Genomic DNA, 57,671 nt, shown 5'->3' on the forward strand with positions numbered 1-57,671 from the left:
GCGGGGGCCGAGTGGCGTCGGTTGGGCGCCTGGCGCGGCGTGAAGGGGGCTTGCGTGTCCGCTCCCGGCTAGCTGACCGGTGTCCGCACGGACCTCAGCGGGGGCGGAGGTCGGTCCACCGGCGCCGGGTGCGTTGGAGACCGGTAATTCGTTCCCGGCGTGCTTACCGGGGTCCGCTCGGGGCCGAGTGGCGTCGGTTGGGCGCCTGGCGCGGCGTGAAGGGGGCTTGCCTGTCGGCTGCCCGCTCGCGGGGCGCTGGCGGGTGCGGTCTCGCTCGCCGGGTGCCGCGCGCGGCACGGCGGGGGCCGACTGTGCACTCCCGGCGCGGCTCACCGTTCCGCTCCCTGCCCGCCGACCGGCGCTCGCCCCCGCGGGGGCCTGCCTGTGCACTCCCGGCGCGGCTCACCGTTCCGCTCCTTGCCTGCCGGCCGGCGTTCGCCCCGCGGGGGCCCAGCGGCGGTGCAGGCGGTCGCCGGCTGCCAGGATCGCTGCCGCCAGTGCGTCGGCCGCGCTCTGGGCGGAGGACCGGCGTCGGCCGTGGACGAGTACGAAGTCGACCTTGCCCAGCTCCGGCAGCCCCGCCCGCTCAGGTATCCGGGTGAGGCCCGGCGGGACGAGTCCCCGGGAGTGGGCCATCACGCCGAGCCCCGCCCGGGCCGCCGCGATCAGTCCGTTGAGGCTGGCGCTGGTGCAGGCGATGCGCCAGGGCCGGCCCACGCGCTCCAGCGACTCCAGGGCCACGGCCCGGGTGATGCCCGGCGGCGGGAAGACGATCAGCGGGACCGGCCGGTCCGGGTCCAGGCGCAGCCGTTCCGCGCCGATCCAGACGAGCTCGTCGTGCCAGACCAGTTCCCCGCGCGGGTCCTCGGGCCGCCGCTTCGCCAGCACCAGGTCCAGCTTCCCGGCCTGCAGCTGTTCGTGCAGGGTGCCCGACAGCTCCACGGTCAGCTCCAGGTCCACGTCGGGATGGTCGTGGCGGAAGCCCTCCAGGATCTCCGGCAGCCGGGTCAGCACGAAGTCCTCCGAGGCGCCGAAGCGGAGCCGGCCGCGCAGCCGCGTGCCCGCGAAGAAGGCCGTCGCCTGTTCGTGCACCTCCAGGATGCGGCGCGCGAAGCCCAGCATCGCCTCACCGTCCTCCGTCAGCTCCACGGAGTGCGTGTCCCGGGAGAACAGCCGGCGGCCGGTGGCTTCCTCGAGGCGGCGCACGTGCTGACTGACCGTGGACTGCCGCAGCCCGAGCCGCCGAGCGGCCTGAGTGAAGCTCAGGGTCTGCGAGACCGCCAGAAAAGTACGCAGGTGGGAGGGCTCGTACATGAGTTCCACGGTAGCCGGTCATCGCGAACGGCGATGACAGTCAGAGCGGTATGACGGATTCCCGATCGCTCGTCGGAGGAGGACCATGGAGCGGGGGACTCCGTGCCTCCCACACCCAGTACCGCCGACAGCGACAAGCAAGTGGAGCACCGTGAAACGCCTGCGATGGCCGAGCTGGATGCCGATCGACCCGTACATCCTGCTGCTGCTCGGGACGGTGGGCCTGGCGGCCCTGTTCCCGGCGCGCGGGACGGGGGCCGACGTGGCCTCGGGCGCCTCCACGGCGGCGATCGCCTTCCTCTTCTTCCTGTACGGCGCCCGGCTGTCCACGCGTGAGGCGCTGGACGGACTCAGGCACTGGCGACTGCACGGCACCGTCCTCGCCTGTACGTTCGTGGTCTTCCCACTGCTGGGCCTGGCCGCCCGGGGCCTCGTCCCGGTCTTCCTGACCCACCCGCTCTACCAGGGCCTGCTCTTCCTCACCCTCGTCCCGTCCACCATCCAGTCGTCGATCGCCTTCACGTCGATCGCCCGCGGCAACGTCCCCGCCGCGATCTGCGCGGGCTCCTTCTCCTCCCTCGTCGGCATCGTCGTCACCCCGCTGCTGGCGGCCGCCCTCCTCGGCAACAGCGGCGGCGGCTTCAGCGCCGACTCGCTCGTCAAGATCGTGCTGCAGCTGCTGGTGCCGTTCCTGGCCGGGCAGGTCCTGCGCCCCTGGATCGGCGGCTTCGTCGCCCGGCACAAGAAGGTCCTCGGCCTGGTCGACCGCGGCTCGATCCTGCTGGTCGTCTACACCGCGTTCAGCCAAGGCATGGTCCAGGGCATCTGGCGCCAGGTGAGCCCGGTCCGGCTGGGAGGCCTGCTGGTCGTCGAGGCGCTGCTGCTCGCCGTGATGCTGGCGCTCACCTGGTACGGCGCCAAGGCACTGCGGTTCGACCGCGAGGACCGCATCGCGATCCAGTTCGCCGGCTCCAAGAAGTCCCTCGCCTCCGGACTGCCCATGGCCAGCGTCCTGTTCGGCGCCCACGCCTCACTGGCGGTGCTGCCGCTGATGCTCTTCCACCAGATGCAGCTGATGGTGTGCGCGGTGATCGCCAAGCGCCGCTCGCGCGACCCCCTCGACGACGACGTCACCGGGTCCGCACCAGCCGCACCGTCACGAAACGCGGTCGGTACAGGGACACGTTCGCGTTGATGCCCGCCGAAGCACCGGCCGTCTGCAGCCAGTTGACGTCGTAGCTGAGCACCAGCCGCCCCCTGTCGGACACGGCGGGATGCGCCTGCGGGTTGTACGCGGCGACCTCGGACGTCGGCAGCGAGGCGCCGAAGTTCCTCGTCGGGCCGTGCCACGGCCCCGTGGGGGAGCAGGCCCAGTAGGAGGTCACGGTGGTCAGCCCCGCGCTGCCCGCGGCCATCGTGAACAGCACGTACGTGCCGTCGTGGCGCACCACGGAGAACGCGCTGCCCACCTTCGCCCCGCGCACCGCGGCGGCCCGCGCCCCCCACCCCACGCCGTCCCAGTACCGCCAGGCCGACGGATCCCCGAGCCGGCCCTCCGGCACGCGCGCCACATAGGCCGAGGACGACGGGCGGGACGCCGCCTGCCCGTCGTCGCCGCCGAACACATAGCTCCAGCCGCCCTTCTCGACCAGCGTCGTCCCGAACAGGACCCGGCGCGAGGGGTCGGCGACCAGGCTCTGGTCGAGCACCTTCACCACCGACTCCACCCGCAGGTCGGGCAGCGACAGCGTGGCCACCTCGGTGGCGGTCGGCACACCGTAGATCCACGGCGGCTGTCCCGCCGTCCGCACCCACAGCAGCACCCGGACGACCTTCTCGGACGAGCCGGGGGAGCGGGGCTCGACGCGGGCCGCGACGGGCCAGCGCCACTGGTTCGCCGCCGGGTCGGCGAAGAGCGGGGCGGGGAGGGTGGCCTGCAACCGGCCGTCGCGCATCACCACGGCCGAGTTGCGCACGAGCGGCGCCGAGGTGTCCCGCCAGGAGGCCGACTCGCCGACCGGGTTGGGCGGGGCGTGCACCTGGCCCAGATAGGTGTCCGAGAACAGCCACAGCACCCGCCTGTCCGGCAGCCGCACCGAGTGGGTGCCGTCGCCGCCGGTCCAGTCGTCGCCGCGGGTCGGGTCGTCGCCGTAGCGGGTGAACTCGTCCGTGAGCCGGTCGTCCCTGGACCACGAGGAGACCGTGTACGGCGCGCACCCGCCGCCCTGCCGTCCGCCGTGGTCCGGGAGGGCGGTGAGCAGCACGGCCGCGAGGACCAGCGTCAGCAGCAGGCCGACGCCGGTCCCCGTCCGCTGTCGTGCTCGTACGTCGTCGGGCACCCACGGGACGTTAGTGGCTGTCGCTCACCCGGTCCATGGGCAGCCACAGGACGGTGTCCTTCAAGGGCGCGTCCCGCCCGGTGATCTCCTCGTCGCTCAGGGCCCGGTCCCACACATGGACGTCGTCGATCGCGCCGGTGAAGAAGGCACGGCTGTCCATACGCCGGCCGATGTGCACGCCGAACGGGGAGTTGCGGCTGACCGAGCCCGGCACGTCGGCGGCGCCGATGGCCGTGCCGTCGACGAACAGCGTCAGCCGCCCGCCGCCGCGGCGCAGCGCCAGCCGGTGCCACTGGCCGTCGTTGTGGGCGCCGGTGGTGCGCACGGACACCGACCGCGGGGCGGCTGCCCCGTCGCGCACCGTGATCAGTCCCTGGATGCGGTCGTTCGCGGGCTCACCGCGCAGCCACACCTGCGGCTGGGTGGGGCCGATGCCGCCCATCCACAACAGCGGCTGCTCGCCGGTAGTGGCGGTGTAGCGGAACCACAGCGAGGCGGTGAAGTCCTTGGTCCTGAGCGGCAGCCGGTCGCTGTAGGGCAGGCGTACGGCGTCGTCGGCGCCGTCGAACTCCAGCGCACCGCCGAGGACGCCCTTCGTCCGCGCGGGCCCGCCGAGCACGGCCGCCGGACGCGCGTGCCGGGCCAGGTCGGAGGTGGTGGGGTCGGGGCCGCGCCGCGGCCGCAGCCAGTCCTCGGTGAAGCGGGCGAAGCCGATCTCGTCGCGCGCGTCCACCGCCCCGCCCTCGTACATCAGCCCCACGGTGTCCCGGTCGATCCGCACCAGGTCGGAGTAGCCGGACCAGTCCGTCGTCACGACCGTGCCGCGGTCCACGCTGTCCCAGGTGCGGCCGCCGTCGTAGGAGGAGCGGATCATCATGGTCCGGCGCCGGTCCGGGTCGCCCGGGCAGGCCAGCAGGATGCGGTCGCCCAGGCGCAGCATCGAGCCCTGGACCTGGGGTGCGTAGAGGTCGGGGAGGTCGCGGAAGGGGCCGGCGAAGCTGTCGCCGCCGTCCCGGCTGACGGCCTGGCTGCGGTGGCCGAGGTCGGTGCCGTCCTGTTCGCGCCCGCTGACCAGGACCGAGCCGTCGGTGCGCTCGGCGAGGGTGAGCTCGGAGGGCTTCTGCCGGAAGGTGCCGTCGTCCGCGATCGGCCAGGAGTCCGTGGCACCGGCCCGCCAGTGGTCGCCGCCGTCGTCGCTGACGATCAGTGCCGCGTGGTTGGCGGTGACCCTACTGCCGTCCCAGGTCTCGGTGTTGACCCCGAAGACGAGTCGGCCCGGGTGCCTGCCGCGGGTGAGCTGGATGCCGTGCACGGGCCCGGTGGCGTACCAGGAGTTCCAGTCGGCGGGCAGGATCTCGTCGCTCAGGTCACGCGGCGCCGACCAGGTCAGGCCGTCGTCGTCGCTGTACTGCAGATGCGGGGTCCGGTCGCACGGCACCGAGCAACTCGCGCCGTCCGTGCGGCCGGTGTTGTACGTCTCGGCCAGCAGCACGCGACCCGTCTGCCGGTCCACGACCGGCGCCGGATTGCCGTGCGTGTCACCGGCGCCCGCGGTGACGACGCGCAGCGGGCCCCAGGTGCGCCCACCGTCCGTGGAGCGCTTGAGCACGATGTCGATGTCCGCGGCGTCCCCGCAGTTCAGCCGTCGTCCCTCGGCGAACGCGAGCAGCGTGCCGGCGTTCGTCCGCACGACGGCCGGTATCCGGAAGCAGGCGTAGCCGGGGTCCTGGGCGGCCTTGAACAGCACCTGTTGCTCGAACTCGGCCGCGACAGAGGCTGCTTGAGCGCGTGCGGCGGGAGCCGGGAGGACAGCGAGGACCGCGGCGGCGACGAGCCCGATGCCGACGGCTCTCAGACGGGTGCGAAGACGTGACGGCATGGTGCGAACCTGCCCTTCAGAGGTCCTTACGACCGGACATCCGGACATCCGACGTCCAATGTCCGTGTCGCAAAGGCTAGTTGTGGTCTGAGAGGAGCCACAAGAAGCGTGCGGCCACTTGCTGTCAGGGCCGCAGGACCACCTTCCCGAGGTTGCTGCGCGACTCGATCACCGCATGGGCCTTCGCAGCGTCCTCCAACGCGAACTCCCCGTGTACGACGGGCTTCACCGCACCCTCCGCGAACAGCCGCCACAGCTCCTGCCGCCACCGCTTGTACAACTCCGGCTTCCCGCGCGCGATCCGCGCCATCTGGAAGCCGATCACCGACTTGGCGCCCACGAGCAGGTCGTACGCCCGGACGGTCCCGCCGCCCGAGCTGTACGCCACCAGCCGCCCACCGGGAGCCAGCGCGGCCACCGCCGGACCGAGCAGCTCCCCGCCCACCGCGTCGAGGACGTAGTCGACGGGCTCGCCCCAGCTCTCGTCGTCGTAGCGGATCACGTCATCGGCGCCGAGGGAGCGCACGAAGTCACCCTTTCCCTTGTCGGACACGGCCCCGACGACCCGGCCCGCGCCCCGCGTCCGCGCCAGTTGCACGGCCAGATGGCCCACCCCGCTCGCGGCGGCCGTGACCAGCGCCGCCTCACCCGGCTCGGGGCGGGCCGCCTCCAGGGCCCCGAGCGCGACCAGGCCGCTGCGGACCAGGGCGACGGCGTCGACGGCGGACGCGACGTCCGGCACCGGCGAGGCCATGACCTCCTGCAACAGCGCGAAGTCCGCGGAGCCGTGCCCGAAGACGAGCCCGGTCACCCGGTCGCCGGCACGGAAGCGGCCTACCCCCTCGCCGACGGCCACCACCTCGCCGGCGATCTCACCGCCCAGCGGGATGGGCTCGGCGGCCTCGGTGACCTTGCGGACGACCGGAAGGGTGACGCCGACCGCCTCGCACCGGACGAGGAGCTCGCCGGGGCCGGGCTCCGGAACCTCGGTCTCCTCCAGGAACAGGGGGCCGCCGGTGGACTCGTGGCGGACGCGGCGCATCGCACCTCCAGGGGTCGTCGGAACGCCTGACAATGACAGTTATCGTTGGGAGCCCCAACGATATCCGATCCCGTTGGGAATCCCAACGGCTTTCGGCCTAGACTTCCCCCATGCCCGAAGCCCCGCTCGCCGCGATCCGCTCCCTGCCCAGCTGGTTGCTCGGCCGCGCCGCCGACCGGGGGCGCGCCCTGGTGGCCGAGGCGCTGGCCGCCGAGGGGCTGAAGATGTGGCACCACGTGGTGCTCTCCGCCGTCCGCGACCTCGCGCCCGTCGCCCAGGCCGACCTCGGCCGCGGCGTGCGGCTCGACCCGAAGGACCTCGTCGGCGTCCTCAACGACCTCCAGGCCGCCGGCCTCGTCGTCCGCGAACCGGACCCCCGGGACCGCCGCAAGAACGCCGTGTCCCTCACCGTGCCGGGCGCGCGGCTGCTGGAACGCTGCGAGCAGGCCGCACGGGCGGCCAACGACGAGCTGCTCGCGCCCCTCACGGCGGCTGAGCGTGACCGCTTCCTGGCCCTGTTGATCCGGATTTCCGGTACGGAGGGCTGACGACGGATAACGTTCCGTCATGACCCCACCCCTCGCCCTCGACCCCGCGCGCAGCGCCCTCGTCCTCGTCGATCTGATGGACCGGATCGTCGCGCTGCCCCTGGAGCCCCGCAAGGGCACCGAAGTCCTGTCCGCAGCAGAGGAGTTGGCGAAAGCCTTCCGCTCGGCGGGCGCTCCCGTCGTCCTCATCCGCGTCGAACGCCCCGGCGTCGCCGAACAGCCGCCCGGCAGCGGTCTGGTCGCGGGCCTCGCCCGGGAGGGCGACCTGGAGGTGGTGAAGCGGACCATCGGCGGCTTCCAGGGCACGGGCCTGGACGACCTCCTGCGCGAACGCGGCGTACGCGCGCTCGTCTTCGGCGGCATCGCCACCAATCTCGGCGTGGAGTCCACCGCCCGCGCCGCCGGCGACCTCGGCTACGACCTGATCTTCGTCGAGGACGCCATGGCAGCCTTCACGTCCGCCGAGCACGAGGCCTCGGTACGACTGGACTTCCCCCGCCTGGGGACGGTGGTGACGACGGCGCAGGTGCGCTTCGTCGCCGGCTGACCCGGGCGCCGGTACTCACGGCCGGGCAGAGGGCAGGAGCCACCAACGCCCACCGCACCCAGGCGCCGGTACTCACTGCTGGACAGACGGCAGGAGCCCACCAACGCGCACGGCACCCACGCGCCGGCCGCGGAGAGAGCCGCAGGGTGCGCGCCGGTGTCGAGAGCGCGAACGCGCGGAGGCGCGCAGCGCCGAGCACGTTCGCGCTCTCGACACCGGCACAAAGCGCCCCCGGAGGCGAACGCAGCAAAAAGAGGAGCCAGCGGGACCCCGGAGGCGCAGGGGGCGCTTTCCGCCGGTCGGGGTCCCGCCGCCGTGCCGCGGGGAGGCGGTCACCCCTGGGCGGCCGCGGTCCGCAGGGCGATGCGGTCCTCGCCCGCGTACACGTTCATGGAGCTGCCCCGCAGGAAGCCCACGAGGGTCAGTCCGGTCTCCGCGGCCAGGTCCACGGCCAGCGAGGACGGTGCCGAGACCGCGGCCAGTACCGGGATCCCGGCCATCACGGCCTTCTGCGCCAGCTCGAAGGAGGCCCGTCCGGAGACCAGCAGGATGGTCCGGGACAGGGGCAGGTCCCCGTTCTGCAGGGCGCGGCCGACGAGCTTGTCGACCGCGTTGTGCCGGCCCACGTCCTCCCGTACGTCCAGCAGTTCCCCGCCTTCGCCGAAGAGGGCGGCCGCGTGCAGGCCCCCGGTCCGGTCGAAGACCCGTTGGGCAGCGCGCAGCCGGTCGGGGAGGCTCGCGAGCAGCTCGGGGTCGACCCGGACCGGGGGAGTGTCGGCTATCGGCCAGCGGGCCGTGGTGCGTACGGCGTCGAGGCTCGCCTTGCCGCACAGGCCGCAGGAAGAGGTGGTGTAGACGTTCCGTTCGAGGGTGATGTCGGGGATGGCGACGCCCGGGGCGGTCCGCACGTCCACCACGTTGTACGTGTTCGAGCCGTCGACGGTGGCGCCCGCGCAGTACACGATGTTCTGCAGGTCGTCCTGCTCGGCGAGCACGCCCTCGCTGACCAGGAATCCCGCGGCCAGCGCGAAGTCGTCGCCCGGGGTGCGCATGGTGATGGCGAGCGGTTTGCCGTTCAGCCGGATCTCCAGCGGTTCCTCGGCGACCAGCGTGTCCGGGCGGGACGAGACCGCCCCGTCGCGGATGCGGAGCACCTTGCGTCGTTCCGTGACTCGTCCCATGTGTGCCTCAGTCCCGGTTCTGTACGTGCTGGTAGCCGAAGCGGCCCTTGATGCAGAGGTTGCCGTGGGTCACCGGGTTGTCGTGCGGGGAGGTGACCTTCACGATCTCATTGTCCTGCACATGGAGCGTGAGGTTGCAGCCCACTCCGCAGTAGGCGCACACGGTGGTCGTCTCGGTCTGTCTGGTCTCGTCCCAGGTACCCGCGGCCCGCATGTCGAACTCCGACTTGAACGACAGTGCCCCGGTGGGGCAGACCTCGATGCAGTTGCCGCAGTACACGCAGGCGGAGTCGGTGAGCGGGGCGTCCTGCTCGACGGAGATCCGGGCGTCGAACCCGCGGCCGGAGACGGAGATCGCGAAGGTGTTCTGCCACTGGTCGCCGCAGGCGTCGACGCACTTGTAGCAGAGGATGCACTTGTCGTAGTCGCGCACGTACAGGTCGTTGTCGATCTTCGGTTCCTCGTTCAGCCGGGCGGTGTCCGGGCCGAACCGGTCCGGTTTCGCCTCGTACTCCTTGATCCATGCGGCGACCTGTGGAGTGGTCGACAAGTCGACCGACGAGGCGAGCAGCTCCAGGACGATCTTGCGGCTGTGCCGGGCGCGCTCGGTGTCGGTGCGCACCTCCATCCCGGGCTCGGCCCGGCGCGAGCAGGCCGGTACGAGGGTCCTGGAGCCCTCCACCTCGACCACACAGACCCGGCAGGCGTTCTTGGGCCGCAGGGTGTCGCCCTGGCAGAGGGTCGGGATGTCCTTCCCGGCGGCCCGGCAGGCGTCGAGGACGGTCGAGCCCTCGGGCATCCGGACCGCCTGTCCGTCGATGGTGAACTCCAGCAGCCGGCGCGGGATCCCCAGCGATGTCACGGTCATTCGTACGCCCCCAGACGGTCGATGGCGGATTCCACGGCGTTCCACGCGGTCTGCCCGAGACCGCAGATCGAGGCGTCCCGCATGGCGCGGCCGACCTCCCTGAGCAGCGCGATGTCATCGGCGGCGGCGGCCCCGGTGCGCCGCACGATCCGGTGCAGGGCCTCCTCCTGCCGTACGGTCCCGACCCGGCAGGGCACGCACTGCCCGCAGGACTCGTCGCGGAAGAACTCGGCGATGCGCAGCAGCAGCCGGGGCAGCGGGACGGTGTCGTCGAAGGCCATGACGACCCCCGAACCGAGGGTGGTGCCCGCCTCCCGGGTGCCTTCGAAGGTGAGCGGGATGTCCAGCTCGTCGGGCCGTACGAAGCCGCCGGCCGCGCCGCCGAGCAGCACCGCCCGCAGATTCTCGCGGACCCCGGCCAGGGCGAGGACCTCGCCCAGCGTCGCCCCGAACGGCAGCTCGTAGATCCCCGGCCGGTCGACGCCGCCCGAGACGCAGAACAGCTTGGGACCGGTGGATCTGTCCGTGCCGATCGCCGCGTAGGCGGGGGCGCCCATGGTCAGGATCGGCAGGACGTTGACGAGGGTCTCGACGTTGTTCTCCACCGTCGGTTTGCCGAACAGGCCCTTCTCCACGGGGAACGGCGGCTTGGAGCGCGGTTCGCCCCGGTAGCCCTCGATGGAGTTGAACAGGGCCGTCTCCTCGCCGCAGATGTAGGCCCCCGCGCCGCGCCGGATCTCGATGTCGAAGGCGTAGCCCTGGCCGAGGACGTCGTCGCCGAGGAAGCCCCGCGCGCGTGCCTGCGCGACGGCGTGCTCCAGCCGCCGCAGCGCGCGGGGGTACTCGCCGCGCAGGTACAGGTATCCGCGGTGCGCGCCGACCGCGTAGCCGGCGACGGTCATCGCCTCGACGAGCGCGTACGGGTCGCCCTCCATCAGGACGCGGTCCTTGAAGGTGCCCGGCTCGGACTCGTCGGCGTTGCAGACCAGGTAGTGGGGGTGGTCGGGCTGGGACGCCGTGGCCTGCCACTTGCGGCCGGTGGGGAAGGCGGCGCCGCCGCGCCCGACCAGGCCGGAGTCGGTGACCTCGCGGATGACTCCGGCGGGTCCGAGCCCGAAGGCCCGGCGCAGGGCGGTGTAGCCGCCGTGGGCGCGGTAGTCGTCCAGGGAGCACGGGTCGACGACGCCCACCCTGCGGAGCAGTGTGAGTGCCGGGTCGCCGGCCTGTGGCACGGCCATCGCGGCAGGCGGTTCCTCGGGGGCGGAGTCCGGGGAGCCCGCGGCGAGAACGGCCGCCTCGACCGTCGCCGGCGCCGACACCGCCGTACGCACGGGGTCGCCCGCACGGACGGCGAGGGCGGCCGGGGCGCGTTCGCACAGGCCCAGACAGGGGCTGCGCTGCACCGAGGCACCGTGGCCGAGCCGGGCCTCGACGCCCGCGCACAGCTCGGACGCCCCGGCCGCCGCGCAGGCCAGGTCGGTGCAGACGTGCAGCACGGTGGCCGGGCGCGGCCTGACGGAGAACATCGCGTAGAACGTGGCGACGCCGTACGCCTCCGCCGGCGGCACGGTCAGCCGACGGCACAGGTAGTCGAGGGCGCCGTCGCTGATCCAGCCGATCCGGTCGTTGATCGCGTGCAGCCCCGGCAGCAGCATCTCGCGTCGGTCCCTGGCCTCGCGGCCGCCCCGCGCCCACCTCAGGTCGGCGTCGGACCGGTCGGCGCCCTCCCAGGAGGACTCGGGCGGGCCCAACAGGGCGTCGACAGCGGCCCGTTCGTCGTCCGTCGGCTTGCTGTCGCCGAAGTGCAGGTCCACTTGCGTCACCTCACGATGGTCGCGACGGGGAGCTTCTCGATCCGGATCGCCGACGCCTTGAACTCCGCCGTCCCGGCGATCGGGCAGTTGGCCTCGATCGTCAGCCGGTTGGTGTCCACGTCGTCGGGGAAGTGCATGGTCATGAAGGCGAGGCCGGGGCGCAGCGCCGGGTCGACCCAGACGGGGGCCACGACGGAACCGCGCCGCGAGGACACCTGCACCTCCTCGCCGACCACGACGCCGTAGTGCTCGGCGTCCTCCGGGGACAGCTCGACGTACTCGCCGCGCCGCAAGGGGGAGGCGAAACCGCCGCTCTGTACACCGGTGTTGTAGGAGTCCAGGCGCCGTCCGGTGGTCAGCCGGATCGGGTACCGCTCGTCGGTGAGGTCGACCGGCGGATCGTGCCGCACGATCCCGAAGGGTGCGGGCAGGCCGCGCCTGGCCGGGTCCTTCTCCCACAACCGGCCGTGCAGGTAGGTGGGTTCGAGTGCTTCGGTGCCGGGGCACGGCCACTGGATGCCCTGGTGTTCCTCCAGGCGTTCGTACGTCATCCCGTAGTGGTCCGGCGAGACCGAGCGCAGTTCGTTCCACACGGTCTCGGCGTCGGCGTACTTCCAGTCGTGGCCGAGGCGTGCGGCGAGTTCGCAGATGATGTCGATGTCCTCGCGGGCCTCGCCGGGCGGGGTGACCGCCCGGCGGACGCGCTGGACCCGCCGCTCGCTGTTGGTGGTCGTGCCCTCGGTCTCAGCCCAGCCGGCGGTCGCGGGCAGGACGACGTCCGCCAGTTCGGCCGTCTTCGTCAGGAAGATGTCCTGTACGACGAGGAAGTCGAGCTGCCGCAGGCGCCGTACGGCCTGCTCGCTGTCGGCCTCCGACTGCGCCGGGTTCTCCCCGATGCAGTAGACGGCCTTGAGGGTGCCCTCCTCCATGGCCTCGAACATCTCTGTCAGGTTCAGTCCGTAGTGCGGCTGGATGACGGTGTCCCAGGCCGACTCGAACTTCAGCCGGGTGCCGGGATCGAGGATGTCCTGGAAGCCGGGCAGGCGGTTGGGGATCGCGCCCATGTCGCCGCCGCCCTGCACGTTGTTCTGGCCCCGCAACGGCTGCAATCCGGCGCCGTACCGCCCCACTTGACCGGTCAGCAGGGAGAGGTTGATGAGCGCGCGGACGTTGGCGGTGCCGTTGTGGTGCTCAGTGATGCCGAGGGTCCAGCACAGCTGGGCGCGCTCGGCGCGGGCGTAGGCGTGCGCCAACTCCCGTATGGCGCGGGCCGGTACGCCCGTCACCTTCTCGGCAAGGGACAGCGTCCACGGCTCGACGAGGGCCCGGTACTCCTCGAAGCCGGTCGTCGCCCGCTCGATGAACCCCTCGTTGGCCAGGCCCGCGTGGATGATCTCGCGGCCGATGGCGTGCGCCATGGGAATGTCGGTGCCGACGTTGAGGCCGAGCCAGCTCTCCGCCCATTCGGCGGTGGAGGTGCGGCGCGGATCGACGGCGTACATCGGGGCGCCGTTCCTGATCCCCTTCAGCACGTGCTGGAAGAAGATCGGATGCGCGAAGCGGGCGTTGGAGCCCCACATCACGATGACGTCGGTGTGCTCGATCTCCTCGTAACTCGACGTCCCGCCGCCCGAGCCGAAGGCGGCGGAGAGACCGGCGACGCTGGGGGCGTGGCAGGTGCGGTTGCAGGAGTCGACGTTGTTCGTGCCCATGACGACCCGTGCGAACTTCTGCGCCACGTAGTTCATCTCGTTGGTGGCCCGGGCGCAGGAGAACATGCCGAACGCGCCGCGGCCCAGTTCAAGGCCGCGGGCCGCCCGGTCCAGGGCCTCCTGCCAGCTCGCCCGCCGGAAGGGCTCGTCGCGGGAGTCGCGGACCAGGGGGTGGGTGAGCCGGGTGTAGGTCTTCTTGGTCCGGTCGCGTTTGCTCATACGGCACTCCTCATACGGCGTTCCTCGTACAGCACTCCTCGTACGGCGCTCCTCATGCGGCGATCCTCAGTGCGAGCAGGTCCGAGATGGCGTGCACGGTGCGCAGGGTGGGCACCTGGACGCCGGTGATCTCCGCCAACTCGACGACGGCCGCCAGGAGTACGTCGAGTTCGAGCGGCTTGCCGCGCTCCAGGTCCTGGAGCGTGGAGGTGCGGTGGTCGCCGACGCGCTCGGCGCCGGCCAGCCGGCGTTCGATGGAGACGCCGACCTCGCAGCCGAGGGCCTCGGCGACCGCGAGCGTCTCGGCCATCATCGTCTCGATGACCTTGCGGGTGCCGCCGTGCAGGCACATCTGGCGCATGGTGGCTCGGGCCAGGGCGCTGATCGGGTTGAACGAGATGTTGCCGAGCAGCTTGAGCCAGATGTCGTTGCGCAGGTCGGGCTCCACCGGGCACTTCAGGCCGCCGGCGACCATTGCCTCGCTGAAGTCCGCGCAGCGCCTGGACACACTCCGGTCGGGCTCGCCGACGGAGAACCGGGTGCCTTCCAAGTGCCGTACGACACCGGGTTCTTCCAGTTCGGTCGCCGCGTAGACGACGCATCCGACTGCTCGTTCGGGCGCGAGCACCGCACTGACCGCGCCGTCCGGGTCCACGCTCTCGACGCGGTGGCCGTCGTGGGGGCCGCCGTGCCGGTGGAAGTACCACCAGGGGATGCCGTTCTGGGCGGCCACCACCGCCGTGGTCTCGTGCAGCAAGGGCTCGATCAGCGGCCCGCACGCCGCGTACGAGTTGGCCTTCAGGCCCAGGAAGACGTAGTCGACCGGGCCGACTTGCGTCGGGTCGTCGGTGGCGTGGGCGTGCGCGGTGAAGTCGCCGCGCGGGGAGAGGACCCGGACTCCGTGCTGCCTCATGGCCGCCAAGTGCGGTCCACGGGCGATGAGATGGACGTCGGCGCCCGCGCGGTGCAGCGCGGCTCCGACGTAGGCGCCGATCGCACCGGCGCCCAGGACTGCGACTTTCATGACGAGGGAGCTCCGTTCGGTCGAGGGATACCGCGGAGATGAGCGCACTGCCGACCTCTGTCGACTGAATATTGTCTACAGTATGGAGATGAGGGCGACAAGACTTCGCGCAGCACCGGAACCCGCCGTGCGTGGATGTCGATTCGGCCCGATCGGCCCGACCGTTCGGCGCGCGTCGCATACCGCTCATCGCATACGGCCGACGCGTTGCCTTTTCAACTACCTTGCCGGTGCCTACGGTTCGGGATCATGAGTCCCCCTGTCGCACCGGCCGGCTGGAGCCGCTGGCTGGTTCCCCCCGCCGCACTCTCCGTCCATCTCTCCATCGGCCAGGCCTACGCCTGGAGCGTGTTCAAGCCGCCCCTGGAGGCCGCGCTGGGTCTGAGCGGCACCGAGAGCGCGCTGCCCTTCCAGCTCGCCATCGTGATGCTCGGTCTGTCCGCCGCCTTCGGCGGCACACTGGTCGAACGCAACGGGCCGCGCTGGGCGATGACGGTGGCCCTGGTCTGCTTCTCCTCCGGCTTCCTGATCTCCGCCCTCGGCGCGGCCACCGAGCAGTACTGGCTGATCGTCCTCGGCTACGGCTTCGTCGGCGGCATCGGTCTGGGCATCGGCTACATCTCCCCCGTCTCCACCCTGATCAAGTGGTTCCCCGACCGGCCGGGCATGGCCACCGGCATCGCCATCATGGGCTTCGGCGGCGGCGCGCTGATCGCCTCGCCCTGGTCGACGCAGATGCTCCAGTCGTTCGGCACCGACAGCTCCGGGATCGCGCTGGCGTTCCTCGTACACGGACTGACGTACGCCGTCTTCATGTCGCTCGGGGTCCTGCTGGTACGGGTCCCGCGCACCGACAGGCCGGTCGAAGGGGCCCCGAGCGCCCTCCAGGGCCCGCAGGTCTCCGCCGGCAGCGCCCTGCGCACCCCGCAGTTCTGGTGCCTGTGGGTCGTGCTCTGCATGAACGTGACCGCCGGCATCGGCATCCTGGAGAAGGCCGCCCCGATGATCACGGACTTCTTCGCGGACACCTCGACCCCGGTGTCGGTGTCGGCCGCGGCGGGCTTCGTCGCCCTGTTGTCGGCCGCCAACATGGCGGGCCGCATCGGCTGGTCGTCCACCTCCGACCTGATCGGCCGCAAGAACATCTACCGCGTCTACCTCGGTGTCGGCGCGGTGATGTACGCGCTCCTCGCCCTGTTCGGCGACTCCTCCAAGCCGCTGTTCGTTCTGTGCGCGATGGTGATCCTGTCCTTCTACGGCGGCGGCTTCGCGACCGTCCCCGCCTATCTGAAGGATCTCTTCGGGACCTACCAGGTCGGCGCCATCCACGGCCGGCTGCTCACCGCCTGGTCCACGGCCGGAGTGCTCGGGCCGCTGATCGTGAACTGGATCGCCGACCACCAGAAGGAGGCCGGCAAGAGCGGCGCGAGCCTGTACAGCCTGTCCTTCATGATCATGATCGGGCTGCTCGTCATCGGCTTCGTCGCCAACGAGTTCGTCCGGCCCGTCCATGCCCGCCACCACGTCCCCGCCCCGCGGGAGGAGGCCCTCGATGTCGAACGACAGCAGCCAGAGTCCGCCTGACCGGCGCCCGCTCATCGCCTTCGCCTGGCTGTGGGTCGGGGCGCCGCTGGCCTACGGGCTGTACGAGCTGGTGCAGAAGGCGACGAAGCTCTTCACCGGGTGACGGGGGGTAACTCCTGGAGAAGTGCTCGGGCGTCCCTTTTCTCCCCTTGGGACGATGACAGAATCCGACAACCCGGGCGCCCGTTTCCTGTCGCCTTACGTGCCGCCGTACCCGTGAGTCACTGATCAGACTGGTGGATCCCGCAACCCACGGCACGAGGGGGACCACCCTATGAACGGCTCGCGCATCGCCGCCGTCGGCCATTACCAGCCCGCCAGGGTGCTCACGAACGAGGACCTGGCGGGCATGGTCGACACCAGCGACGAGTGGATCACGTCCCGGGTCGGCATCCGCACACGGCACATCGCCGGCCCCGACGAGCCCGTCGACGAACTCGCCGCGCACGCCGCCGCCAAGGCGCTCGCCGGCGCCGGTCTCGCACCCGCCGACATCGACCTTGTGCTGGTCGCCACGTCCACCGCCGTCGACCGCTCGCCCAACATGGCCGCCCGGGTCGCCGCCCGCCTCGGCATCCCCTCGCCCGCCGCGATGGACGTCAACGTCGTGTGCGCCGGCTTCACCCACGCCCTCGCCACCGCCGACCACGCCGTGCGCGCGGGCGCGTCCGCGCGGGCCCTGGTGATCGGCGCCGACAAGATGACCGATGTCACCGACTGGACCGACCGCACCACCTGCGTACTCGTCGGCGACGGGGCGGGGGCCGCCGTCGTCGAGGCGTCCGAGGAGACCGGGATCGGGCCCGTGCTGTGGGGCTCGGTGCCCGAGATGGGACACGCCGTGCGCATCGAGGGCACGCCCGCGCGGTTCGCCCAGGAGGGGCAGAGCGTCTACCGGTGGGCCACCACCCAGTTGCCGCCCATCGCCCGCAAGGCCTGCGAGCGCGCCGGGCTCGAGCCCGCCGACCTCGCCGCCGTGGTGCTGCACCAGGCCAACCTCCGTATCATCGAGCCCCTCGCGGAGAAGATCGGCGCCGTCAACGCCGTCGTCGCGCGGGACGTCGTCGACTCCGGCAACACCTCGGCGGCGAGCATCCCACTCGCGTTCTCCAAGCTCGTCGAACAGGGCGCCGTCACCACCGGCGATCCGGTGCTGCTGTTCGGATTCGGCGGAAACCTTTCGTACGCCGGCCAGGTCGTCCACTGCCCGTGACCTGCCGATTCGAGCCGGTGTGACGCAGTCGATCCCTCAACCCACTGACTCTTGTGCGCCGTAGACTGTAGACGAAAGACAATCCATACTGGATGTTGTCCGGCTGCAGTTGCCCCGCGCTGCCCAGGAGGGGGACCGACCGATGTTGTCGACAGGACTGCCGCAGGGTGCGGTTCCCAAGCTCGAACGCCCCGGCCCGCTGCGCGACCGCGTCTACGAGGCACTGCTCGAACTCATCACCACCCGCGCCCTCCAGCCCGGCCAGCACCTGGTGGAGAGCGAACTCGCCGGTCACCTGGGCGTGTCGCGCCAGCCGGTGCGGGAGGCGCTGCAGCGGCTCAACACCGAGGGCTGGGTCGATCTGCGGCCCGCCCAGGGCGCGTTCGTGCACGAGCCGACCGAGGACGAGGCGGACCAGCTCCTCACCGTCCGTACGCTGCTGGAGGCCGAGGCCGCCCGGCTGGCCGCCGCCAACGCGGGCAGCGCCGGCATCAAGGTGCTCGAAGAGCTGTGCGCCGAGGGCGAGAAGGCGGTGGCCGCGGACGACGTGGACGCCGCCGTCGCCATGAACGCCCGCTTCCACGCGAAGATCATGGAGCTGGCGGGCAACGCCGTCCTCGCCGAACTGGCCGCCCAGGTCGACCGCCGGGTGCGCTGGTACTACACGCCGATCGCCCGGCAGCGCGGACAGCAGTCCTGGATCGAGCACCGCGCACTGATCGCGGCCGTCTCGGACCGCGACGAGGACCGGGCCACGCAACTGATGCGGGAGCATACGGAGCACACCCGCCGCTCGTACCATCAGCGCGCCAAGTGACCGCCGCCGGGTAGCCCGTTCGCGTGCGGCGGGGTCACGGTACCGGCGTGACCGCCGGGGCCGCGGTCGTGCGCGGGGCCGTCCGTGCCTCGATCGCCAGCATGACCACCAACACCGCGACCAGGGCGAGCAGTTCGGCGACCGCCGACGCGTGGACGCCGATGAGCGCCGCGGCCAGGACGGTCGGGGCGGCGGCCGCCCGGAAGCGGACCGGGTACAGCCGCAGCACGGCCCGGAACGCCACGTCCCCCGCGAGGAAGAGCGCCACACCGCCCGCGAGCGCCAGCGCGGGACCGGTGTGCAGGTGCTCGGTGAGATGGCCGAGCGTCTTCTTCACGCCCGTGGCCAGGTAGGCGATGCCCAGCAGCATCGGCAGGAAGGCGTAGTAGTAGGCGTTCATGGCAAGACGCCAGCGACTCGGCGCCGGCGTCGCCCGGAACGCGGCCTCGGCGAGCTCCTCGTCCCGCACGAAGTACGTCCACCACAGCGCGACCGCCAGCGCCAGCGAGAGGAACGCCCCGCCGAACAACCCCGGGGTGAGCGGCAGGTCGCCGATTCCGGTGCCGATCGCGATGACGGACTCGCCGAAAGCCACGATCAGCAGCAGCCCGTGCCGCTCCACGAAGTGCGCCGGGTCCAGCCGGCCCAGCTGCGCCCGCATGATGTCGGCCGACCGGCCGTCGGCCCGGCCGGGCCCGTGCTCGGCCAGGAACGGCGTCACGAACTGCAGCAGGAGTGCGAGCACCCACAGACCGTCCGCCGCCAGGCCGTCGACGAGGCCGGCCGCGGTCACGGACAGGGCGGCGAGCCCGTTCGGGACGCCGTACCAGACGGAGTCGCGGCCGTGGCTGCGGGTGTAGAGGGCGGTGTGCACGACCACGACCGCGAGGAAGCCGAGCCCGAAGACCACACCGGTGTCGTCGAAGACCCGCGGGATCGCCAGCGCGCAGACCAGGAACGCCCCCATGCCCAGCATCAGCAGCAACCGGCGTGAGGGGCGGTCCGGCGGCACCTGGTTGGTGAGGTAGGCGTAGGCGCCGTACATCCAGAACAGCACCACGAAGATCAGGGCCACGCGCCCCGCGGTGGCGAAGGTCAGATCACCGGCGAGCAGCACGGTGAGCTGGGTGAGGGTGAAGACGAAGACCAGGTCGAAGAAGAGCTCCAACGTCGTGACCCTGCGGCCCGGTTCCTCCACTGCGCTGCCCATGCCGTCCCCCTGTGTCCGTGGCCCCCTGCGGCGATGCCGACCAGATCGTAGGCGGTCCGGCGGCCGGGGGCCCGCCACTTTGTTTGTCCTGAGAGTGGAGAAAGTAGGGATGAATTCATGCACGGCTTCTTCTCAGTTCCGGCGTCCGCTGCTACGTTCCCCTCGAAAGCCCGAACAACAGGCGGCCGATTGAGGCGGGGAGGGGCTCGTGAGACGCATGACGGCACGACCCGCCAACGCCCATCAGGCCAAGCTGCTCAAGCTGTTGCGCGACGGAGGCCCCAACTCCCGCGCCCAGCTGGGCGACCAGGTCGACCTCTCGCGCTCCAAGCTGGCCGTGGAGGTGGACCGGCTCCTGGAGACGGGCCTGGTCGTGGCCGACGGACTCGCCGCCTCGCGCGGCGGGCGCCGCTCCCACAACGTCCGCCTCCATCCGAACCTGCGGTTCCTCGGCGTGGACATCGGCGCGACCTCGGTCGACGTCGCCGTCACCAATGCCGAGTTGGAGATCCTCGGACACGTCAACCAGCCGATGGACGTGCGCGAGGGCCCGGTCGCGGTCTTCGAGCAGGTCCTGTCCATGGCCGCCAAGCTGCGCGCCTCCGGGCTCGCGGAGGGCTTCGACGGCGCCGGCATCGGCGTCCCGGGGCCGGTCCGCTTCCCCGACGGCGTACCGGTGGCTCCGCCGATCATGCCGGGCTGGGACGGCTTCCCGGTACGGGAGGCGCTCAGCCAGGAACTCGGCTGCCCGGTCATGGTCGACAACGACGTGAACCTCATGGCGATGGGGGAGATGCACGCGGGCGTCGCGCGCTCCGTGGGCGACTTCCTCTGCGTCAAGATCGGCACCGGCATCGGCTGCGGCATCGTCGCCGGCGGTGAGGTCCACCGCGGCGTCACCGGCAGCGCGGGCGACATCGGGCACATCCAGGCCGTGCCCGACGGCCGCCCCTGCGCCTGCGGCAACCGGGGCTGTCTGGAAGCCCACTTCAGCGGGGCGGCCCTCGCCCGGGACGCCGTGGAGGCGGCCGGGCAGGGGCTGTCGGAGGAACTCGCCACCCGGCTCGCGGCGAGCGGCACCCTGACCGCCGTCGACGTCGCCGCCGCGGCCGCCGCGGGCGACGCCACCGCCCTCGATCTGATCCGCGAGGGCGGCAACCGCACCGGCCAGGTCATCGCCGGCCTGGTCTCCTTCTTCAACCCCGGCCTGGTGGTGATCGGCGGCGGGGTGACCGGCCTCGGCCACACCCTGCTCGCCGCGATCCGCACCCAGGTCTACCGCCAGTCCCTGCCCCTCGCGACGGGCAACCTGCCCATCGTGCTGGGCGAGTTGGGGCCGACCGCCGGCGTCATCGGCGCGGCCCGGCTCATCAGCGACCACTTGTTCTCGCCCGCGTAAGCACCGGCTCGTCCGTATGTTCTCGCCTGCGTAAGCACCGCTCATCAGCGACTATCTGTTCTCGCCCGCGTAAGCACCGCTCATCAGCGATCACTCGTTCTCGCCCGCGCAGCACCGGCTCAGCACATCGTTCGGCGTGTACGGCGCGCGGCTTCGCCGTGCCCCGGACTCCGCCTGCCCGCAACGCACCCTGCAACCGGCCCGTACGCCCGCCAAGGGGATCCGCATGGCACCAGAACCACCGCTGCTCAGCATGTCCGGCATCACCAAGTCCTTCCCCGGGGTCCGGGCCCTCGACGGCGTCGACCTCGACGTCCAGGCCGCTGAGGTGCACTGCCTGCTCGGCCAGAACGGAGCCGGCAAGTCCACCCTCATCAAGGTCCTGGCCGGCGCCCACCAGCCCGACACCGGCACCATCCGCTGGCGCGGCGAACCGGTCACCCTCCGCTCGCCGATCGCCGCCATGCGCCTCGGCATCGCCACCATCTACCAGGAACTCGACCTGGTGGAGCACCTGTCGGTGGCCGAGAACGTCCACCTCGGGCACGAGCCGACCGCCGCCGGGTTCGTCGTACGCAAGAAGGCGGCGAAGGCGTCGACCGCACGGCTTCTGAAGCGGCTCGGGCATCCCGAGATCGATCCCGCCCGCCTGGTGGGGGAGTTGTCCGCCGCCCAGCAGCAGATCGTGTCGATGGCCCGCGCCCTCTCCCACGACGTACGGCTCATCGTCATGGACGAGCCGTCCGCCGCCCTCGACCCCGACGAGGTCGACAACCTCTTCCGGATCGTCGGCGACCTGACCGCCGACGGGGTCGCCGTCGTCTACATCTCCCACCGCCTGGAGGAGATCCGCCGCATCGGCGACCGTGTGACAGTGCTCAAGGACGGCCGGGCGGTGGCCGGCGGACTCCCCGCCAAGTCCACGCCGACCCGCGAGGTGGTCGCGCTGATGACGGGCCGCAACGTCGAGTACGTCTTCCCCGAGCGGCCCGCGTTGGCCGCCGGCGGACCGCCCCTGCTGGAGGTCCGGGGGCTCGCCAGGGAAGGGGAGTTCGCACCCCTCGACCTGGACGTACGCCCCGGCGAGATCGTCGGTCTGGCCGGGCTCGTCGGCTCGGGACGCTCCGAGATCCTGGAGACCGTCTACGGCGCCCGCACACCCACCGCCGGTCAAGTCTGCGTCGACGGACGGACGTTGAGGCCGGGCAGCGTCCGGGCGGCCGTCCGCGCCGGCCTCGGGCTCGCCCCAGAGGAACGCAAGGCGCAGGCCCTGCTGATGCTGGAGTCCGTCACCCGCAACGTCTCGGTCTCCTCCATGTCCCGCTTCTCACGCGGCGGTTGGATCGACCGCCGGTCCGAGTCGGGGGCGGCGCGGGCGGCCACCCGCGAGTTGTCGCTGCGCCCCGACAACCCGTCGGTGCCGGTGCGCACCCTCTCCGGCGGCAACCAGCAGAAGGCCGTCCTGGCCCGCTGGCTGCTGCGCGGCTGCCGGGTCCTGCTGCTCGACGAACCGACCCGGGGCGTCGACGTCGGTGCCCGCGCCGAGCTCTACGCGGTCGTCCGCCGCCTCGCCGACGAGGGCCTCGCCGTGCTGCTGGTCTCCAGCGAGGTGCCCGAGGTGCTCGGCCTCGCCGACCGCGTCCTGGTGCTCCGCGAGGGCCGCGTCGTCCACACGGCGCCGGCCCGCGAACTCGACGAACACCGCGTACTCAACCTGGTCATGGAAGGAAGCCCGGCGTCATGACGCAGCATGCCTCCCCGCCCCGGGACAACACCGGCAAGGCACCGGCGACCGGCCGGGCACCCGCCTGGCGCGGTCTGCCGGCCCGGGTCGACGTCCGCACCCTCTCCCTCCTCGGTGTCCTCGCCGCGCTGGTCCTCATCGGCGGTGTCACCAAACCCGACGAGTTCCTCGACACCCGCAACCTCCAACTCGTCCTCACCCAGGCCTCGGTGATCGGTGTCGTCACCGTCGGCATGACCTTCGTCATCACCTCCGGCGGCATCGACCTCTCGGTCGGCGCGATCGTCGCCCTGTCCTCGGTGTGGGCGACGACGGTCGCCACCCAGGAGTACGGCTTCGCGGGCGTCCTGTTCACCGCGGTGCTCGTCGGCGTGGGCTGCGGCCTGGTCAACGGCCTGCTCATCGCGTACGGCGGCATGGTGCCGTTCATCGCCACGCTGGCCATGCTGGCCTCCGCGCGCGGTCTCGCGCTGCAGATCACCGACGGCAAGACGCAGATCGTCACCATCACCGGCATCCTCGACCTCGGCGAACGCGACTCCTACGTGCTCGGCGTCCCGCCACTCGTCCTCGTGTTCGCGGTCGTGACGATCCTCGGCTGGCTGATCCTGAACCGCACCACCTTCGGCCGCCGCACCGTCGCGGTCGGCGGCAACGCGGAGGCCGCCCGGCTCGCCGGCATCGACGTGCGCCGCCAGCGCCTCTACCTGTACCTGCTGTCCGGGCTGTGCTGCGGCATCGCCGCCTTCCTGCTGATCATCCTGTCCGGCTCCGGCCAGAACACCAACGGCAACCTCTACGAACTCGACTCGATCGCGGCCGCGATCATCGGCGGCACGCTGCTCAGCGGGGGCCGCGGCACCATCACCGGCTCCGTGCTCGGCGTCCTGATCTTCACCACGATCACGGACATCTTCGCCCTGAACAACCTGCAGAGCGACGTCCAGCAGATCGCCAAGGGCGCGATCATCGTCGCCGCCGTGCTGGTCCAGCGCCGTACCGCGAGCACGACCTGAGGAAAGGGTTCACCGCCATGCCACAGCACACCAGTCGCAGAGGACTGCTCTTCGGGGCCGCCGCCGTGTCCACCGGTGCCCTCCTCGCGGGTTGCACCAGCAACGAGACCAAGGACGAGAGTCCGGCCGCCGACGCCGGGTCGGCCGCCGGCGACAAGCCCGGCAAGCACGTCACCATCGGCTTCGCCGGGCCGCAGGCCGACCACGGCTGGCTCAACGCCATCAACGACAACGCCAAGAACCGCGCGAAGAAGTACTCCGACGTCACCCTGGAGATCACCGAGGGCTCCAACGACACCGCCGCGCAGATCGGCCAGATCGAGACCCTCATCAACAAGAAGGTCGACGTCCTGGTGGTGCTGCCCGCCGACGGCAAGGCCCTCACCCAGGCCGGGCTCAAGGCGATGCGGGCCGGCATCCCCGTCGTCAACCTCGACCGGATCTTCAACTCCCCCCAGGCGTACCGTTGCTGGATCGGCGGCGACAACTACGGCATGGGCCTCAACGCCGGCACCTACATCGGCGAGAAGCTCAAGGGGAAGTCGAACGCCAGGGTCGTCGAACTGGCCGGCCTGGACAACCTGGAGCTGACCAAGCAGCGCACCCAGGGCTTCGACGACGCACTGAAGAACTACCCCAACATCAAGAAGGTCGCCCGCCAGGCGGCCGAGTTCACGGTCGAGTCCGGCCAGGCCAAGATGGCCCAGCTCCTGCAGGCGCAGTCCAGCTTCGACGCCCTGTGGAACCACGACGACGACCAGGGCGTCGGCGCGCTGCGCGCCATCGACCAGGCCGGCCGCGACGACTTTCTGATGGTCGGCGGCGCGGGCGCGCTCTCCGCCTTCCAGGCCATCAAGCAGGACGACGGCGTCCTCAAGGCGACGGTCCTCTACCCGCCGACGATGGCCGCGTCCGCGATCGACCTGGCCCGCGCCCTCGGCCAGGGCGAGGGCGTCACCGGCATGGCCGAGTTCGAGATCCCGGCGTCGATCACCCTCTACTCGGCCGTCGTCGACAAGGACAACGTCGACCGCTACATGCCCACCGGCTTCCGCTGACCCGGCCCGCCCCGCACCCCCCACGGCGCCACCACGACGAGGACGACGAGGACGAGGAGGACATCCGTATGGGACAGCCCCAGCAGCCGGACGGAGCGGAGGCAGCGAAACCGCCGCTGCGCGTCGGCATGGTCGGCTACGCCTTCATGGGCGCCGCCCATTCCCAGGGCTGGCGCACGGCGGGACACGTCTTCGACCTGCCGCGCCGCCCGGTCCTGTCGGCGATCTGCGGGCGCGACGCCGACGCGGTGCGCCGGGCCGCCGACCGGCACGGCTGGGCCGCGGCCGAGACCGACTGGCGGGCCCTGATCGCCCGGGACGACATCGACCTCGTCGACATCTGCACCCCCGGCGACAGTCACGCCGAGATCGCCCTCGCCGCCCTCGCCGCAGGCAAGCACGTGCTGTGCGAGAAGCCGCTCGCGAACACCGTCGAGGAGGCCTCGGCGATGACCGAGGCGGCCGAAGCGGCCTACGAACGCGGTCAGTTGTCGATGGTGGGCTTCAACTACCGGCGGCTGCCCGCCACCACCCTCGCCCGCGGCATGGTGGCCGAGGGCAGGATCGGCACCCTGCGCCACGTCCGGGTCACCTATCTCCAGGACTGGCTCGTCGACCCGGGGTTCCCCCTCACCTGGCGCCTGCGCAGGGAGGCGGCAGGCTCCGGCTCGCTGGGCGACCTGGGCGCCCACATCGTCGACCTCGCCCAGTACCTGGCGGGGGAGCGGCTGGCCGGGGTGTCGGCCCTGACGGAGACCTTCGTACGACAGCGGCCCCTGCCGACAGCAGCCACCAGCGGCCTGTCCGCCGTGTCCTCCTCCGGCACCGGCACGGTCACCGTCGACGACGCCGCCCTGTTCACCGGCCGCCTCGCCTCCGGCGCCCTCGCCTCCTTCGAGGCGACCCGCTACGCCACCGGCCGCAAGAACGCCCTGCGCATCGAACTCAACGGCGAGAAGGGCTCGTTGGCCTTCGACCTGGAACGCCTCAACGAGCTGGCCTACCACGACGGCACCGAACCCGGGACGCGTGCCGGCTTCCGCCGCATCCTCGTCACCGAACCCGACCACCCCTACCTGGAGGCCTGGTGGCCGCCGGGCCACGGCCTCGGCTACGAGCACACCTTCGTCCACCAGGCCCGCGACCTCGTCCACGCGATCGCCGAGGGCCGGCGTCCCGAACCCTCCTTCGCCGACGGGCTGCAGGTCCAGCGCGTGCTGGCGGCGGTGGAGGAGAGCGCCGAGAAGAACTCCGTCTACACGCCCATAACCGTCTGAGGAGGGCTCGAAGACATGCCGCGACAGTTCACGCTCTTCACCGGCCAGTGGGCCGACCTGCCCCTCGAAGAAGTCTGCCGACTCGCCCGCGACTTCGGCTACGACGGCCTCGAACTCGCCTGCTGGGGCGACCACTTCGAGGTCGACAAGGCACTCGGCGATCCCGCCTACATCGACTCCCGCAGGCAACTGCTCGACAAATACGGCCTGAAGTGCTGGGCCGTCTCCAACCACCTGACCGGGCAGGCCGTCTGCGACGCCATCATCGACGAGCGCCACCGGGCCATCCTGCCCACCGAGGTGTGGGGCGACGGCGATCCGGAAGGCGTCCGGCGGCGTGCCGCGAACCGGATGAAGGACACGGCACGGGCCGCGGCCGCATTCGGCGTCGACACCGTCATCGGCTTCACCGGCTCCGCGATCTGGCACCTGGTCGCCATGTTCCCGCCCGCGCCCGAGTCGATGATCGAACGCGGTTACGACGACTTCGCCGAACGCTGGAACCCGATCCTCGACGTCTTCGACCAGGAGGGCGTGCGGTTCGCGCACGAGGTCCACCCGAGCGAGATCGCCTACGACTACTGGACCACGCACCGCGCCCTGGCGGCGGTAGACGGGCGGGCCGCCTTCGGCCTCAACTTCGACCCGTCCCACTTCGTCTGGCAGGACCTGGACCCCGTCGGGTTCCTGTGGGACTTCCGCGACCGGATCTACCACGTCGACTGCAAGGAGGCCCGCAAGCGCCTCGACGGCCGCAACGGCCGCCTCGGCTCCCACCTGCCGTGGGGCGACCCGCGCCGAGGCTGGGACTTCGTGTCCGCCGGCCACGGTGACGTGCCCTGGGAGGACGTCTTCCGCATGCTGAGGTCCATCGACTACCAGGGCCCCGTCTCGGTCGAGTGGGAGGACGCCGGCATGGACCGGCTCCAGGGCGCCCCCGAGGCGCTGACCCGCCTGAAGGCCTATGACTTCGAGCCGCCGTCGGCCTCCTTCGACGCGGCCTTCGGCAACTAGGCGCTCCGCTCCAAGTGCCGCGATGTGCCGTCGCTCGTCCGCGGCGCCGTCGCGGCCGGTCGCGCAGTCCCCCGCGCCCTTTCGGGGCGCCACCGAACCGTGGCGGACTTCACCAGGTCCGCCGAGAGCCGCACGACCACCTGTTGGCAACTCCGGGATGACGGCGCATCCCGGCGTACGCACCCGCCCGTACAACCGGCCCCTTACTGGAGGCATCCGTGCACGGGAACGACCGCACCACCGGCACCGGCAGAATCGAGACCCACAGACGACGCCTGCGCAGAGCCGTCGCCCTCCTCGGCGGCGCGCTCCTCGCCGGAGCGTCGCTCACCCTGACCACCCCCGAGGCCGGCGCAGCCGTCGCCGGCCCGGACGACGCTCGCGCCGCAGCGGCGGCGGAGGACTTCCAGCAGGTCACCCTCGCCAAGGGCGAGGCGGAGGTCGGCGAGCCCATGTCGCTCGCCGTCCTCCCCGACCGCTCGGTCCTGCACACCTCCCGCGACGGCGAACTCCGCCTCACCGACGCCGCGGGCAACACCCGGCTGATCGGCGAGCTGGACGTCTACTCCCACGACGAGGAAGGCCTCCAAGGCGTCGGCGTGGACCCCGACTTCGCCACCAACCGGGCCATCTACCTCTACTACGCACCCCCGTTGAACACCCCGGTCGGCGACGCCCCGGAGTCCGGCACCGCGGCCGACTTCGCGCCCTTCGACGGCGTCAACCGCCTCTCCCGCTTCGTCCTGAAGGCGGACGGCACCCTCGACACCGCCAGCGAGAAGAAGGTCATCGACATCCCCGCGTCCCGGGGCCTGTGCTGCCACGTCGGCGGTGACATCGACTTCGACGCGGCGGGCAACCTGTACCTGTCCACGGGCGACGACACCAACCCCTTCCAGTCCGACGGCTACACGCCCATCGACGAGCGCGCCGACCGCAACCCGCCTTCGACGCCCAGCGTTCGGCTGGCAACACCAACGACCTGCGCGGCAAGATCCTGCGCATCAAGGTCGCCGCCGACGGCTCGTACACCGTCCCCGACGGCAACCTCTTCGCACTCGGCACGGACAGGACCCGGCCCGAGATCTACGCCATGGGCTTCCGCAACCCCTTCCGCTTCAGCGTCGACAAGAAGACCGGCATCCTCTACGTCGGCGACTACGGCCCCGACGCGGGCGCCGCCGACCCCGCCCGCGGACCGGCCGGCCAGGTCGAGTTCGCGCGGGTGACCGGCCCCGGCAACTTCGGCTGGCCGTACTGCACCGGCGCCAATGACGCCTACGTCGACTACGACTTCGCGACCAAGGCGTCCGGAGCGTCCTTCGACTGCGCCGCGCCGAAGAACAACTCCCCCCACAACACCGGCCTCACGGACCTGCCCCCGGCCCAGCCCGCCTGGATCCCGTACGACGGCCCGTCCGTACCCGAGTTCGGCGACGGCTCGGAGTCGCCGATGGGCGGCCCGGTCTACCACTACGACGCCTCGCTCGACTCACCCGTCAAGTTCCCCGAGGCCTACGACGGGAACTTCTTCGCCGGGGAGTTCGGCCGCCGATGGATCAAGCGGATCGTCAGCGACGCGAACGGCACCGTGCAGTCCATCAACCCCGTCCCCTGGACCGGCACCCAGGTGATGGACATGGCCTTCGGCCCCGACGGCGCGCTGTATGTCCTCGACTACGGCACCGCGTGGTTCGGCGGCGACGACAACTCCGGCCTCTACCGCATCGAGAACGCGACCGACGGCCACTCCCCGGTGGCACAGGCAACGGCGAGCAGGACGTCCGGGCAGGCGCCGCTGAAGGTGCGGTTCTCGTCCGCGGGCACCTCCGACCAGGACGGCGACGCGGTCACATACCGCTGGGACTTCGGCGACGGCGGCACGTCGACGGCGGCCGACCCCTCGCACACCTACCGGAAGAACGGCACCTACACCGCGACCCTGACCGCCGAGGACCCGACCGGCCGCACCGGAAGCGCGAGCGTGCAGATCGTGGTCGGCAACACCGCGCCCAAGGTGACCGTGGAACTCCCCAAGGACGGACAGCTGTTCAGCTTCGGTGACGCCATCCCGTTCAAGGTGAGGGTCACCGACCCGGAAGACGGCAAGAACATCGACTGCGCCAAGGTCAAAGTCACCTTCGTCCTCGGCCACGACACCCACGGCCACCCCATCACCTCGGCGAACGGCTGCACCGGCACCCTGCGGACCACCGCCGACGGCGGCCACGACGAGAACGCCAACATCTTCGGCGTCCTCGACGCCGAGTACACCGACAACGGCGGCGGCGGACAGGCCCCGCTCACCTCCCACGACCGCAACGTCCTGCAGCCCCGGCACCGCCAGGCCGAACACTTCGGCAACGGCTCCGGCGTCACCGTCGTCACCAAGGACACCGCGCACGGCGGCAGGACGGTCGGCGACATCGACAACGGCGACTGGATCTCCTTCACGCCGTACGTCCTGAACAACGCCCAGAAGATCACCGCACGGGTCTCCTCCGGCCGCGCGGGCGGCACGCTCGAGATCCGCGCCGGCTCGCCGACCGGCACCCTGCTGGGCAAGGCGACCGTCCCCGTCACCGGCGGCTGGGACACATTCCAGGACGTCAGCGCCGACCTGTCCCGCGCACCCATTGGCACGACCACGCTCTACCTCGTCTTCAAGGGCGGCTCCGGCGCGCTGTTCGACGTGGACGACTTCACCTTCACCGCCGGCTGAGAGGAGAGACGTGATGCGCTCGACAACCCGACTGACGACCACGGTCGTGGGTGCCGCACTGCTCCTCGGCTGTGTCTCGGGCCCGGCCGCCTCGCACCCCGCCGAGGGCAAACGAGTGCTGGTCTTCTCCAAGACGGCCGGCTTCCGGCACGACTCCATCCCCGACGGCGTGGCGGCGGTACGGCAGCTCGGTTCCGAGGGCGGCTTCACCGTCGACGCGACCGAGGACGCGACCGCCTTCACCCCGAAGAACCTACGGCGCTACGACGCCGTCGTGTTCCTCTCCACCACCGGCGACGTCCTCGACGCGGCCCAACAGCGCGCGTTCGAGGGCTACATCCGGCACGGCGGCGGCTACGTCGGCGTCCACGCCGCCGCCGACACCGAGTACGACTGGGCGTTCTACGGCGGCCTCGCCGGCGCGTACTTCCAGTCGCACCCGGCGATCCAGCCGGCGACCGTGGACGTCGAGGACCGCGCCCATCCGGCGACCTCCGGCCTGGCCCGGACCTGGTCCCGCACCGACGAGTGGTACAACTACCGCTCGAACCCCCGGGACCGGGCCCATGTACTGGCCTACCTCGACGAGTCGTCGTACACCGGCGGCACCATGAACGGCGACCATCCCATCGCCTGGTGCCAGAACTACCGGGGCGGCCGTGCCTTCTACACCGGAGGGGGCCACACCAAGGAGTCGTACACCGAACCGGCATTCCGGCAGCACCTGTTGGGCGGTATCCGCTGGGCGGTCGGCGACGCGCAGGCGGACTGCCGTCCGGAGAACGGCTACCGCCCGCTGTTCAACGGCACGACCCTGGACGGCTGGAAGCAGGCGGGGCCGGGTTCGTTCGAGCCGGACGGCGACGGCACCCTGACGTCGTCGGGCGGCATGGGCCTCCTGTGGTACGCCGCCTCGGGTTTTTCCGCGTACTCACTGAAGCTCGACTGGAAAACGGTGGGCGACGACAACTCCGATGTCTTCGTGGGCTTTCCGCCCTCCGACGACCCGTGGTCGGCCGTGGACAACGGCTACGAGATCCAGATCGACGCCACCGACGTGCCCGAGAAGACGACCGGGTCCGTCTACGGCTTCCAGCCCGCCGATCTGAGCAAGCGCGACCGTGCGCTGAATCCGCCGGGGGAGTGGAACACGTACGAGATCCGCGTGGAGGGCGAGCGCCTCCGCGTCTGGCTCAACGGCGTGCGGATCAACGATTTCACCAACACCGATCCGGCCCGGAGCCTCGCCGACGGACACATCGGCATCCAGAACCACGGAGCCGACGACCAGGTGTCCTTCCGTGACATCCGGATCAAGGAACTGCCCGCCAAGGGCGACTGAGCGACGGCGGGTGGAGGACGCCGGACCTCCGCCCGCCGTCTCACCCCTCCCGTCACGGGCCTCGCTCACGACGAGTTCGACCAGGAGGCTGCCCATGTCCGCGCCCGACTCCCCTTCCGTCCCCCCGCAGCGCGTCGGCGTCTGGCTGATCGGCGCCCACGGCTCCGTCGCCACGACCGTCGTCGCGGGCTGCGCCGCGATCACGGCGGGCCTGCACCCGCCGACCGGGCTGGTCACCGAGACCACGGCGTTCGCGGAGGCCGCCCTGCCCCCGCTCGCCTCGCTGGTCTTCGGCGGCCACGACACACTCGACTGCCCCCTGCCCAAGCGCGCGGAAACCCTCGAAGCCGGCGGAGTCCTGCCCCCGGGCCTCCCCGCCGCCGTCACCGCCGAACTGGCCGCCGCCGAACGGGAGATCAGACCGGGCGGCCCGACACCCGGGGAGACCCGCACCGAACAGGAACTGATCGCCGCCTTCGCCGCCGACATCACCGACTTCATACGGCACCACGCCCTGGAGCGGGCCGTGGTGGTCAACGTGGCCTCCACCGAGCCCCCGGCGGCGGGCGACGCCCTCCCACCCAGCTCCCTGTACGCCGCGGCCGCGCTGCGCGCCGGCTGCCCCTACGTCAACTTCACCCCGTCGACCGGCCTGCACCACCCCGCGCTGCGGGCCGCCACCGAGTCGAGCGGACTGCCGTACGCCGGCCGCGACGGCAAGACGGGCCAGACGCTGCTGCGTTCCGTCCTGGGCCCCATGTTCACCCAGCGGGCCCTGCGGGTCCGCGCCTGGTCCGGGACCAACCTCCTCGGCGGCGGCGACGGCGCCGCCCTCGCCGACCCCGCTGCCGCGGCCGCGAAGAACGCCGGCAAGGAACGCGTCCTGGCCGACACCCTCGGCACGGCGCCCGAGGGCGAGGTGCACATCGACGACGTGCCCGCGCTCGGCGACTGGAAGACCGCCTGGGACCACATCGCCTTCGACGGGTTCCTCGGCACCCGGATGGTCCTGCAGACGATCTGGCAGGGCTGCGACTCGGCGCTGGCGGCGCCCTTGGTCCTGGACCTCGTACGCCTGACCGGCCGGGCCGACGAAGCAGGCCTGTCCGGCCCGCTCGCCGAACTCGCCTTCTACTTCAAGGACCCGGTGGGAGACGGGCCTTCGGCGCTGGCGGAGCAGTACACGGCGCTGACGGCTTTCGCGCGTCGATTGAGTGAGCAGCGCCTGCCGAAGCGCCGGCTCACGCGGGGTGGGGACTGCTGGCCGTGCGGTCCGTCGGGGGAGACGCGGTGAACGGCGGGTCCGTCACGGCGGTCGGTGCGGGCGCCCGGCCGACCGGCGTCGCCCGGGCCTGGGCCGAACTACTGCGTCTGCCCGCTCTGTTCACGGTCCCCGGCGACGCCCTCGCCGGGGTGGCCGCGGTCGCCGCCGCCCCCAACTCCCGCACCCTGCTCGCCGTCGGCTGCTCCCTCTGCCTCTACGAGGCCGGCATGGCGCTCAACGACTGGGCCGACCGCGAGGAGGACGCCGCCGAACGCCCGCACCGCCCCCTCCCGTCCGGCCGCGTCCACCCGGCCGCCGCCTTCTCGGCGGCCTGCGCGCTCACCGCGGCGGGTCTCGCCCTCGCAGCCCGAGCCGGCCGCCCCGCCCTCACGATCGCCGTCCCCCTCGCGGCCACGGCCTGGGCCTACGACCTCGCCCTCAAGCGCATGCCGGCGGGCCCGACGGCCATGGCGACGGCCCGCGGCCTCGACCTGCTGCTGGGCGCCGCGGCGACCACGGGCCATCCCCGCGAGGCGCTCCCCTCGGCCGCCCTCCTCGCGACACACACGCTCGCGGTGACGACGGTGTCCCGTCGTGAGACAACGGGCGGCTCGACGCTGGCCCCCTGGCCGCCCTCGCCACGACGGCCCTGCTGACCCGATACCTCACTCGGCCGGTCACGTCGGCCACCGTTCCCGCCCCCACCCGGAGCAGCCGCCGCGCCGCCGCCGGGCCGCCCCCGGCCCCCCGCACCCCGGCAGAGCCGCGAGTCCTGCTCGCCCGTATCGCTCGCCGAGCTCCCGCCCCACGGCGCACTCAGGCGCGTCCCCGTGCCGGGCAGGCGGACGCCGGTGTGCCGTGTCTCGCCCTCGGCGCCGCCTACGCCGCCACCGCGGCCCGCCCCTACCTGCACGCCGCCCTCAACCCCTCACCCCCGCTCACCCAGCGGGCCGTGGGAGGCGGCATCCGCGCCATGATCCCGCTCCAGGCGGCCCTGGCCGCCCGGGCCGGGGCGGGCACCACCGCGCTGCTCGTCGCGGCCCTGGCCCCGCTCGGCAGGCGGTTCGCGAGGACGGTGAGCATCACATGAGCCCCGCGACACCCCGTCCCGACAGCACAGCTGCCCCCTCCCTCCGCTTCGGCTACGGCACCAACGGCCTCGCCGACCTCCGTCTCGACGACGCCCTCGCCCTCCTCGCCGACCTCGGCTACGACGGCGTCGGTCTGACCCTCGACCACATGCACCTCGACCCCCTGGCACCGGATCTGGCCGCCCGCACCCGGCGCCTCGCCGCTCGACTCGACGCGCTCGGCCTCGGCGTCACCGTGGAGACGGGCGCCCGCCATGTGCTCGACCCGCGCCGCAAACACGGCCCCTCGTTGCTGGGCCCGGAGCCCGACGACCGGGCCCGCCGCGTCGCCCTGCTGATCCGTGCGGTCGAGGTGGCCGCCGACCTGGGCGCCCACGCCGTCCACTGCTTCAGCGGAACCACCCCCGCGGGAACCGGCCGGGACAAGGCGTGGGAGCGCCTGGCCGAGGCGCTCACCCCCGTCCTGGAGGCCGCAGCCCACGCCGCCGTCCCCCTCGCGGTCGAACCCGAACCGGGCCATCTGCTCGCCACCCTCGCCGACTTCCACCACCTGCGCAGCACCCTCGGCGGACCCGAACTCCTGGGCCTGACCCTCGACATCGGCCGCTGCCAGTGCCTCGAACCCCTGGCCCCGGCCGACTGCGTCCGCGCCGCCGCTCCCTGGCTGCGGCACGTACAGATCGAGGACATGCGGCGCGGCATCCATGAACACCTCCCCTTCGGCGAAGGAGAGATCGACTTCCCGCCCGTCCTCGCGGCCCTCGCCGCGACCGGCTACCAGGGCCTGACCGTCGTGGAACTGCCCCGCCACTCCCACGCCGGCCCGTACCACGCCGAACGCTCCCTGCCGTTCCTGCGCCACGCCGCCGCCCTCGAAGGGAGCAGCACCTCATGAGAGACACGCACGTCACCTCCGGGGCCGGCCCCGCGTCCACCACCCTCGCCCGCACTTCCCTCGACGACCTGCGCGCCCGCCTGACCGTCCACCTCGACGCGGCCACCCGCGCCTGGCTCGACCAGGCCCTTCGCGAGGCCGCCGCCCAGCCCGGCATCCACGGGCCCATCACCGTGTGGGAGCTGCGCCTCGCCGAGGCCGGACGCCGCTGCGGGCCCGCGCACGCCGACGCCGCCCGCCTGCTGATCCTGCACGCCGCCCGCGCCGACGCGGACGCCCTCGGCCGGGTCTACTCCCAGGGCACCGCCGCCGAACGCCGGGCCGTCCTGCACGCCCTGCCCCACCTGGTCCAGGGCCCCGACGCGCTCCCGCTCGTCGAGGACGCCCTGCGCACCAACGACACCCGCCTCGTGGCCGCCGCCGTCGGCCCCTACGCCGCCCGGCACCTCGCCCCGCACCACTGGCGGCACGCGGTCCTGAAGTGCCTCTTCACCGGCGTCCCCGTCGACCACGTCGCCGACCTGGACCGGCGCGCCCGCGCCGACGGCGAACTCGCCCGGATGCTCCGCGACCACGCCGCCGAACGCACCGCCGCGGGCCGTCCCGTACCCCGAGACCTGCACCGCGTCCTCACCCTGACCGACCCCACCGACGGCGAGGAGTCCCGATGCGCATCTTCGACCCCCACATCCACATGACGTCCCGCACCACCGACGACTACGAGTCCATGCACGCCGCGGGCGTCCGCGCCGTCGTCGAACCCGCCTTCTGGCTCGGCCAGCCCCGCACCTCGCCCGCCTCCTTCTTCGACTACTTCGACTCCCTCCTCGGCTGGGAGCCGTTCCGCGCCGCCCAGTACGGCATCGCCCACCACTGCACGCTCGCCCTCAACCCCAAGGAGGCCAACGACCCGCGCTGCGTGCCCGTCCTCGACGAACTGCCCCGCTATCTCGTCAAGGACCAGGTCGTCGCCGTCGGCGAGATCGGCTACGACTCCATGACCCCCGCCGAGGACACCGCCCTCGCCGCCCAGCTCCAGCTCGCCGCCGACCACGGGCTGCCCGCGCTCGTCCACACTCCGCACCGCGACAAGCCGGCCGGCCTGCGCCGCACCCTCGACGTGGTCCGCGAGTCCCGGCTGCCCCCGGACCGCGTCCTGGTCGACCACCTCAACGAGACGACCGTCGACGAGGCGAAGGACAGCGGCTGCTGGCTCGGCTTCTCCGTCTATCCCGACACCAAGATGGACGAGCAGCGGATGGTGGCGCTCCTGCGCACCCACGGCCCGGAGCGCGTGCTGGTGAACTCCGCCGCCGACTGGGGCCGCAGCGACCCCCTCAAGACCCGCAGGGTCGCCGACCTGATGCTGGCCGAGGGTTTCTCGGAGGACGACGTCGACCGGGTCCTGTGGCGCAACCCCGTGGCCTTCTACGGGCTCAGCGGCCGCCTGAACCTCGACGTCACCCCGACCGACCCCACGCACCACGGCAACTCGGTCCTGCGCGGCGGGGAGTGAGCGATGCGCTTCCGCCACCCCGACGGCACCACCGTCCACCTCGCCTACTGCACCAACGTCCACCCGGCCGAAACCCTCGACGGCGTCCTCGCCCAGCTCCGCGACCACTGTGAACCGGTCCGCCGGCGCCTCGGCCGCGACCGCCTGGGCATCGGCCTGTGGCTCGCCAGGGACGCGGCCCACGCCCTGGTCACCGACCCGTCGGCGCTGCGCGGCCTGCGCACCGAACTCGACCGGCGCGGCCTGGAGGTCGTCACCCTCAACGGCTTCCCCTACCAGGGTTTCGGCGCCGAGCAGGTCAAGTACCGCGTGTACCGGCCCGACTGGGCCGACCCCGAACGCCTGGAGCACACCACCGCCCTGGCCCGCGTCCTCGCCGGCCTGCTGCCCGACGACGTCACCGAGGGCACCATCTCGACGCTGCCGCTGGCCTGGCGCACCGCCTACGGCGAGGACCGCGCCGACAAGGCCCGCGCGGCGCTGCTCACCCTCGCCGAACGACTCGACGCCCTGGCCGAGCTGACGGGCCGCTCCGTCCGCATCGGACTGGAGCCCGAACCCGGCTGCGTCATCGAGACCACCGCGGACGCGATCGCCCCACTCACCGCACTCGCCCACGCGCGCGTCGGCGTCTGCGTCGACACCTGCCATCTCGCCACCTCCTTCGAGAACCCGCACACCGCCCTGGACGCCCTCGCCGCGGCCCGCGTCCCCGTCGTCAAGGCCCAGCTCTCGGCCGCCCTGCACGCCGAAAGCCCGCACCTCCCCGAAGTCCACCGAGCCCTCGCCGCCTTCGACGAACCGCGCTTCCTGCACCAGACCCGCACCGCCACCGCGGCCGGCCTGCGCGGCACCGACGACCTCGGCGAGGCCCTCGAGACCGACGCCCTGGCCGAAGCGGCACCCTGGCGCGCCCACTTCCACGTCCCCCTGCACGCGGCTCCCGCCGCACCCCTCACCTCCACGCTCCCCGTGCTCAAGGCCGCACTGACCCGGCTCGTCGGCGGCCCGCACCCGCTCACTCGGCACCTGGAGGTCGAGACCTACACCTGGCAGGCCCTGCCGCCCGGCCTGCGGCCCCGCGGACGCGCCCAGCTCGCCGACGGCATCGCCGCCGAACTCGTCCTCGCCCGCGACCTGCTGACCGATCTCGGCCTGAAGGAACTGCCATGAGCACCCGGCGGGCCACCCCGGAGCCCACCCCGCTCCTCGTCCTCGACGTCGTCGGCCTCACCCCCCGCCTCCTCGACCACATGCCCCACCTCAAGACACTCGCCCGCTCCGGCTCGAGCGCCGCCCTCGGCACCGTCCTTCCCGCCGTCACCTGCGCCGCCCAGTCCACCTTCCTCACCGGCACCCACCCCTGCGAGCACGGCATCGTCGGCAACGGCTGGTACTTCCGCGAGCTCGGCGACGTCCTGCTGTGGCGCCAGCACAACGGCCTCGTCGCCGGGGACAAGCTGTGGGACGCCGCCCGCCGAGCCCACCCCGGCTACACGGTCGCCAACATCTGCTGGTGGTACGCCATGGGCGCCGACACCGACATCACCGTCACCCCCCGTCCGGTCTACTACTCCGACGGCCGCAAGGAACCGGACTGCTACACCCGGCCCCCGGCCCTGCACGACGAACTCACCGACAGGTTCGGCACCTTCCCCCTCTTCCACTTCTGGGGACCTGGCGCGGACCTGGCCTCCAGTAGATGGATCATCGACGCGACCCGCCACATCAACCGCACCGGGCACCCCGACCTGACCCTCTGCTACCTCCCTCACCTCGACTACGACCTGCAGCGCTTCGGCCCCGACGACCCGCGCTCACTGAAGGCGGCCACCGGTCTGGACGCCGCCCTGGCCCCGCTCCTGGACGACGCCCGCGCCGAGGGCCGTACCGTCGTCGCGCTGTCCGAGTACGGCATCACGCGCGCCGAGCGGCCCGTCGACATCAACCGGGCGCTGCGCCGCGCCGGCCTGCTGGAGGTGCACACCCAGGACGGCATGGAGTACCTCGACCCGATGGCGTCCCGTGCCTTCGCGGTCGCCGACCACCAGATCGCCCACGTCTACGTGCGCCGCCCCGAGGACCTCGACGTCACCCGGGCTGCCCTGGCCGGCCTGCCCGGCATCGATCAGCTCCTCGACGACGAGGGCAAGAAGACCCACCACCTCGACCACCCGCGCTCGGGCGAACTGGTCGCCGTCGCGGAGCCGGACGCCTGGTTCACGTACTACTACTGGCTCGACGACGACCGAGCGCCCGACTTCGCGCGGCTCGTCGAGATCCATCGCAAGCCCGGCTACGACCCGGTCGAGCTGTTCATGGATCCGCTCGATCCCTATGTCAGGGTCAGGGCGGCGACGGCGCTCGCCCGCAAGAAGCTGGGCCTGCGCTACCGGATGGCGGTCGTGCCCCTCGACCCGTCGCCTATTCGCGGCAGCCACGGCCGCCTTCCCGCGAGCGACGACGACGGTCCGCTCCTCATCTGCTCCACCCCCCGCGCCGTCGGCGACCGCCTCCCGGCCACCGACGTCAAGTCACTCCTGCTCCGACTGGCCGGTCTCTCCCGACCTGTCACCAGTGAAGCACCCACCACTGACAACGCCCTCCGACCCGAGGAGTCGCAGACATGAACCGCACCTCCCAGCCCGACCCCGAACTCATCCACCGCCTCACCAGACGAGGCATGCTCGGCGTCGCCGCGGGCGCCACGGCCACCGCCCTGCTCGGCGCCGCGACGACCCCGGCCTCCGCGGCCGCCGACGCCACCGCCGCAACGGACTCGGCCCCCGCCGGTCGCGGCCGTCCCGTCCTGCCGCCCGGCCGTCTCGGCATCCAGCTGTACAGCCTGCGCGACAAGGTCTCCACGCTCGGCTTCGCCCCCGTCTTCGCCGAACTGGAGAAGTACGGGTACGACGAGGTCGAGTTCGCCGGGTACACGCAAGGCTCGGCCGGCCCCATCACGCTCGCCCGCCTCAGGCGGCTGGCGCGGGACCACGGCCTGACGCCGATCGGCAGCCACGTCGGCTACTACTCCGACGACCCGAACGCGTACACCTTCGCCCAGAACCTCACCAAGGTCCTCGACGACGCCCAGGCCCTCGGCCTCAAGCACATCGGCACCGCCTCCGGGCCGTTCCGCTACGGCTCGACGGTGGACGCGTGGAAGCGTGCCGCCGAGGAGTTCAACACCTACGGTGCGGCGGCGAGGGCACGCGGCATGAAGTTCTACCAGCACAACCACTCCGACGAGTTCTCCTTCGCCACCGACGACCCCAAGGTCCGCCTCTACGACGTGCTGCTCGCGGAGACCGACCCCGACCTGGTGTTCCTGGAGATGGACATCTTCTGGGCCTACGCCGGCCAGTTCCGCTTCTCGAAGCGGCCCGACGGCGGTTCCGCCCCCTTCGAGCCCCTCGACTACGTCCTCCGGCAGCCCCACCGCTACCCGCTGTTCCACGTGAAGGACGGCGTGAGTGATCCGTCGAACCAGTTCGGCTACCGGATGGTCGACGTCGGCGACGGCGACATCGACTACCAGCGCTTCATCTCCGCCGTGACCCGGCTGCGCGGCGAGCGCATGGCCCACCACTGGCAGACTGAACACGACCAGCCCGCCGAGTCGTTCACCTTCGCCCGCCGCTCCAGCGCCTACCTGCACTCGCTGCGCGAGAAGTGCTGAGCCGCGCCCGCGCGTGAGGAGGCCCTCCCCGCATCCCGGGGAGCGCCTCCTCACGCGCGCGTGCCGTCACCCCGTCGGCCTGGGCTGCGCGATCAGCGCGTCCGCGCCGCTGCGTCCCGGCTGCCGGAGCAGCAGGGCGATCCCCGCCGCGACCATGGAGACGCCGCCGGCCAGGGCGTACGCCCCGTTGTAGCCCCAGGCCGCGACCACCATGGAGCCGAGGCCGCCCCCGAACAGGCCGCTGATCAGCTTGCCGCTGTAGACCAGGCCGTAGTTGGTGGCGTTGTAGTTCTCCCCGAAGTAGTCCGGGGTCAGTGCCGCGAACATCGGGTAGAAGGCGCCGCCGCCGAAGCCGGAGAGGAAGGCGAAGAACAGGAACAGCCACTCGCTCTTCATCTCGCCGGCCAGGATCACCCCGAACTGGGCGAGACCCAGCACGACGATGACGAACACCAGGGTCGGCTTGCGGCCCCATTTGTCGGACAGCCAGCCGACGACACCGCGGCCGATGCCGTTGATGACGGCCATGACGCCCATCGAGGAGGCCGCCACGAGCGGACCGAAGCCGACTTCCTTGGCGTAGTCGACCTGGAAGGAGATTCCGAAGATCGACACACCGGCGGTCATCACGATGGAGATCCACATCAGCGGCAGCATGCCGGTCCCAATGGCCTCCTTGGGCGTGTACTGCCGCGTCGCCGGGGGGTTCTTGGCGAGGCTCGTCGCGTTCTTCTGGTTGCCGGAGAACGTCAGCGGGTCGATGTCCGCGGGCCACCAGTTCTTCGGCGGGTCCTTGAAGAAGAACGCGCACCCGAAGACCACGATCATGACGTAGCAGCCGATCAGGTCCAGCACGCGGTGGTAGTTACCGGTGTCGAGGGCGTAGTTGAAGATGAAGATGAACGGCAGCGACCCGTAGGCGAAGCCGCCGTTGACGAAGCCCGTGCGGGCGCCGCGCCGTTCGGGGAACCACTTGCCGACCATGTTGATGCAGGTCGCGTACACCAGGCCGGCGCCCAGGCCGCCGATCACGCCGAAGCCGACGATCGCCAGCAGCACGTTGCTCAGGTGCGACAGGGCGAGGAAGCCGACCAGGCACATCCCGGAGCCGATGTACATGGCGCGGCGCGCGGTCAGGATGCCCTTCTCGCGCAGCCAGCCCGCCGGGAAGGCGATGCCGGCCTGGAAGAACACCCAGACGCTGAGGATCCAGAAGGTGTTGGACTGCGTCCAGCCGTGCGCGTGGGACAGTGTGTCCTCCGCGGAGCCGTACGCGTACTCGAAGACGCTGATGGCCATCATGGCGATCCAGGGGAGGTACACCATGAGTTTGCGGGAGTGGCCGAGGATGTCGTGGTCGGTCTCGCCGATGCGGTAGACGCGACCGCGGGCGTCGGTGACCTCACGGTAGGGACGGTGTGCGGCTGCCGGATCGGCCGAGAGCGGATCTGCTGTCATGCTTATGCCATCTCCTCGCCGAGCGGGTGCGGGTTGGGAACGATGCGCCGGGCGTTCGGCCTGCCCGGGGACTTCAGGAAGAGCGCCAGTACCGCCGAGGCCAGCCCGATGGAACCCGCCAGGACGAACGCGCCGTGGTAGTCCCAGGCGCCGACCACGACCGCGCCCAGGCCGGAGCCCACGAGCCCGGAGATCAGCTTCGAGCTGTAGACCATTCCGTAGTTGGTGGCGTTGTTGTTCTCGCCGAAGTAGTCGGCGGTCATGGCCGCGAACAGCGGGAAGATCGCCCCGCCGCCGAATCCGGAGACCATGGAGCAGAACAGGAAGAACGGCATGCTGCCCATCTGGCCGGAGACCAGCACGCCGAACTGGGCGGTGCCCAGCACGACGCAGACGATGATCAGGGTGGTGCGGCGCCCGGAGCGGTCGGAGATCCAGCCGATCACGCCCCTACCGGTGCCGTTGACGACGGCCTTCAGGGACATCGCCGTGGCCACGACCCCGCCCGCGAACCCCATGTCCTTGCCGAACGGCACCTGGAAGGCGATGCCGAAGATGTTGATGCCGGCCGTGCACAGCAGACAGAACCACATCATCCACAGGACGGGCGTACGGGCGGCCTCCCTCGGGGTGTACTGCCTGACCGCCGGCGGGTTCTTCTCCAGCGCCCGGCGGATCTTCGGTCGTCGGTCAGCCTGAGCGGGTCGACGTGCGCCGGCCACCAGTTCTTCGGCGGGTCCTTGAAGAACCAGCCCGCCGAGGCCACCAGCAGACACAGGCCCACGCCCACCGTGGCGAGTACGGTCCGGTAGTTGCCCAGGTCCATGTACGAGGCGAACAGGAAGACGAAGGGCACGGACCCGTAGGCGAAACCGCCGTTGACGAAGCCCGTCTTGCCGCCCTTGCGCTCCGGATACCACTTGCCGACCATGTTCACGCAGGTCGCGTAGACGAGACCGGCGCCGATGCCGCTGAACATCCCGAAGCCGAGGTAGGCGACGGCGACGTGCGGCGCGTACGCCAGCGACAGATAGCCGAGCATCGTGCCGACGGCGCCCAGCAGCATGGCCGTACGGGCCGGCAGTCTGCCGCTCTCGCGCAAGTGCCCGGCGGGGAAGGCCACGGCCGCCTGGAAGAACACCCAGACGCCCATCAGCCAGAAGATGTGTCCACTGCTCCACAGATGCGCCTCGTGGAGCGTGTCCTCCGCCGAGGTGAACGCGTACTCGGCGGAGCTGATGCCCATCATGCCCACCCAGGGCAGGATGACCATCCACTTGCGTGCCCGGCCCATGATGTCGACGTCTGACTCGCCGATCCGGTACACACGGCCGTTGCGGTCCCTCACCTCCCGGTACGGGACGGAGGCCGAACAGTCGGTCGTTGTCATCGTTCAGTGCCCCTTGCGTCGAAAGCTCTGGCCAGCGCCCCCTGTCCAATGCCTTTCGTGTGCGCACGGGTCCCGGGGCCGGCCGACCGCACTGCCGGCCGGCCCCGCGCATGGGTCACGTCATGAACCGCCCCCCAACAACCCCGCAGCGCGCGCCCAGCGATATTTCGCGCCGAGCACGGCGACCGGCTTCTCGGTCGTGTACGGGTATGCCACGACCCCGCGCTCGTAGAGGTACTGGCAGGCCTCCTCGACCTCGACGTCTCCCGCGAGGGAGGCCACCACGGGCTTCTCGATGCCGCGTTCGCGGAGCTCGGCCACCACGCGCGCGGTGAGCTCCGCGAAGACCATCGGGGGAGTGACGATGGTGTGCCAGTAGCCGAGGACGAGCGCGTGGACGCGCGGGTCCTGAAGGCCCAGCCGGATCGTCGCCTCGTACGTCGACGGCGGCTCGCCGCCGGTGATGTCGACCGGGTTGCCCGCGGCTCCGAACGGCGGGATGAACTTCCGGAAGGCCTCGTCCAGGTCCGGCGGGATCTCCATCAGGGACAGGCCGTTGTCGGTCACCGCGTCCGACAGCAGTACGCCACTGCCGCCCGCCCCGGTGATGATCACGACGTTGTCGCCCTGCGGGGTGGGCAGCACCGGCAACGCGCGCGCGTACTCCAGCATTTCGTTCAGACCGGGCGCCCTGATCACACCGGCCTGCCTGAGGATGTCGTCGTACACGGCGTCGTCGCCCGCGAGCGCCCCGGTGTGCGACCCGGCCGCCTTGGCGCCCGCCGCCGTACGTCCCGCCTTCAGCACCACGACCGGCTTCTTCGGTACGGTCGCCCGCGCGGCCTCCACGAAGGCGCGGCCGTCCTTGAGGTCCTCCAGGTGCATCGCGATGCACTCGGTGTGCGGGTCCTCGCCGAACCAGGTCAGCAGGTCGTCCTCGTCGAGGTCCGACTTGTTGCCGAGGCCGACGATCGCCGACACGCCCGTCTTCGTGGTGCGGGCGAAGCCCAGGATGGCCATCCCGATGCCGCCGGACTGCGAGGTCAGCGCCACCCCGCCCTTGACGTCGTACGGCGTGCAGAACGTGGCGCACAGGTCCTGCCACGTCGAGTAGTAACCGTAGATGTTCGGTCCCAGAAGGCGGACGCCGTACCGCTCGGCGATCGCCACGATCTCCGCCTGGAGTTCGTGCTCGCCGGTCTCCGCGAACCCGGAGGGGATCAGTACGGCGTTGGGGATGTTCTTGCGTCCCACCTCCTCCAGCGCCGAGGCCACGAACTTGGCGGGGATCGCGAAGACCGCCACATCCACCTCACCGGGAACGTCCGTGACACTCTTGTACGCCTTGCGGCCCAGAATGTCATCGGCCTTGGGGTTCACCGGATGGATCTCCCCGGAGAAACCACCGTCGATGAGGTTGCGCATGACCGAATTACCGATCTTGCCCTGCTCGTTGGACGCGCCGATCACGGCGACCGACGCGGGCTGCATCAACCGCCGCATGGAGGTGAGGATCTCCTCACGCGTGTACTTCCTGCGTGGCGGCGGCTGCTTCTCGGCGAGGATGACGCGGATGTCGGCGGCGACCGCACCCTCCGGTGTGGCGATCACCGGGTTGAGGTCGATCTCGGCGATCTCCGGGAAGTCCGCGGCGAGTTGGGACACCCGCCGGATCTGCTCGGCGATCGCCCACCGGTCCACGGCCGGCGCACCGCGCACCCCGTGCAGGATCTCCGCCGACCGGATCGAGTCCAGCATCGACAGCGACTCGTCCGCGCTCACCGGCGCCAGCCGGAACGTCACGTCCTTGAGCACCTCGACGAGCACCCCGCCGAGCCCGAACGCGACGACCTTGCCGAACGTCGGGTCCGTCACCGCGCCGACGATGACCTCCTGCCCCTGCGGCAGCAACTCCTGGACCTGCACGCCCTCGATGCGCGCGTCCGCGTCGTACGCGCGCGCGTTCTCGACGATCCTGCAGAACGCGGCCCGCACGTCCGTGGCGCCCTCGACACCGACGATCACACCGCCGGCGTCGGTCTTGTGCAGGATGTCCGGCGACACGATCTTCATCACGACCGGCCCGCCGAAGCGCGCCGCGCAGGCGACGGCCTCGTCGACGTCCCGCGCCAACTCCTCGCCGGGTACGGCGATCCCGTACGCGTCGGCGATCACCTTGCCCTCGGGCGCGGTCAGCGCGGTCCGCCCCTCGGCCCGCACAGCGTCGAGGAGCGAGCGCACCCGCAGCTCCCGGTCTTCCGCCATCACGTCAGATCACTCCGTTCGACTTGAGCAGGCGCAGCTCCTCGTCGCCGAGGCCGAGCTCGCCGACGTAGACCTCTTCGTTGTGCTCGCCGAGCAGCGGTGAACTGCTCACCTCGACGGGGGAGTCGGAGAGCTTCAGCGGGCTGCCGACGGTCGTGAACTCGCCGCGCTCGGGGTGCGGGACGGTGACGACCATCTCGTTGGCGACCAGCGACTCGTCCTCGATGATCTCCTTCGTCGACAGGATCGGCCCGCACGGGATGTTGTGCGCGTTGAGCCGCTCCAGCACCTCCCACTTGGGCAGCGTCGAGGACCACTCCTCGATCAGCTGGAACATCTTGTTGAGCTTGGGAAGCCGGGCCTCCGGCGTGGCCCACTCGGGGTCCTCCGCCAGCTCGGGCCGGCCGATCAGCTCACTGACCGGCTTCCAGCCGACGGGCTGCACGATGACGTACACGTAGTCGTTCGGGCCGCCCGGCGCGCACTTGACCGCCCAGCCCGGCTGCCCGCCGCCGGACGCGTTTCCCGAGCGGGGAACCTCGGTGCCGAAGTCGTCGTTGGGATATTCGGCGAGCGGGCCGTGGGCCAGGCGCTGCTGATCGCGCAGCTTCACCCGGCAGAGGTTGAGCACCGCGTGCTGCATGGCCACGTTCACCCGCTGACCGCGCCCGGTGTGCTCGCGCTGGAACAGCGCGGCGAGTATCCCCGCCACGGCGTGGACGCCCGTGCCCGAGTCCCCGATCTGGGCCCCCGTCGCCAGCGGCGGCCCGTCCTCGAAACCGGTGGTCGACATCGACCCGCCCATGGCCTGCGCGACGACCTCGTACGCCTTGAACTTGGTGTACGGGCCGTCCCCGAACCCCTTGATGGAGGCGTACACGATCCGCGGATTGATCTCCTGGATGCGGTCCCAGGTGAAGCCCATCCGGTCGACCGCGCCCGGACCGAAGTTCTCGACCATGACGTCCGAGCGCCGGATCAGCTCGGTGAGGATCTCCTTGCCGCGCTCGGTCTTGGTGTTGAGGGTGATGCTGCGCTTGTTGCAGTTGAGCATCGTGAAGTAGAGGGAGTCGACGTCCGGCAGGTCGCGCAGCTGCTTGCGCGTGATGTCGCCGGTCGGAGCCTCCAGCTTGACGACGTCCGCGCCGAGCCAGGCCAGCAGCTGGGTCGCGGAGGGCCCGGACTGGACGTGCGTCATGTCGAGGACACGGATGCCCTCAAGTGCTGTGCGGGTCACGGGCGTTCACCTCACTTGTACATCGTCTGGTTCATGGTTCCGGGGGCGTACGCGTCCGGGTCGACCCAGACGTTGATCAGTGACGGCTTGCCCGACTCGCGGGCGCGGCGCAGGGCGGGGCCGATGTCGGCGGGGTCACGGACCTCCTCGCCGTAACCGCCCAGCATCTGCGCGAACTTGTCGTAGTGGACGTCGCCGAGGGTGTTGCCGACCCGCTCGCGCTCCTCGCCGTACTTGGCCTTCTGGCCGTAACGGATCTGGTTCATCGAGGAGTTGTTGCCGACGATCCCGACGAAGGGCAGGTCGTAACGGACGAGGGTTTCGAAGTCCCAGCCGGTGAGGGAGAAGGCGCCGTCGCCGAAGAGGGCGACGACCTCCTTGTCGGGCCGCGCCTGCTTGGCCGCGAGCACGAAGGGCACGCCGACGCCGAGGGTGCCGAGCGGGCCCGGGTCCATCCAGTGGCCGGGGGACTTGGGCTGGACCACCTGCCCGGAGAAGGTGACGATGTCGCCGCCGTCGCCGATGTAGACGGAGTCCTCGGTGAGGAAGTCGTTGATCTCGCTGACCAGGCGGTACGGGTGGATCGGCGAGGCGTCCGACTTCAGGCTCGGCAGCCGCTTCTCGAGCGCGGTCTGCTCGGCGGCGCGCAGCTCGTCCAGCCACTCCTTGCGCTTGGCCGCGCCCCCGTTGAGGCGTCCCGAGGCCGCTTCGGTCACCGACTTCAGCACCAGCCCGGCGTCGCCGACGATCCCGAGGTCGATGTCGCGGTTCTTGCCGACGGTGCGGTAGTCGAGGTCGATCTGGACGACCGTCGCGTCCGGGGACAGCCGCTTGCCGTAGCCCATGCGGAAGTCGAAGGGCGTGCCGACGATCACGATGACGTCGGCGCCCGAGAAGGCGTACCGGCGCGAGAGCTGGAAGTGGTGAGGGTCGCCGGGCGGCAGGGTGCCGCGGCCCGCGCCGTTCATGTACGCCGGGATGTTGAGGGTCCGTACCAGCTCGATGGCGGCCTCAGTGCCGCGGGTCGTCCACACCTGGCTGCCCAGCAGGATGGCCGGCTTCTCGGCGTGCACGAGCAGGTCGGCGAGCTTCTCGATCGCCTCGGGGTCGCCGGCCGAGCGGGTCGAGGCACGGTAGGCACCGGCCCTCGGCACCCGCGCCCTGCTCACCGGCACCTTGGCGTCCAGCACGTCGCGCGGGATCTCCAGGAAGGAGGGGCCGGGCGCGCCGTGGTAGCACTCGCGGAACGCCATGGACACCATGTCGGCGGCGCGCGCCGTGTCCGGCACGGCCGCCGCGAACTTGGTGATCGGCGTCATCATGTCGACGTGCGGCAGGTCCTGCAGGGACCCCATCTTGTGCTGGGTGAGGGCTCCTTGTCCGCCGATCAGCAGCATCGGGGACTCCGCGCGGAAGGCGTTGGCGACACCGGTGACGGCGTCGGTCGTGCCCGGTCCTGCGGTGACGACCGCGCAGCCCGGCCTGCCGGTGATGCGGGCGTAGCCGTCGGCGGCGTGGGCGGCGACCTGTTCGTGTCGTACGTCGACGACCTCGATGCCCTCGTCGACGCAGCCGTCGTAGATGTCGATGATGTGGCCGCCGCACAACGTGTAGATGCGGTCGACCCCTTCGGCCTTCAGAGCCTTGGCGACGAGGTGACCGCCGGAAATCACGTCCTGGGTGTCGTCGGGCATGGCGAAGTCCTGTCCCTTCGTAGGGGGTGGGAACGCTCTCGCAGTACATTGCATACAGTCGACGAATACTGTATGAACCTTGTTATCCCGCATCCGGTGGGTGGTGTCCAGGGGGCGTGCGGCACTTTCCAGTCATCGGAGTTCGGCCTCGCGATGACTTCGCAGACAGGAGCCGAGATGGACCTGTACGAACACCAGGCAAGGGAACTCTTCGAAGAACACGGCATCTTGGTACCGAGGGCCCAGGTGACGGACTCGCCCAAGAAGGCCCGTGAGATCGCCCGCGCACTCGGCGGGCGCGTAGTGGTGAAGGCTCAGGTCAAGACGGGCGGGCGGGGCAAGGCCGGCGGCGTGAAGCTCGCCGCGGACCCGGCCGCCGCCGAACTCACGGCACGTCAGATCCTCGGCATGGACATCAAGGGCCACACGGTCGGCACGGTCATGCTGGCCCAACGCGTCGACATCGAGGAGGAGTTCTACGTCTCCTACGTCCTCGACCGGGCCGCGGGCACCTTCCTCGCGATCGCGTCCGCCGAGGGCGGCATGGAGATCGAGGAGGTCGCCGCGAGCAGGCCCGAGGCCGTCGCCCGCATACCCGTCGACCCGGCCGAGGGCGTGACTTCGGCGAAGGCGGCCGAGATCGCCGAAGCCGCGGGACTGCCGGCGCAGACGGTCGACGTCCTCGTACGCCTGTGGGAGGTCCTCGTCCGCGAGGACGCGCTGCTCGTCGAGGTGAACCCGCTCGTGCGCACGAAGGGAGGCCGGATCCTCGCACTCGACGGCAAGGTCACCCTCGACGACAACGCCCGCTTCCGGCAGTCGCGTTGGGGCGCCGACGACGTCGAGCACGGCGACGCGCTGGAGGCGGCGGCCGCCGCGAAGGGCCTCAACTACGTGAAGCTGGACGGCGAGGTCGGCATCATCGGCAACGGCGCGGGACTGGTCATGTCGACCCTGGACGTCGTCGCCGGCTGCGGCGCCCGGCCCGCCAACTTCCTCGACATCGGCGGCGGGGCCTCCGCCCGGATCATGGCCGAAGGGTTGTCCGTCATCCTCTCCGACCCCGACGTGAAGTCGGTGTTCGTCAACGTCTTCGGCGGAATCACCGCCTGTGACGCGGTCGCCGACGGCATCGTGCAGGCGCTCGACACCGTGCGATTGACCAAGCCGCTGGTGGTCCGTCTCGACGGCAACAACGCGGCCCGCGGCCGCGCCATCCTCGACGAGCGCGCCCACCCGCTGGTCCAGCAGGCCACCACCATGGACGGCGCCGCCCGCCGTGCCGCCCGACTCGCCACCACAGCCTGAGGAGACGGACATGGCCATCTATCTCACCAAGGAGAGCAAGGTCCTCGTCCAGGGCATGACCGGCGGCGAGGGCATGAAGCACACCCGGCGCATGCTCGCCGCCGGTACGAACGTCGTCGGCGGCGTCAACCCCCGAAAGGCGGGCGCCACCGTCGACTTCGACGAGCGAACCGTCCCCGTCTTCGGCACGGTCGCCGAGGGCATCCACGCGACCGGCGCCGACGTCACCGTCGCCTTCGTCCCACCGGCCTTCGCGAAAGCGGCCGTTGTCGAGGCGGCCGACGCCGGCATCGGCCTCGCGGTCGTCATCACCGAGGGCATCCCGGTCCACGACTCCGTCGCCTTCACCACGTACGCCAAGGAGAAGGGCACCCGGATCATCGGCCCCAACTGCCCGGGCCTGATCACCCCCGGCCAGTCCAACGCGGGCATCATCCCCGCCGACATCACCAAGCCCGGCCGTATCGGCCTGGTGTCCAAGTCGGGGACCCTCACCTACCAACTCATGTACGAACTCCGCGACATCGGCTTCTCCACCTGTGTCGGCATCGGCGGCGACCCGGTGATGGGCACGACCCATATCGACTGCCTGGCAGCCTTCCAGGACGACCCCGACACCGAACTGATCGTTCTGATCGGCGAGATCGGCGGCGACGCGGAGGAACGCGCGGCCGCCTACGTCCGCGAACACGTCACCAAACCCGTCGTCGGCTACATCGCCGGATTCACCGCACCCGAGGGCAGGACCATGGGCCATGCGGGCGCCATCGTCTCGGGTTCCTCCGGCACCGCGCAGGCGAAGAAGGAGGCCCTGGAGGCGGCCGGGGTGCGTGTGGGCGGCACCCCGACCGAAACGGCGAAACTCGTGCTCGCGCGTCTGGAAGAGCAGCGGTCGGTCACTCATGGTTGACGTGAGCCATACATCTCCCCGCCCCCGACTGTGCACCGAGAGCGGAGCAACCGATGGCATCCACCCTCACCCCCAACACCTCCACCTCCACCCTCACCCTCAAATCAGGCACGTCCTGGGCAGACGCCTGGCAGCGCTGCCTGACCGTCGCCCCGGAGGCCTTCCGGGACGACCGCGTCCTCAACCTGTGGGCCGACACCTGGCAGGCCGACGGCCGGACCCTGCCCGCCACCAGCCCCGTCGACGGCAGTCCCATCGCCGGCCCGCCACGACTCGACGGCCGCACCGCGCACCAGGCGGTCCGCGCCTCCCTCGACCGGCATCGCGCCTGGCGGCACGTACCCCTGGACGAGCGCAGGGCCCGCGTCGCCGCCACCCTCGACGCCCTCACCGAACACCGCGAACTGCTCGCCCTGCTGCTCGTCTGGGAGATCGGCAAGCCCTGGCGGCTCGCGCAGGCGGACGTCGACCGGGCCATCGACGGCGTCCGCTGGTACGTCGACGGCATCGAGCCGATGCTCGCCGGCCGGGCCCCGCTGGACGGCCCGGTGTCCAACATCGCCAGCTGGAACTACCCGATGAGCGTCCTCGTCCACGCCCTGCTCGTGCAGGCGCTGGCGGGCAACACGGTGATCGCCAAGACCCCCAGCGACGGCGGCCTCGCCTGTCTCACCCTGGCCTGCGCGCTCGCCGCCCGCGAGGGAATCCCCGTCACCCTCGTCAGCGGCAGCGGTGGAGAGCTGTCCCAGGCGCTGGTGCGGGCGCCCGAGATCGGCTGCGTCTCCTTCGTCGGCGGCCGCGACACCGGCGCCGCCGTGGCCACCGCCGTCGCCGACCTCGGCAAACGGCACATCCTCGAACAGGAGGGACTCAACACCTGGGGCATCTGGAACCACTCCGACTGGGACGCGCTCGCGGCAGTCGTGCCCAAGCTCTTCGACTACGGCAAGCAGCGCTGCACGGCCTACCCGCGCTTCGTCGTCCAGCGGCAGCTGTTCGACGACTTCCTGGCGGCGTACCTGCCGGCGGTCCGCACACTGCGGGTGGGGCACCCGCTCGCCGTCGAACGCCCGGAGGCCCCCTTCCCCGCGCTCGACTTCGGGCCCGTGATCAACGCGGCCAAGGCCAAGGAGCTGCGCGACCAGGTCGCCGAGGCCATCGACCGCGGCGCCGTGCCGCTGCACCGCGGCCGCGAGAACGACGCCCGCTTCCTGCCCGGCCAGGACACATCGGCGTACGTCCAGCCCGTCACGCTCCTGAACCCGCCGCGGTCCTCGCCGCTGCACCACGCGGAACCGTTCGGCCCGGTCGACACCATCGTCCTGGTCGACACCGAGGCGGAACTGCTGGCCGCGATGAACGCCTCCAACGGCGCGCTCGTCGCCACGCTGTGCACGGACGACCGGGCCACCTTCGACCGGCTGGCCCCGCAGATCCGCGCGTTCAAGGTCGGCCACGGAACGGCCCGCTCCCGCGGCGACCGCGACGAGCTCTTCGGCGGCTTCGGGGCGTCCTGGCGCGGCGCGTTCGTCGGCGGCGAACTCCTCGTACGCGCCGTGACCCGGGGCCCGGCGCACGAACGGCTGCCCGGCAACTTCCCGGACTACCACCTCATGCCCTGACGCACACGGATACGCAGGTGAAACGCACTCCGAAAGCTTGGTATTGTTGTGTCTGTCGCCGCGGGGAACACCTCCTGTCCGGCGACAGACACCTCGTCCGGGTGGCGGAATGGCAGACGCGCTAGCTTGAGGTGCTAGTGCCCTTTATCGGGCGTGGGGGTTCAAGTCCCCCCTCGGACACCAGCTGAGGCCCCTGTTCATCAGGGGTCTTTCGCATTTCCGGAGACCACCGCGGCCGAGCGACGTCCCCTACGCCGCCCGCGGCTGCAGGAAACGCGCCAGCAGGTCGTCCAGGGTCACCATGCCGGTCAGCCGGCCCGTGTCGTCGCGGACCACGGCGAGCGAGGCTCGGTGCGCCCGCATGACGTCGATCGCGTCGGCGACCGTGGTGTCCGCACCCAGCTCCGGCACCGGCCGGGCCATGTCGCGCGCGCTCGCGCTGTGACCCCGGGCGCGGGCCACCAGCGCGTCCCGGGCGTGCACCGAGCCGAGGACGCGATCGCCCTCGCGGACCAGCAGCCGGGTACGGTCGCTGCCGGCCGCCGTGCGCAGCACCTCCTCGGCATCGGCCGCGCCGTCCACCGAGGTGATCCGCGAGGCCGGGACCTGGAGCTCTCCCACCGGGGTCTCGGGCTCGGTCAGCGAGCGGGTGATCAGCCCCGAGTCGGCCTCGCTGATCAGGCCGAGGCGCCGCGACTCCTCGACCAGATGGGTGAGCTGCTCCCGGCCGTGCACCGGGGCCGGCTCGCCGCGCGGGGTGACCCGGCACAGCCGTACCAGCGCGTTGCTGACCTTGTCGAGCAGCGAGATCAGCGGCCTTACGGCCGTCACCAGGGCCCTGAACGACGGCGCGAGCAGCATCGCCGAGCGTTCCGGATGCGCGATCGCCCAGGACTTGGGGGCCATCTCGCCCACGACCATGTGCAGGAACACCACGACGACCATGGCGACGGCGAACGCGATGCCGTAGCTGACCGCGCTCGGCAGGCCCAGCGCGTGCAGCAGTGGGTCCAGCGAGTGCGAGATCGCCGGCTTGGAGACCGACCCCAGGCCCAGGGTGCAGACCGTGATGCCGAGCTGGGCGCCGGCCAGCATCAGCGACAGCTCACGCATGCCGTCCAGGGCAGCCCGCGCGCCGCGCCGCTCCTCGGCGACCGCCTTCTCCACGCGATGCCGCTTGGCGGCGACCAGCGCGAACTCGGCGGCCACGAAGAAGCCACTGCCGATCAGCAGCACGACGGTGACGAAGAGCGCCATCGGGAAACTCAACGCTGCTCCTCCGTCCGCTCCGCCAGCCGCGCGATCCGCACGCGCTCGGGCACGTGCCGGTCCACGGCGCGTACGACGATCACCGCGCGCCCGCCGTCGGGCAGCGCGACCGTGATCCGGTCGCCGACTGCCGGGAAGCGGCCGAGACGGTCCACGACCAGGCCGGCCACCGTGTCGAAGTCGTCCTCTTCGGGCAGCCCGATGCCGGTGGCCTCGGCGACCTCGTCCAGGCGGCGCCCTGCGTCCACCAGCCAGCCGTCGGTTTCGGCGACGGCGAGGTGGATGACCGTGTCCGACTCGTCGGCGATGTCGCCGACCAGTTCCTCGGCGATGTCCTCGTAGGTGACCACGCCCGCCACGCCGCCGTGCTCGTCGAGTACGACCGCGAACTCGTCGTCACGCTCCCGCATCCGCTCGACCGCCTCGGGCAGCGGAAGGGTGTCGGGCAGCAGCAGCGGGCGCCGGGCGAGCTCGCCGGCCGTCGTGGCGGCCAACCGGTCCGCGGGCAGCCGCATCAGCTCGCGCACGCCCAGCACTCCGCCGACGTCGTCGGGGTGCTCGCCGAGCACCGGATGGTGGGAGTGGCCGTACTTGCCGATGAGGTCGACGGCCTCGGACGCGCTCGCGTCCGCGCGGACGAACACGGTGTCGGCGCGCGGCACCATCACCTCGTCCAGCGTGCGCTCGGAGAACCCCAGCGCGTGGTCCAGCAGCTCGGCGGTGCCCTTGGACAGCCGCCCCTGCTCGTGCGACTCGCCGATGAGATGGCCGAGCTCCTCCAGGGTGGCACCGTGGTGCAGCTCCTCGACCGGCTCGATGCCGGTCTCGCGCAGCAGCCGGTTCGCCGCGCCGTCGAAGATCCGTACCACCGGCCCGACGACCTTGAGATACGCCAGCGTCGAGGCGGCCAGCGACTTGGCCAGCCGCTCGGGCACCGCGATGGCGAGATTCTTCGGGGCCAGCTCGCCCAGCACCATCTGCACCACCGTGGCGCCGACGAAGGAGAGCACCACGGACAGGCCGGTGACGGCCGCGCCCGGGACGCCGACGCCGGACAGGGCGGGCCCGAGCAGCGCGGACACGGACGGCTCGGCGATGAAACCGACGACCAGACCGGTCACCGTGATGCCCAGCTGGGCGCCGGACAGCATGAACGACAGCCTCTCGAGCACCTTCAGCGCCCGCGCGGCCCGACGGTCACCGGCCCGCGCCTCACGGGCCAGGGCGAGGCGGTCGGCGGAGACGTAGGCGAACTCCTGGGCCACGAAATAGCCCGTACCGGCGGTCAGCACGAACACGGCCAGCAGGCCCAGGACGGCGTGGGCGGCACTCACCGGCGTGACGGCCGGCAAGGGGCGCCCGGCCGTGTGCCGCGGTCGGGGTCACCGCGGCGGGACGGGCGGGGACTGTGCCCCGGGGGGTCCGTCGGTCTCGCGGACAAAGGGGTGGCTCCTCAGGTTTTCTCGGCGCTTGTCAGGACAACGCCCGGGACCCGGTGCGGGTTCCCGGCACACGGGCCTGCGCCGGAACGGGCAGCCGCTCCCGCGGCTCCCTCCGGAACGCCCACTTCATGTCCGGCTCCACGACGAACCGGAAGACCCGCCGCACAGGCGGTGTGCACAGCAGCGTCACGACGGCTCCGGCTGCCAGCGCGACGGTGACCGCACCGAGCGGGCGGTGGATCCAGCCGGGGGAGTACCAGCCCCAGTACTTGGAGCCCTGGGCGACGAAGCCGTGCAGCAGGTAGCCGTACAGCGTGCCCGCGCCCAGCGCCGTGAACCACAGCCGCCGTCCCGGCACCCAGGACAGGAAGCAGGCGACCAGCACCATCGAGAAACCGAAGGCGGCCAGTGTCATCACCGGCCCGAACCAGGCGGACGCCCCCAGCTCCTGGGCGCTGTCGCGGTGGTAGAACCAGGCCCCGGTCATCCGTGGCTCCGCCCAGTACGACACCGCGAGCGCGCACCCCAGGACCGGCAGGGCCAGCAGCCTCACCGGCCACCGCCGCACCAGCCGGAAGTGCTCCGGCCGCAGACACAGCCCCAGCACGAAGTACGGCAGGAACTGCAGGACCCGCTGCAGGTCGAGGTCGTTGCCGATGGACGGGGAGAGGGTGGCGAGGGCCGCGACGGTCAGCGCGATCGGCAGCGGCCACCGCACGCGCTGCCACAGCGGGGTGGTCAGCCGCCAGACGAACAGCGCGGCCAGGAACCACGTCAGATACAGGGGGTCAAGCAGGCTGATCGGCCGGTCCGGCACCCCGTCGGTCCAGCGGGTGAAAAGGGTGTACGCCGTCTCGAAGACGACGTACGGCACGGCCACTCCCGTCACCAGGCGTCTGACCCGCCCGGGACTCGCGTCGAAACTCCGGGAGAAGTACCCGGAGATGACGATGAACGCCGGCATGTGGAAGGCGTAGACGAAGTTGTAGAGCGCGCTGACGACCCGGCTGTCGTCGCGCAGCGGCTCCCACGCGTGGCCGATCGCCACCAGCACGATCGCCAGGTACTTGGCGTTGTCGAAGTAGGCGTCACGCTGCTTCGCCCGAGCCTCCCGCGCGCCGAGGGGAGAACCCGCCGCCTCGGGCACGGCTTCGCGGGGTGCGGCTTTCGCCGGTGCTACGGCTGTGGTCTGGGGCTGGGACATTACAGCCGCCTCACCGGTTCTGGCGTCCGTAAACCACCCGCAAAGGGTGTCGGCGGGGCTCGCGGGTTGACGGCGAGGCGCGCGGCCCGCGGTGGCAGCCGTCTCCCGACGGGCGCGAACCATCGCACGGCGAGGGGTCGGGCATTGAGTGGGGCAGCGGGGAACGGGGAATGGGGCGGGCGCTGAGCGGGACACCGGGGAATGGGGCGGCCCTTGAGCGGGGCAGCGGGGAAAAGGTGATGCCCGGCGGCTCGCCGGTTCCCTACACTCGCCACGCACCGTGCGTCGACGTGACGCGCGGACCGAGTGACGAGGGGAGACCGGCCGTGCCGTACCGCACCGCTGTCGTCGTCCCCCGCTCGCGGTACGAGGTGATCCTGGTGTCCCCGTCCGTCCGGTGCCCGCTGCGCGGCCGGTACCGGATGCCCGCGACGAGCGTCTGAACCCGCAGGCCCGCCCTGCGGTCCGCCACGTCCGGGAATCGCGCCGCCCCGCTCCACACCACCAGAAAGGCCAACGGGCCGTGCGCACCAACCTCGATGCCCTCACCACCGTCCGCAACCTCGGCATCCTCGCCCACGTCGACGCGGGCAAGACCACCGTCACCGAGCGGATCCTGTACGCCACCGGGACCACGCACCGGCGCGGCGAGGTCCACGACGGCACCACCGTCACCGACTTCGACCCGCAGGAGCGCGACCGCGGCATCACCATCTTCGCCGCGGCCGTCAGCTGCTCCTGGGACGGCCACCGGATCAACCTGATCGACACTCCGGGGCACGTCGACTTCGCCGCCGAGGTGGAACGCTCGCTCCGGGTCCTCGACGGCGCGGTCGCCGTGTTCGACGCGGTGGCCGGCGTGGAGCCGCAGAGCGAGTCGGTGTGGCGGCAGGCCGACCGGCACGGTGTGCCGAGGATCGCGTTCGTCAACAAGCGGCGTCGAGGTCAACGTCGGCCGTCCCGCGGTGAGTCACCGGGAGACCGTGGGCCGCGGGGTGTCCGGTCTGGTCTTCCGGCACGTCAAACAGGACGGCGGGGCGGGCCAGTTCGCCCATGTGGTGCTCGATGTCGAGCCGCTGGCCGAGGGGTTCGAATTCCGTTCGGCCGTTGTGGGCGGGCGAGTGCCGCAGGAGTACGTGCGCGCGGTGGAGGCCGGCTGCCGGGAGGCGCTCGGCGAGGGGCCGCTCGGCGGGCACCCGGTGACCGGGCTTCGCGTCACCCTCACCGACGGGTCGACCCACGTGAAGGACTCCTCGGACACCGCCTTCCGCACCGCGGGCAGGCTGGGCCTGCGCGAGGCCCTGCGCGCCTGCGCGATGGTCCTGCTCGAGCCCGTCGTGGAGGTCACGGTGAGCGTCCCCGAGGACGCCGTCGGCGGTGTCCTCGGCGACCTCGCCGCGCGCCGCGGCCGGGTCTCGGGCTCGCTCACCCGGGCGGGCTCGGCGGTGGTGACGGCGACGGTGCCGCTGGCCGAACTCTTCGGCTACGCCACCCGGTTGCGCAGCCGCACCCAGGGCCGCGGCACCTTCACCGCCCGCCCCACCGGCTACGCGCCGGCACCGGCACGGTGACGCCACGGCGGCCCCGCCCCATGCGGGCGGGGCCGCCCCGGCTCACGGGTACGACACCACCGTGGACGGCACGGTCGACGTGCCCGACGTCGCAGCCCCCGTCTCGTTGATCACGTGCTCGTACTGGCCCTGGCCGCCCAGCGAGACCACGAGCAGGTCGTGGAACCGCACGCCCGGGGTGTTCGGGGCGGCGAAACCGTGGTGCTGCACGATGCTCGGGTCGACGTTGTAGAAGCAGTAACTGCCCAGCCCCCAGCCCTCGTGCGCGGTGACGTGGTCGCCGACCTTGTAGGCGGCGTAGCCCTTGACCGTGCCGTTCTGGATCGCCGCCTGGTTCGGGGCGTCGTACGCCTTCTCGTTCTGGAAGAAGATCGTGCGCCCTCGCTGCCCGTACCACTGGACGTCGTACTTGTTGAAGTGTTCGACGAACAGGCCCGTGCACAGCACGTCGTCGCCGTTGACGACGATGCCGTAGTCCGCCCGGTTGGTCTCCCAGCCGACGCCTTCGCCGTGGTCCGCGCGCCAGACCCAGGTGTGGTCGACGATGGTGTGCCGGCTGTTGATCACCATGCTGGTGGTGGCCTTGCCCGGACCCGCGCCGCCGATGCGGACGAACACGTCCTGCACGGTGGTGGGGTTGGCCGAGTGGTCCTTGTGGGCTCCCCGCGGGCCGACCTCCAGCAGCGTCCGGGAGTTGACCGGTCCGGCGTCGATGAGGAAGCCGGCGAGGCGGACGCCGTCGACGTCGGCGACCCGCAGGGCCGTGACGCCGTTGTCCGGGATCAGAGTCGCGTAACCCAGGCCCAGGACGACGGTGTTGGGGCGGTTCACCTGCACGGGCCGGTCCAGGTGGTAGATCCCCGGCGTCAGCAGCAGGTGCAGTCCCTGCGCGAGCGCCTGGTTGAGGGTGGCCGCGGACACGCCCGGCTTGGCGACGTAGAAGCGCGACAGGGGCAGCGAGGTGCCCCTCGGG

Annotated in this window: 42 protein-coding genes, 1 tRNA gene and 4 pseudogenes (1 of these 47 running past the window's edge); 28 read left to right on the forward strand and 19 right to left on the reverse strand. The window is 71.5% G+C overall.

Annotation, left to right across the window (positions count from 1 at the left end):
• Positions 1–402: 402 nt before the first annotated feature.
• A complete protein-coding gene (locus tag FBY22_RS09400; RefSeq protein WP_142144060.1) occupies positions 403–1,314 on the reverse strand; it encodes a LysR substrate-binding domain-containing protein in 912 nt (303 codons plus the stop codon).
• A 178-nt stretch (positions 1,315–1,492) separates the two neighbouring features.
• On the opposite strand from FBY22_RS09400, the gene FBY22_RS09405 reads away from it, so the two are divergent.
• Positions 1,493–2,509 (forward strand): bile acid:sodium symporter family protein, encoded by a 1,017-nt coding sequence (locus tag FBY22_RS09405; protein ID WP_174267192.1) that lies wholly within the window; start codon positions 1,493–1,495, stop codon positions 2,507–2,509.
• Here FBY22_RS09405 and FBY22_RS09410 read toward each other — a convergent pair.
• The 3 genes from FBY22_RS09410 to FBY22_RS09420 all read right to left on the reverse strand — a co-directional run bounded on the left by FBY22_RS09410 (position 2,445) and on the right by FBY22_RS09420 (position 6,574).
• A complete protein-coding gene (locus tag FBY22_RS09410; protein WP_142144064.1) occupies positions 2,445–3,653 on the reverse strand; it encodes a DUF4185 domain-containing protein in 1,209 nt (402 codons plus the stop codon). The genes FBY22_RS09405 and FBY22_RS09410 overlap by 65 nt on opposite strands.
• A gap of 10 nt (positions 3,654–3,663) precedes the next feature.
• A complete protein-coding gene (locus FBY22_RS09415) occupies positions 3,664–5,532 on the reverse strand; it encodes a sialidase family protein (protein WP_142144066.1) in 1,869 nt (622 codons plus the stop codon).
• A gap of 124 nt (positions 5,533–5,656) precedes the next feature.
• Entirely contained in the window at positions 5,657–6,574 is a 918-nt protein-coding gene (locus FBY22_RS09420) for a zinc-binding dehydrogenase (RefSeq protein ID WP_142144068.1), read from the reverse strand.
• A 110-nt stretch (positions 6,575–6,684) separates the two neighbouring features.
• Between FBY22_RS09420 and FBY22_RS09425 the strand changes: the two genes are divergently transcribed.
• On the forward strand, positions 6,685–7,122 hold the full coding sequence (locus FBY22_RS09425; protein ID WP_142144070.1) for a MarR family winged helix-turn-helix transcriptional regulator: 438 nt from the start codon (positions 6,685–6,687) through the stop codon (positions 7,120–7,122).
• Positions 7,123–7,141: 19 nt separating this feature from the next.
• Complete coding sequence (locus FBY22_RS09430) at positions 7,142–7,669, forward strand: isochorismatase family protein (RefSeq protein ID WP_142144072.1); 528 nt, start codon at positions 7,142–7,144, stop codon at positions 7,667–7,669.
• Between the two features lie 332 nt (positions 7,670–8,001).
• On the opposite strand, the gene fdhD is transcribed toward FBY22_RS09430, so the two are convergent.
• Genes fdhD through FBY22_RS09455 form a run of 5 tightly spaced genes read right to left on the reverse strand, consistent with a single transcriptional unit; the run spans position 8,002 to position 14,487 of the window.
• Positions 8,002–8,850: a formate dehydrogenase accessory sulfurtransferase FdhD gene (gene fdhD, locus FBY22_RS09435; RefSeq protein WP_142144074.1), complete on the reverse strand. Its 849-nt coding sequence runs from the start codon at positions 8,848–8,850 to the stop codon at positions 8,002–8,004.
• Positions 8,851–8,857: 7 nt separating this feature from the next.
• A complete protein-coding gene (locus FBY22_RS09440) occupies positions 8,858–9,718 on the reverse strand; it encodes a 2Fe-2S iron-sulfur cluster-binding protein (protein WP_142144075.1) in 861 nt (286 codons plus the stop codon).
• Positions 9,715–11,532, reverse strand: a complete 1,818-nt coding sequence (locus FBY22_RS09445) for an NADH-ubiquinone oxidoreductase-F iron-sulfur binding region domain-containing protein (protein ID WP_142147481.1) — start codon at positions 11,530–11,532, stop codon at positions 9,715–9,717. The genes FBY22_RS09440 and FBY22_RS09445 overlap by 4 nt, the downstream gene beginning before the upstream one ends.
• 5 nt (positions 11,533–11,537) lie before the next feature.
• Complete coding sequence (locus FBY22_RS09450; protein WP_142144077.1) at positions 11,538–13,463, reverse strand: molybdopterin oxidoreductase family protein; 1,926 nt, start codon at positions 13,461–13,463, stop codon at positions 11,538–11,540.
• A 52-nt stretch (positions 13,464–13,515) separates the two neighbouring features.
• Positions 13,516–14,487 (reverse strand): 2-dehydropantoate 2-reductase, encoded by a 972-nt coding sequence (locus tag FBY22_RS09455; protein ID WP_142144079.1) that lies wholly within the window; start codon positions 14,485–14,487, stop codon positions 13,516–13,518.
• 249 nt (positions 14,488–14,736) lie between these two features.
• On the opposite strand from FBY22_RS09455, the gene FBY22_RS09460 reads away from it, so the two are divergent.
• The 4 genes from FBY22_RS09460 to FBY22_RS09470 all read left to right on the forward strand — a co-directional run bounded on the left by FBY22_RS09460 (position 14,737) and on the right by FBY22_RS09470 (position 18,101).
• A complete protein-coding gene (locus FBY22_RS09460) occupies positions 14,737–16,071 on the forward strand; it encodes an OFA family MFS transporter (protein ID WP_142144081.1) in 1,335 nt (444 codons plus the stop codon).
• A complete protein-coding gene (locus FBY22_RS44755) occupies positions 16,040–16,174 on the forward strand; it encodes a hypothetical protein (RefSeq protein ID WP_260844764.1) in 135 nt (44 codons plus the stop codon). Before FBY22_RS09460 ends, FBY22_RS44755 begins: the two co-directional genes overlap by 32 nt.
• Positions 16,175–16,345: 171 nt before the next feature.
• The gene (locus FBY22_RS09465) at positions 16,346–17,284 is read left to right on the forward strand and encodes a beta-ketoacyl-ACP synthase III (RefSeq protein WP_142144083.1); all 939 of its coding nucleotides are present in this window, start codon (positions 16,346–16,348) and stop codon (positions 17,282–17,284) included.
• Positions 17,285–17,426: 142 nt separating this feature from the next.
• Positions 17,427–18,101: a GntR family transcriptional regulator gene (locus tag FBY22_RS09470; RefSeq protein ID WP_142144085.1), complete on the forward strand. Its 675-nt coding sequence runs from the start codon at positions 17,427–17,429 to the stop codon at positions 18,099–18,101.
• 34 nt (positions 18,102–18,135) lie between these two features.
• Here FBY22_RS09470 and FBY22_RS09475 read toward each other — a convergent pair whose 3' ends face one another.
• Positions 18,136–19,311: a low temperature requirement protein A gene (locus tag FBY22_RS09475; protein WP_142144087.1), complete on the reverse strand. Its 1,176-nt coding sequence runs from the start codon at positions 19,309–19,311 to the stop codon at positions 18,136–18,138.
• A 217-nt stretch (positions 19,312–19,528) separates the two neighbouring features.
• Between FBY22_RS09475 and FBY22_RS09480 the strand changes: the two genes are divergently transcribed.
• From FBY22_RS09480 to FBY22_RS09555, 16 genes and pseudogenes are all read left to right on the forward strand, one after another.
• Positions 19,529–20,710 (forward strand): ROK family transcriptional regulator, encoded by a 1,182-nt coding sequence (locus tag FBY22_RS09480; RefSeq protein WP_142144089.1) that lies wholly within the window; start codon positions 19,529–19,531, stop codon positions 20,708–20,710.
• Positions 20,711–20,936: 226 nt separating this feature from the next.
• Complete coding sequence (locus tag FBY22_RS09485) at positions 20,937–22,454, forward strand: sugar ABC transporter ATP-binding protein (RefSeq protein WP_142144091.1); 1,518 nt, start codon at positions 20,937–20,939, stop codon at positions 22,452–22,454.
• Complete coding sequence (locus FBY22_RS09490) at positions 22,451–23,470, forward strand: ABC transporter permease (protein WP_142144093.1); 1,020 nt, start codon at positions 22,451–22,453, stop codon at positions 23,468–23,470. Before FBY22_RS09485 ends, FBY22_RS09490 begins: the two co-directional genes overlap by 4 nt.
• A gap of 17 nt (positions 23,471–23,487) precedes the next feature.
• Entirely contained in the window at positions 23,488–24,528 is a 1,041-nt protein-coding gene (locus tag FBY22_RS09495; RefSeq protein WP_142144095.1) for a substrate-binding domain-containing protein, read from the forward strand.
• A gap of 68 nt (positions 24,529–24,596) precedes the next feature.
• Entirely contained in the window at positions 24,597–25,805 is a 1,209-nt protein-coding gene (locus FBY22_RS09500) for a Gfo/Idh/MocA family protein (RefSeq protein WP_142144097.1), read from the forward strand.
• Positions 25,806–25,820: 15 nt separating this feature from the next.
• Positions 25,821–26,819, forward strand: a complete 999-nt coding sequence (locus FBY22_RS09505) for a sugar phosphate isomerase/epimerase (protein ID WP_142144099.1) — start codon at positions 25,821–25,823, stop codon at positions 26,817–26,819.
• Between the two features lie 218 nt (positions 26,820–27,037).
• A pseudogene (locus FBY22_RS09510) lies at positions 27,038–29,541 on the forward strand (carbohydrate-binding protein).
• Between the two features lie 13 nt (positions 29,542–29,554).
• Entirely contained in the window at positions 29,555–30,883 is a 1,329-nt protein-coding gene (locus FBY22_RS09515; protein WP_142144101.1) for a ThuA domain-containing protein, read from the forward strand.
• Between the two features lie 94 nt (positions 30,884–30,977).
• Entirely contained in the window at positions 30,978–32,177 is a 1,200-nt protein-coding gene (locus FBY22_RS09520) for an inositol-3-phosphate synthase (RefSeq protein WP_142144103.1), read from the forward strand.
• Positions 32,174–33,237, forward strand: a pseudogene (locus FBY22_RS09525) (SCO3242 family prenyltransferase). The gene FBY22_RS09520 and the pseudogene FBY22_RS09525 overlap by 4 nt, the downstream one beginning before the upstream one ends.
• Entirely contained in the window at positions 33,234–34,133 is a 900-nt protein-coding gene (locus tag FBY22_RS09530; protein ID WP_142144105.1) for a sugar phosphate isomerase/epimerase, read from the forward strand. The pseudogene FBY22_RS09525 and the gene FBY22_RS09530 overlap by 4 nt, the downstream one beginning before the upstream one ends.
• On the forward strand, positions 34,130–34,831 hold the full coding sequence (locus tag FBY22_RS09535; RefSeq protein WP_142144106.1) for an EboA domain-containing protein: 702 nt from the start codon (positions 34,130–34,132) through the stop codon (positions 34,829–34,831). The genes FBY22_RS09530 and FBY22_RS09535 overlap by 4 nt, the downstream gene beginning before the upstream one ends.
• Entirely contained in the window at positions 34,801–35,649 is an 849-nt protein-coding gene (locus FBY22_RS09540; RefSeq protein WP_142144108.1) for a TatD family hydrolase, read from the forward strand. The genes FBY22_RS09535 and FBY22_RS09540 overlap by 31 nt, the downstream gene beginning before the upstream one ends.
• A 3-nt stretch (positions 35,650–35,652) precedes the next feature.
• Positions 35,653–36,822: a metabolite traffic protein EboE gene (gene eboE / locus FBY22_RS09545; protein ID WP_142144110.1), complete on the forward strand. Its 1,170-nt coding sequence runs from the start codon at positions 35,653–35,655 to the stop codon at positions 36,820–36,822.
• Positions 36,819–38,279, forward strand: coding sequence for a nucleotide pyrophosphatase/phosphodiesterase family protein (locus tag FBY22_RS09550; protein ID WP_260844765.1), 1,461 nt, complete (start codon positions 36,819–36,821; stop codon positions 38,277–38,279). Before eboE ends, FBY22_RS09550 begins: the two co-directional genes overlap by 4 nt.
• Positions 38,276–39,328, forward strand: coding sequence for a sugar phosphate isomerase/epimerase (locus tag FBY22_RS09555; RefSeq protein ID WP_142144112.1), 1,053 nt, complete (start codon positions 38,276–38,278; stop codon positions 39,326–39,328). The genes FBY22_RS09550 and FBY22_RS09555 overlap by 4 nt, the downstream gene beginning before the upstream one ends.
• A 66-nt stretch (positions 39,329–39,394) precedes the next feature.
• Here the strand turns inward: FBY22_RS09555 and FBY22_RS09560 are convergent, their stop codons facing one another.
• From FBY22_RS09560 to FBY22_RS09580, 5 genes and pseudogenes are all read right to left on the reverse strand, one after another.
• A complete protein-coding gene (locus tag FBY22_RS09560; protein ID WP_142144114.1) occupies positions 39,395–40,786 on the reverse strand; it encodes an OFA family MFS transporter in 1,392 nt (463 codons plus the stop codon).
• A gap of 2 nt (positions 40,787–40,788) precedes the next feature.
• Positions 40,789–42,176, reverse strand: a pseudogene (locus tag FBY22_RS09565) (OFA family MFS transporter).
• 120 nt (positions 42,177–42,296) lie between these two features.
• A complete protein-coding gene (locus tag FBY22_RS09570) occupies positions 42,297–44,441 on the reverse strand; it encodes an acetate--CoA ligase family protein (RefSeq protein WP_142147483.1) in 2,145 nt (714 codons plus the stop codon).
• 4 nt (positions 44,442–44,445) lie between these two features.
• Positions 44,446–45,678: a formyl-CoA transferase gene (gene frc, locus FBY22_RS09575; RefSeq protein ID WP_142144116.1), complete on the reverse strand. Its 1,233-nt coding sequence runs from the start codon at positions 45,676–45,678 to the stop codon at positions 44,446–44,448.
• Positions 45,679–45,689: 11 nt separating this feature from the next.
• Positions 45,690–47,372: a thiamine pyrophosphate-binding protein gene (locus FBY22_RS09580; RefSeq protein ID WP_142144117.1), complete on the reverse strand. Its 1,683-nt coding sequence runs from the start codon at positions 47,370–47,372 to the stop codon at positions 45,690–45,692.
• A 177-nt stretch (positions 47,373–47,549) separates the two neighbouring features.
• Here FBY22_RS09580 and sucC point away from each other — a divergent pair, with 177 nt between their 5' ends.
• The 4 genes from sucC to FBY22_RS09600 all read left to right on the forward strand — a co-directional run bounded on the left by sucC (position 47,550) and on the right by FBY22_RS09600 (position 51,395).
• Positions 47,550–48,680: an ADP-forming succinate--CoA ligase subunit beta gene (gene sucC / locus FBY22_RS09585; RefSeq protein ID WP_142144119.1), complete on the forward strand. Its 1,131-nt coding sequence runs from the start codon at positions 47,550–47,552 to the stop codon at positions 48,678–48,680.
• A 10-nt stretch (positions 48,681–48,690) separates the two neighbouring features.
• Positions 48,691–49,590 (forward strand): succinate--CoA ligase subunit alpha, encoded by a 900-nt coding sequence (gene sucD / locus FBY22_RS09590; RefSeq protein ID WP_142144120.1) that lies wholly within the window; start codon positions 48,691–48,693, stop codon positions 49,588–49,590.
• A 53-nt stretch (positions 49,591–49,643) separates the two neighbouring features.
• The gene (locus FBY22_RS09595) at positions 49,644–51,212 is read left to right on the forward strand and encodes an aldehyde dehydrogenase family protein (protein ID WP_142144122.1); all 1,569 of its coding nucleotides are present in this window, start codon (positions 49,644–49,646) and stop codon (positions 51,210–51,212) included.
• A gap of 95 nt (positions 51,213–51,307) precedes the next feature.
• Positions 51,308–51,395, forward strand: a tRNA-Leu gene (locus FBY22_RS09600).
• A 66-nt stretch (positions 51,396–51,461) separates the two neighbouring features.
• Here the strand turns inward: FBY22_RS09600 and FBY22_RS09605 are convergent.
• The 3 genes from FBY22_RS09605 to FBY22_RS09615 form a co-directional block, all read right to left on the reverse strand.
• Positions 51,462–52,481, reverse strand: coding sequence for a hemolysin family protein (locus tag FBY22_RS09605; protein WP_142144124.1), 1,020 nt, complete (start codon positions 52,479–52,481; stop codon positions 51,462–51,464).
• Positions 52,478–53,815, reverse strand: coding sequence for a hemolysin family protein (locus FBY22_RS09610; RefSeq protein ID WP_142144126.1), 1,338 nt, complete (start codon positions 53,813–53,815; stop codon positions 52,478–52,480). Before FBY22_RS09610 ends, FBY22_RS09605 begins: the two co-directional genes overlap by 4 nt.
• 139 nt (positions 53,816–53,954) lie before the next feature.
• Positions 53,955–55,127 (reverse strand): acyltransferase family protein, encoded by a 1,173-nt coding sequence (locus tag FBY22_RS09615; RefSeq protein ID WP_142144128.1) that lies wholly within the window; start codon positions 55,125–55,127, stop codon positions 53,955–53,957.
• Positions 55,128–55,650: 523 nt separating this feature from the next.
• Between FBY22_RS09615 and FBY22_RS09620 the strand changes: the two are divergent.
• Positions 55,651–56,698, forward strand: a pseudogene (locus FBY22_RS09620) (GTP-binding protein).
• 42 nt (positions 56,699–56,740) lie between these two features.
• On the opposite strand, the gene FBY22_RS09625 reads toward FBY22_RS09620, so the two are convergent.
• A protein-coding gene (locus tag FBY22_RS09625) for a coagulation factor 5/8 type domain-containing protein (protein WP_142144130.1) crosses the window boundary here: on the reverse strand, positions 56,741–57,671 show its 3' portion. 842 nt of this gene lie beyond the right edge of the window; the window shows 931 of its 1,773 coding nt (coding positions 843–1,773); its start codon lies beyond the right edge, outside the window; its stop codon occupies positions 56,741–56,743.

This window comes from Streptomyces sp. SLBN-31, assembly GCF_006715395.1.
GTDB lineage: Bacteria > Actinomycetota > Actinomycetes > Streptomycetales > Streptomycetaceae > Streptomyces.

What these genes read in the sequence shown, in the direction of transcription:
- FBY22_RS09430 (WP_142144072.1), top strand. Translation starts at nt 7,142, where the DNA reads ATGACCCCACCCCTCGCCCTCGACCCCGCGCGCAGCGCCCTCGTCCTC.
- FBY22_RS09615 (WP_142144128.1), bottom strand. Translation starts at nt 55,127, where the DNA reads ATGTCCCAGCCCCAGACCACAGCCGTAGCACCGGCGAAAGCCGCACCC.
- FBY22_RS09530 (WP_142144105.1), top strand. Translation starts at nt 33,234, where the DNA reads ATGAGCCCCGCGACACCCCGTCCCGACAGCACAGCTGCCCCCTCCCTC.
- FBY22_RS09460 (WP_142144081.1), top strand. Translation starts at nt 14,737, where the DNA reads ATGAGTCCCCCTGTCGCACCGGCCGGCTGGAGCCGCTGGCTGGTTCCC.
- FBY22_RS09425 (WP_142144070.1), top strand. Translation starts at nt 6,685, where the DNA reads ATGCCCGAAGCCCCGCTCGCCGCGATCCGCTCCCTGCCCAGCTGGTTG.
- fdhD (WP_142144074.1), bottom strand. Translation starts at nt 8,850, where the DNA reads ATGGGACGAGTCACGGAACGACGCAAGGTGCTCCGCATCCGCGACGGG.
- eboE (WP_142144110.1), top strand. Translation starts at nt 35,653, where the DNA reads ATGCGCTTCCGCCACCCCGACGGCACCACCGTCCACCTCGCCTACTGC.
- FBY22_RS09550 (WP_260844765.1), top strand. Translation starts at nt 36,819, where the DNA reads ATGAGCACCCGGCGGGCCACCCCGGAGCCCACCCCGCTCCTCGTCCTC.
- FBY22_RS09480 (WP_142144089.1), top strand. Translation starts at nt 19,529, where the DNA reads ATGACGGCACGACCCGCCAACGCCCATCAGGCCAAGCTGCTCAAGCTG.
- FBY22_RS09560 (WP_142144114.1), bottom strand. Translation starts at nt 40,786, where the DNA reads ATGACAGCAGATCCGCTCTCGGCCGATCCGGCAGCCGCACACCGTCCC.
- FBY22_RS09555 (WP_142144112.1), top strand. Translation starts at nt 38,276, where the DNA reads ATGAACCGCACCTCCCAGCCCGACCCCGAACTCATCCACCGCCTCACC.
- FBY22_RS09405 (WP_174267192.1), top strand. Translation starts at nt 1,493, where the DNA reads ATGCCGATCGACCCGTACATCCTGCTGCTGCTCGGGACGGTGGGCCTG.
- FBY22_RS09400 (WP_142144060.1), bottom strand. Translation starts at nt 1,314, where the DNA reads ATGTACGAGCCCTCCCACCTGCGTACTTTTCTGGCGGTCTCGCAGACC.
- FBY22_RS09490 (WP_142144093.1), top strand. Translation starts at nt 22,451, where the DNA reads ATGACGCAGCATGCCTCCCCGCCCCGGGACAACACCGGCAAGGCACCG.
- FBY22_RS09495 (WP_142144095.1), top strand. Translation starts at nt 23,488, where the DNA reads ATGCCACAGCACACCAGTCGCAGAGGACTGCTCTTCGGGGCCGCCGCC.
- FBY22_RS09520 (WP_142144103.1), top strand. Translation starts at nt 30,978, where the DNA reads ATGTCCGCGCCCGACTCCCCTTCCGTCCCCCCGCAGCGCGTCGGCGTC.
- FBY22_RS09450 (WP_142144077.1), bottom strand. Translation starts at nt 13,463, where the DNA reads ATGAGCAAACGCGACCGGACCAAGAAGACCTACACCCGGCTCACCCAC.
- FBY22_RS09475 (WP_142144087.1), bottom strand. Translation starts at nt 19,311, where the DNA reads ATGGGCAGCGCAGTGGAGGAACCGGGCCGCAGGGTCACGACGTTGGAG.
- FBY22_RS09470 (WP_142144085.1), top strand. Translation starts at nt 17,427, where the DNA reads ATGTTGTCGACAGGACTGCCGCAGGGTGCGGTTCCCAAGCTCGAACGC.
- FBY22_RS09515 (WP_142144101.1), top strand. Translation starts at nt 29,555, where the DNA reads ATGCGCTCGACAACCCGACTGACGACCACGGTCGTGGGTGCCGCACTG.
- FBY22_RS09440 (WP_142144075.1), bottom strand. Translation starts at nt 9,718, where the DNA reads ATGACCGTGACATCGCTGGGGATCCCGCGCCGGCTGCTGGAGTTCACC.
- sucD (WP_142144120.1), top strand. Translation starts at nt 48,691, where the DNA reads ATGGCCATCTATCTCACCAAGGAGAGCAAGGTCCTCGTCCAGGGCATG.
- FBY22_RS44755 (WP_260844764.1), top strand. Translation starts at nt 16,040, where the DNA reads ATGTCGAACGACAGCAGCCAGAGTCCGCCTGACCGGCGCCCGCTCATC.
- FBY22_RS09580 (WP_142144117.1), bottom strand. Translation starts at nt 47,372, where the DNA reads ATGCCCGACGACACCCAGGACGTGATTTCCGGCGGTCACCTCGTCGCC.
- FBY22_RS09485 (WP_142144091.1), top strand. Translation starts at nt 20,937, where the DNA reads ATGGCACCAGAACCACCGCTGCTCAGCATGTCCGGCATCACCAAGTCC.
- FBY22_RS09570 (WP_142147483.1), bottom strand. Translation starts at nt 44,441, where the DNA reads ATGGCGGAAGACCGGGAGCTGCGGGTGCGCTCGCTCCTCGACGCTGTG.
- sucC (WP_142144119.1), top strand. Translation starts at nt 47,550, where the DNA reads ATGGACCTGTACGAACACCAGGCAAGGGAACTCTTCGAAGAACACGGC.
- FBY22_RS09465 (WP_142144083.1), top strand. Translation starts at nt 16,346, where the DNA reads ATGAACGGCTCGCGCATCGCCGCCGTCGGCCATTACCAGCCCGCCAGG.
- FBY22_RS09415 (WP_142144066.1), bottom strand. Translation starts at nt 5,532, where the DNA reads ATGCCGTCACGTCTTCGCACCCGTCTGAGAGCCGTCGGCATCGGGCTC.
- FBY22_RS09455 (WP_142144079.1), bottom strand. Translation starts at nt 14,487, where the DNA reads ATGAAAGTCGCAGTCCTGGGCGCCGGTGCGATCGGCGCCTACGTCGGA.
- FBY22_RS09500 (WP_142144097.1), top strand. Translation starts at nt 24,597, where the DNA reads ATGGGACAGCCCCAGCAGCCGGACGGAGCGGAGGCAGCGAAACCGCCG.
- FBY22_RS09505 (WP_142144099.1), top strand. Translation starts at nt 25,821, where the DNA reads ATGCCGCGACAGTTCACGCTCTTCACCGGCCAGTGGGCCGACCTGCCC.
- FBY22_RS09595 (WP_142144122.1), top strand. Translation starts at nt 49,644, where the DNA reads ATGGCATCCACCCTCACCCCCAACACCTCCACCTCCACCCTCACCCTC.
- FBY22_RS09535 (WP_142144106.1), top strand. Translation starts at nt 34,130, where the DNA reads ATGAGAGACACGCACGTCACCTCCGGGGCCGGCCCCGCGTCCACCACC.
- FBY22_RS09420 (WP_142144068.1), bottom strand. Translation starts at nt 6,574, where the DNA reads ATGCGCCGCGTCCGCCACGAGTCCACCGGCGGCCCCCTGTTCCTGGAG.
- FBY22_RS09540 (WP_142144108.1), top strand. Translation starts at nt 34,801, where the DNA reads ATGCGCATCTTCGACCCCCACATCCACATGACGTCCCGCACCACCGAC.